The sequence below is a fragment of the Teichococcus aerophilus genome (genome assembly GCF_014490485.1).
In the GTDB taxonomy this organism is placed as follows: domain Bacteria; phylum Pseudomonadota; class Alphaproteobacteria; order Acetobacterales; family Acetobacteraceae; genus Pseudoroseomonas; species Pseudoroseomonas aerophila.
The window spans coordinates 10,226-60,867 of record NZ_JACTVA010000033.1 but is presented as its reverse complement, the minus strand read 5'-3'; the positions used below and the strand labels follow the sequence as shown (position 1 = coordinate 60,867).

Sequence of the window (50,642 nt, the reverse complement as noted above, 5' to 3'; positions counted from 1 at the left end):
GGCCTGCGCTTCGCCATCCGCGAAGGTGGCCGTACCGTTGGCGCCGGCGTCGTCGCCAGCATCAGCGCGTAACGGACAGCGGGAAGAGATAGGCGCCAGTCATGGACAGCCAGAACATCCGCATCCGCCTCAAGGCGTTCGATCACCGCGTGCTGGATGGCAGCACGCGGGAGATCGTGAACACCGCGAAGCGGACGGGCGCGCGCGTGCGCGGCCCGATCCCGTTGCCGACGCAGATCGAGCGGTTCACCGTGAACCGTTCGCCGCATGTCGACAAGAAGAGCCGTGAGCAGTTCGAAATTCGGACGCATCGGCGTTTGCTTGATATCGTCGACCCCACCCCGCAGACCGTGGACGCGCTGATGAAGCTCGACCTGGCCGCCGGGGTGGACGTCGAGATCAAGCTCTAAGGCCGGGGGAATTACCATGGCCGCGAAGAATGGTCGCACCGGCCTGATCGCGAAGAAGCTGGGTATGACCCGCTTGTTCAACGACGATGGCTCCACTGTGCCCGTCACCGTGCTGCACCTGGATCAGGTGCGCGTGGTGGCTGCCCGCACGGCGGAGAAGGACGGTTATGATGCGGTTCAGCTGGGCTTTGGCCTGGCGAAGCCGAAGAATGTCTCGAAGCCCAATAAGGGTCACTTCGCCAAGGCGGGTGTCGAGGCGCCGCTGAAGGTTGTCGAGTTCCGCGTCGGTTCCGACGCTGCGCTCGAGGTTGGCGCGAAGCTCTCCGCGAATCACTTCGTGAAGGGCCAGATCGTCGACGTGACGGGTACGTCCAAGGGTAAGGGTTTTGCCGGCGCCATGAAGCGCTGGAACTTTGCCGGTTTGGAAGCCTCGCACGGCGTCTCGATCTCGCACCGCTCGCACGGCTCCACGGGTAACCGTCAGGATCCGGGCAAGACCTTCAAGAACAAGAAGATGGCGGGCCATCTCGGCGTTGAGCGTATCACCACGCAGAACCTGGAAGTCGCTGGTTTCGACCTCGACAAGGGCCTGCTTCTGGTGAAGGGCGCGGTTCCGGGTGCCAAGGGCGGCTACGTGCTGGTGCGGGATGCTGTGAAGCATGCACGCCACGCTGATGCTCCGTTCCCCGCGGCCGTGGCCTGAGGAAGTAGGACAATGCAGGTTCCGGTCATCACGCTGGATAACGGCAAGGCAGGCGATATCGACCTGCCGGACGACGTGTTCGCGACCTCCCCCCGCGCCGATATCATGGCGCGCGTGGTGCATTGGCAGCTCGCCAAGCGCCGCGCCGGCACCCACAAGGTGAAGGGGATGGGCGAGGTTTCGGGTACGACCAAGAAGCCCTATCGCCAGAAGGGCACGGGTAACGCCCGCCAGGGCTCGCTGCGCGCGCCGCAGTACCGCACCGGTGGTGTGGTGCACGGTCCCGTCGTGCGCGACCATGGCTACTCGCTGAACAAGAAGGTCCGCCGCTTGGGCCTGATCAGCGCGCTGAGCCAGAAGGCCGCCGAAGGCAAGCTGATCGTGCTCGACACGGTCTCGCTGGGCGCGGATGCCAAGACCTCCGCCATGGCCTCCAAGGTCAAGGCGCTGGGCTGGAAGAGCGCGCTGGTGGTGGACGTGACGGTGGAAGAGGGCTTCGGCCGCGCCGTTCGCAACCTGCCGCACGTGGACGTGCTGCCGACCCTCGGCGCCAACGTCTACGACATCCTCAACCATGATGTGCTCGCGGTCACCCGCGCGGCCATCGAGGCCCTGAAGGAGCGGCTGTCGTGAGCGAGACCACTGCGAAGAAGAAGCCGGTGCTGTCGCGCGAGAAGATGTATCAAACCATCCTCTCCCCGCTGGTGACCGAGAAGGCGGCCGGGCTCGGCGAGAAGAGCCAGGTCTCCTTCAAGGTGACGCTGGGTGCGACGAAGCCGGAGATCAAGGCTTCTGTCGAGGCTCTGTTCGGGGTGACGGTTGTCTCCGTGAACACCCTCGTCGTGAAGGGCAAGACCAAGCGGGTGCGCGGCCGTGAAGGCGTGCGCTCCGACTGGAAGAAGGCTGTCGTGCGTCTGGCCGAGGGCCAGAGCATCGACCTGACGACGGGGCTCGCTTAACGCCATGGCGCTGAAGCACTTTAACCCGGTTACCGCGAGCCTGCGCGGGACGGTCCTCATCGACCGTTCCGAGCTGTTCAAGGGTAAGCCGGTCAAGCAGCTGACGGAGGGCAAGAGCCACTCCGGCGGCCGCAACAATCATGGTCGCATCACCGTCCGGTTCCGTGGGGGTGGACACAAGCAGTCCTACCGCCTTGTCGACTTCAAGCGGCGCAAGTTCAACGTGCCCGCGACGGTCGAACGGCTGGAATACGATCCGAACCGTACCGCCTTCCTGGCGCTGCTGAAGTACGAGGATGGGGAGCTTTCCTACATCATCGCTCCGCAGCGCCTGAAGGTGGGCGATACGGTCGTGGCCGGTGAGAAGGTCGATATCAAGCCGGGCAATGCTATGCCGCTCGGTGCGATCCCGGTCGGCACCATCGTGTACAACATCGAGATGAAGCCCGGTGCGGGTGGTAAGATCGCGCGTTCGGCTGGCACCTATGCCCAGCTGGTCGGCAAGGATGCCGGCTACGCGCAGATCAAGCTGATGTCCGGTGAGCTGCGTCTGGTCCGTGGTGAATGCATCGCCGCCATCGGCGCGGTGTCCAACCCGGACAACCAGAACCAGCATCTCGGCAAGGCTGGCCGCAGCCGCTGGCTGGGCCGCAAGCCGCATCAGCGCGGTGTCGTGATGAACCCGGTCGACCACCCGCATGGTGGTGGTGAAGGCCGGACCTCGGGCGGCCGCCACCCGGTTACGCCGTGGGGCAAGCCGACCAAGGGTTACAAGACCCGCACCAACAAGCGTACGAGCAAGCTGATTGTTCGTCGCCGCAACGTTACGAAGGGCTGACCGCGATGTCGCGCAGTGTCTGGAAGGGGCCGTTCGTCGACGGCTACCTGCTGAACAAGGCGGAAGCGGCCCGTGCCTCGACGCGCAACGAGATCATCAAGATCTGGTCGCGTCGTAGCACGATCCTCCCGCAGTTCGTCGGGCTGACCTTCGGTGTCTACAACGGCAAGAAGTTCATCCCGGTTCAGGTTTCGGAGAACATGGTGGGGCACAAGTTCGGCGAGTTCTCGCCGACCCGTACCTTCACCGGCCATTCTTCGGACAAGAAGGCGAAGAGGGGCTAAGGCGATATGAGCAAGCCGAAGCACCCCCGCAGCCTGGCTGAGACCGAGGCGCAGGCCGTCACGCGGAACATCCGCGTGTCGCCCTACAAGCTGAACCTCGTTGCCGGTCTGATCCGGGGCAAGAAGGCGCAGGACGCGATCGCGATCCTGACCTTCTCCAAGCGCCGCATCTCCGACACGGTGAAGAAGACGCTGGAAAGCGCCATCGCCAACGGTGAGAACAACCACCAGCTCGACGTTGACCGCCTGGTCATCTCGCGCGTGGAAGTTGGTCGCGCCGTGGTGATGAAGCGCTTCCATGCGCGTGGCCGCGGCAAGGCGTCCCGCGTCGAGAAGTGGTTCAGCCACATCTCGATCACGGTGGCCGAAGCGCAGGCTGAAGCCGTGTCTGCAGAGCAGGAGGCCGCGTAACATGGGCCATAAAGTAAACCCGATCGGGCTGCGGCTCGGCATCAACCGGACCTGGGATTCCCGCTGGTTCGCTGATGCCGACTACTCCCGCCTGCTGCACGATGATCTGAAGCTGCGGAAGACGCTGAAGGACCGCCTCAAGGGCGCCGGCGTCTCCAAGGTGATCATCGAGCGTCCGGCGAAGAAGCCCCGCGTGACGATCCATGCCGCCCGTCCGGGCGTCGTGATCGGCAAGAAGGGCGCCGACATCGAGGTGCTGCGCAAGGACCTGGCCAAGCTGGCCGGGGCCGAAGTGGCGCTGAACATCGTCGAGATCCGCAAGCCGGAAATCGAGGCGCAGCTGGTGGCCGAGAGCATCGCGCAGCAGCTGGAGCGCCGCGTGGCGTTCCGCCGTGCGATGAAGCGCGCCGTGCAGTCCGCCATGCGTCTGGGTGCCGGTGGCATCCGCATCAATTGCGGTGGCCGTCTGGGCGGCGCCGAGATTGCGCGCATGGAATGGTATCGTGAGGGCCGGGTGCCGCTGCACACGCTCCGCGCCGATATCGATTACGGCACGGCTACGGCGAAGACCACCTACGGCACCTGCGGTGTCAAGGTGTGGATCTTCAAGGGCGAGATTCTGGGCCATGACCCGATGGCGCAGGACAAGCGCGCCGCCGAGCAGGCGCCTCAGCGCTAAGGGATTGGCACCATGTTGAGTCCGAAGCGGACGAAGTTCCGGAAGGCGCACAAGGGTCGTATCAAGGGCCTGGCGAAGGGTGGCTTCAGCCTCACCTTCGGCGCCTACGGCCTGAAGGCGCTCGAGCCCGAGCGTGTCACCGCGCGTCAGATCGAGGCGGCCCGCCGCGCGATCACGCGTGCGATGAAGCGCGCCGGTCGCGTGTGGATCCGCATCTTCCCCGACGTTCCCGTCTCCACGAAGCCTGCGGAAGTCCGCATGGGTTCGGGTAAGGGCGCGCCGGAGTATTGGGTGGCCCGCGTGAAGCCGGGTCGCATCATGTTCGAGATCGACGGCGTCAGCCTGGAGACGGCGCGCGAAGCCCTGGCTCTGGGTGCCGCGAAGCTGCCGATCAAGACCAAGCTGGTCACCCGTCTGGGTGCGGCGGAGCTCTGATCAGATGACGAAGATCGTGGACGTCCGGGCTAAGAGCCCGGACGAATTGAAGGCGATGTTGCTGGACCTCCGCAAGGAGCAGTTCAACCTGCGCTTCCAGCGCGCAACAGGTCAGCTTGAAGCGGTTTCCCGCATCAAGGTGGTGCGTCGCGACATTGCGCGTGTTAAGACGGTGCTTGCCGAGCAGTCTCGCTCGGCAGCCAAAGCCTGACGAGGAGACCCCGGCAATGCCGAAGCGCGTCCTCACCGGGCGGGTGACCAGCGATAAGCAGGACAAGACCATTACGGTTCTCGTCGAGCGTCGCGTTATGCATCCGCTCTACAAGAAGTTCATCCGGCGCTCTAAGAAGTACGCCGCGCATGACGACGCGAACCTGTGCAAGGAAGGCGACCTCGTTTCGATCGAGGAATGCCGTCCCATCAGCAAGCGCAAGACCTGGCTTCTGGTCGCGCGCAATGGCGAGCCCGTTGCGGCACCGGCCGGCTTTAATGCCGCGGCCGAGCCGGCAGCGGTCTGAGGTAGCGATCGATGATTATCGTCGAATCCAACCTGGAAGTCGCCGACAACTCCGGCGCTCGCCGGGTTCAGTGCATCAAGGTGCTGGGTGGCTCGAAGCGCCGCACCGCGTCGGTGGGCGACATCATTGTCGTCTCCGTCAAGGAAGCGATTCCGCGCGGCAAGGTGAAGAAGGGTGATGTGCAGCGCGCTGTCATCGTCCGCACCGCCTATCCGGTGCGTCGCGGCGATGGCACGGCCATCCGCTTCGACCGCAATGCGGCCGTTCTGATCAACAAGCAGAACGAGCCCATCGGCACCCGTATCTTTGGCCCGGTGGTCCGTGAGCTGCGTGCGCGCAAGTTCATGAAGATCATCTCCCTGGCGCCGGAGGTCCTGTAATCATGGCCGCCAAGATCAAAAAGGGCGATCAGGTCCAGGTCCTCACGGGCAAGGACAAGGGCAAGAAGGGTGAGGTTCTGCGCGTTCTGCCGGCCGATGGCCGCGCGGTGGTGCAGGGCGTCAACGTCGTGAAGCGCCACACCAAGCCCAAGAGCGCGGGCCAGGAAGGCGGGATCGTGGAGAAGGAGGCGACCATCGACCTCTCGAACCTGGCCCTGCTCGATCCGAAGTCCGGCAAGCCGACCCGCGTCGGCTTCAAGGTGCTTGAGGACGGCAAGAAGGTGCGGGTTGCCCGTCCTTCCGGTGAGGTGATTGACGCATGAGCGACGTGAAGGAGCTCCCTCGCCTTCAGACGCACTACGCCGAAGTGGTGCGGAAGAAGCTGGCTGAGGAATTCGGCTACGGCAATCCGATGGAAGTGCCGAAGCTCGAGAAGATCGTCATCAACATGGGTGTCGGCGAAGCCGCCGGCGACCAGAAGAAGCTCGACGTCGCGGTCGGTGAGCTGACGCTCATCGCCGGCCAGAAGCCGGTCAAGACCAAGGCGAAGAAGGCGATCGCGGGTTTCAAGATCCGCGAAGGCCAGGCGATCGGTTGCAAGGTGACGCTGCGTCGCGCCCGGATGTTCGAGTTCCTCGACCGTCTGGTGACGATCGCGCTGCCTCGCATGCGTGACTTCCGCGGCCTTCCTGCTAATAAGGGCTTCGACGGCCGGGGCAACTTCGCCCTGGGCCTGAAGGAGCAGATCCTGTTCCCCGAAATCAGCTATGATAAGGTGGATCAGATCCGCGGCATGGACATCGTGTTCGTCACGACGGCGAAGACGGACAAGGAAGCTAAGGCTCTGCTCAAGGCCTTCGACCTTCCTTTCGTCAACTGAGTTTGGAAAACCGCCCCGGCTGGCCTCTTGAGCCAGACCGGGCAGGTTCCGGAGGATTATAACCGTATGGCCAAGACATCGGCTGTCGAGAAGAACAAGCGCCGTGAGCGCCTCTCGAAGCTGCACGCTGGCAAGCGCGCCGCGCTGAAAGCCACGGTCATGGACCGTGAGCTTCCGGTTGAGGAGCGTTTCGAAGCGTCGCTGAAGCTCGCTGAGCTGCCGCGCAACGGCGCCCGTGTGCGCGTGCGCTTGCGCTGCGAGCTGACGGGTCGCCCCCGCGCCAATTATCGCAAGTTCAAGCTGAGCCGTAACGCGCTCCGCGACCTGGCCGCCGTTGGTCAGATCCCGGGTCTCGTTAAGGCCAGCTGGTAAGGAAGGGGGCTCTCCATGTCTCTCTCCGATCCCCTCGGCGATATGCTGACGCGCATCCGTAACGGACAGCGCGCCAAGCACAGCCGCATCGTTTCGCCGGCCAGCCGCCTGCGTTCCGACGTTCTCGATGTCCTGAAGCGCGAAGGCTACATCCGCGCCTGGCGTTCCGAGCAGGTGCGCCCCGGCGTGGCCGTGCTCGACATCGAGCTGAAGTACTCTGAGGGCGAGCCCGCCATCAAGGAGATCACTCGTGTCTCCAAGCCGGGCCGCCGCGTGTACTCCAAGATCAAGGAGCTGCCGAAGTTCTACAACGGCCTCGGCATCTCCATCCTGTCCACGCCCCGCGGCGTGATGAGCGACAATGAGGCCCGCGCTGCCAATGTTGGCGGCGAAGTCCTCTGCCGCGTGTTCTGAGGGAGGGAGAAGCATGTCGCGCGTCGGCAAATATCCCGTCTCCGTTCCCGCCGGTGTCACCGTCTCGCTGAACGACGGCGTCGTGACGGCCAAGGGCAAGCTCGGCGAGCTGTCCCTGCCGATCGTCACGGATGCCGTGGACATCGAGATCAAGGGCAACGAAGTGGCCGTCTCCCCCAAGGGGAACGACCGCCGGGCCCGCACCATGTGGGGCACCACCCGCAGCCTGATTAACGGCATGTGCATCGGCGTTTCCACCGGCTTCTCGAAGTCGATGGAGATCACCGGTACGGGTTACCGTGCCGCGGTGCAGGGTAAGGAGCTGGTGCTGAACCTCGGGTTCAGCCACGAGATCCGTTACCCGGTGCCTGAGGGCATCAAGATCACCTGCGAGCGCCCGACGGCCGTCAAGGTCGAGGGTTCGGACAAGCAGCGCGTCGGTCAGGTGGCCGCCGAGATCCGCGGCTTCCGTGGCCCCGAGCCCTACAAGGGCAAGGGCGTGCGCTACGACAACGAGACGATCCTCCGGAAGGAGGGGAAGAAGAAGTAAATGGCGAACAAACTCGCTTTGCAGACCCGCCGTCGTGCGCGTCTGCGCTTCCAGCTTCGCCTCAAGAGTGGTGGTCGTCCGCGTTTGTCGGTCTTCCGCTCGGGCCGTCACATCTACGCCCAGGTCATCGACGACAAGGCCGGCCGCACGCTCGCTGCCGCTTCGTCGCTCGAGAAGGCGCAGCGCGACAGCCTCAAGACCGGTGCCGACAAGGATGCCGCGACCACCATCGGCAAGCTGCTGGCCGAACGCGCCATCGCCGCCGGGGTGACCGAGGTCGTCTTCGACCGTGGGCCCTACCTGTATCACGGCCGGGTGAAAGCCCTGGCGGACGGCGCCCGCGAGGGCGGGCTGTCGTTCTAAGGAGCACAGAATATGGCACGTGAACCGAGGAGCGGTGGCAGCGACGAGAACCGTCGCGGCCGTGGCCGTGGCCCCGATCGCAACGCCGAGCGCGAGCCCGGCGATGAGCTGAAGGACAAGCTGGTCACGATCAACCGCGTCGCCAAGGTGGTGAAGGGTGGCCGTCGCTTCTCCTTCGCCGCTCTGGTCGTCGTGGGTGACGAGAAGGGCCGGGTTGGCTGGGGCGCAGGCAAGGCGCGCGAAGTGCCGGAGGCCATCCGCAAGGCCACCGAGCGCGCCAAGAAGACGATGATCCGCGTGCCGATGCGCGAGGGTCGGACGCTGCATCACGATGTTGTCGGCGATTTCGGTGCCGGCCGCGTGATCCTGCGTGCGGCGCCCGCCGGTACCGGCATCATCGCCGGCGGCCCGATGCGCGCGGTGTTCGAGACCCTGGGCATGGGCGACGTTGTCGCGAAGTGCACGGGTTCCACGAACCCGCACAACATGGTCAAGGCGACGTTCTCCGCCCTGTCGCGCTGCACCAGCCCCCGCGCTGTTGCCTCGCGCCGTGGCAAGAAGGTCTCCGACCTGCTGGGCGGCGGCCGCAAGGACGAAGCCGGCACGGAGGCTGTGGCCAATGGCTGAGAAGAAGACCGTCGTGGTGACGCAGATTGCGTCGCCCATCGGCCGCAAGCCCGGTCAGCGTGAGACGCTGATCGGTCTGGGCCTCAACAAGATCCGCCGTTCGCGGGAGCTGGAGGACACTCCGGCCGTTCGCGGCATGATCCGCAAGGTCGCGCACCTGATTCAGGTGGGCGAGACCACGGAGAAGTAAGATGAAGCTGAACGAACTGCGCGACAACGAAGGCGCGCGCAACAAGTTCAAGCGCGTTGGTCGCGGCATCGGTTCCGGTAAGGGTAAGACCTCCGGCCGTGGCGTGAAGGGCCAGAAGGCCCGTACCGGCGTGTCGCTGAACGGTTTCGAGGGTGGTCAGCTTCCGATCTACCGTCGTCTGCCGAAGCGCGGCTTCGTCAACATCTTCCGCAAGGAATATGCGCCGATCAATCTCAACACGCTGGAGGATGCCCTGGAGTCGGGCCGCCTTCAGAGCGCTGAGATCACCGAGGACGCACTGAAGGCCGCTGGCCTGGTGCGGACCGGTGGCAAGGTCGTCGGCGTGCGCCTCCTGGCGCGTGGCGAAATCAAGCGGGCCATCAAGGTCACGGTGTCTGGCGCTTCGGCGGCTGCCATCGCGGCGGTTGAGGCGGCCGGCGGCTCCGTCACCGTCACGGTGCCGGTTGCTGCTGCTGAAGAAGAAGCGCCGAAGGCGTAACGCCTTGCGCCCCCCTGCGTGGGGGCGCTAGGTGTCGCACTTGAGGGCTGGCAACGGCGCCGTGGGGCATGCTCCCGGCGCCGCAGTCATGTTGTAAGGGTCAGAACTGATGGCGTCCGCCGCTGAGCAGCTCGCAGCCAACCTGAACCTGGGCGTGCTTTCCAAAGCCACAGAGCTGAAGAAGCGCATCTGGTTCACCCTGGCTGCGCTCATCGTCTATCGCATTGGCACCTACGTGCCGGTGCCAGGCGTCGATGCCAATGTCATGGCCGACATCCTCCGCCAGCATGGCGGTGGCATCCTGGGCATGTTCGACATGTTCACGGGGGGGGCGCTGGGCCGCATGACGGTCTTCGCGCTCAATATTATGCCGTACATCTCGGCCAGCATCATCGTGCAGTTGATGAGCAGTGCGGTACCCAGCCTGGAGGCCCTCAAGAAGGAGGGCGAGTCCGGCCGGAAGAAGCTGAACCAGTATACGCGCTACCTGACGGTGCTGATCGCCATCTTCCAGGCCTGGGGCATTGCCATCGGGCTGGAGGCCATGCGCGGCAGCATGGGCCAGACCGCGGTGTATGAGAGCGGCATGTTCTTCCGCCTCTCCTGCGTCGTCACCCTGGTCGGCGGCACGCTGTTCCTGATGTGGCTGGGCGAGCAGATCACCGCCCGCGGCGTCGGCAACGGCATCAGCCTCATCATCTTCGCCGGCATCGTGGCCAACCTGCCGCATGCCGCGATCGCGACGCTGGAGCTGGGCCGCACCGGCGCACTCTCCACCGGCTTCATCATCGCCTTCCTGGTCATCGCCCTGGCCGTCATCGCGTTCGTGGTGTTCATGGAGCGGGCGCAGCGCCGCATCCCGGTGCAGTACCCGAAGCGCCAGGTCGGCAACCGCATGTTCGGCGGCGAGAACACTCACCTGCCGCTGAAGCTGAACACCGCCGGCGTCATTCCGCCGATCTTCGCGTCCTCGCTGTTGCTGCTGCCGGCCACCTTCGCGGGCTTCTCCGGCGGGGCGCAGCAGGAAGGCTGGCTGACCAGCATCGCCAACCTGCTGGCGCATGGCCGGCCGGGCTACATGATCCTGTATGTGGCGCTGATCATCTTCTTCGCCTTCTTCTACACGGCCGTGGTGTTCAACCCGACCGAGACGGCGGACCAGCTGAAGAAGAACGGTGGCTTCATCCCCGGCATCCGCCCGGGCCAGGCGACGGCCGATTACCTCGACCGCGTGCTGAGCCGGCTGACCGGCGTCGGCGCCATCTATCTCTGCATCGTCTGCCTGCTGCCCGAAATCCTGATCAGCCAGTACGGCGTGCCCTTCTACTTCGGCGGTACCTCCCTGCTGATTATCGTGTCGGTCACGATGGACACGGTGGCACAGATCCAGTCTCATCTCTTCGCTCACCAGTATGAGGGGCTGATCAAGAAGTCCCGGCTTGGTGGGCGTGGTGCTCCCCGCGTGCGCTAAGGCACGCGGGTCGTCTCAAGGGCCTGCGGGGGCCCGGTTTGCTGGGGAACAAGCGTCGATGAACCTGATTCTGCTCGGTCCGCCGGGTGCCGGCAAAGGCACCCAGGCCAAGCGCCTGGAAGAGCGCTACGGCATCGCGCAGATCTCCACGGGCGACATGCTTCGCGCCGAGGTCAAGAGCGGCAGCGAGATCGGCCAGCATGCCAAAGGCATCATGGAGCGCGGCGAGCTGATGCCGGACGCCATCATCACTGCGATGCTGGCCAACCGCGTCTCCCAGCCCGATTGCGCCAAGGGCTTCATCCTGGATGGCTTCCCGCGCACAACGCCCCAGGCGGAAGCGCTGGATATCATGCTGAAGGACAAGGGCCTGAAGCTCGACCACGTGATCGAGCTGAAGGTGGATGACGGTGCGCTGGTCGAACGCATCGCCGGCCGCTTCACCTGCGCCAAGTGCGGCGAGGGCTACCACGATAGCTTCAAGCCGACCAAGGTGCCGGGCGTCTGCGACGTCTGCGGCAGCACCGAGTTCACCCGCCGTGCCGACGACAAGGCCGAAACGGTGGCAGCGCGCCTCGAAGCCTATCACCGCCAGACGGCGCCGCTGCTGCCTTACTACTCGGCACAGGGCAAGCTGAGCCAGGTGGATGGCATGGCCTCGATGGCCGAGGTGTCGCAGCAGATCGGCGCCATTTTGGGTGAGCCGGGCTGAAGGGAAGGCTGGGGGAAAGAATTCCCCCAGGCCCCCATCTTTTTTCTGCAGCATTCGGGTGTTTGGCGCGGTGATGCCTCGCTCGTCGTGCCGAGGCGCCTCAGTCTTTAAATGGCCTGTCGAAGCGCCGCCGTGCCTGCCTTGAATGGCACCGCCAAGCTTCCAGAAAAGAAGAAGGGGTCCGGGTAATTGCTTCCCCGGCCTCACGGCACCGCCCGGTGCGGCGGCCCATCGCCCTGCCAGGCGAAGCACTTTTTCAAACGTCTTCTTGACTCTCGGCGGTACGGGGCCTACACCGCCGCCTCTTGCGGTCGCGGGGTACTCTCCGCGCCGTGAGGCTGTTTGCATTCCGCGCGTCATTCTAAGCGGGGTGTAGACGATCACCTCGCCTGGCGCATTCGGTGTCAGGCAGACGAACAGAAGCCCCAAGGGCTTCGGGAGCAGGTACGTGGCGCGCATTGCAGGCGTGAACATCCCCACCAACAAACGCGTTCTCATTTCCCTTCGCTACATTTACGGCATCGGTCCGGCGAATGCGAAGGTGATCTGCGAGCAGCTCGGCATCCCCGAGGATCGGCGCGTCAACCAGCTGACGGACGAAGAGATCGTCAAGCTGCGTGAAGTGATCGACCGCGATTATCGGGTCGAGGGCGATCTGCGTCGCGAGAACGCGATGAACATCAAGCGCCTGATGGACATGGCCTGCTACCGCGGCCTGCGTCACCGCAAGGGCCTGCCGGTCCGCGGCCAGCGCACCCATACCAATGCGCGCACGCGTAAGGGCAAGGCCGTTGCGATCGCCGGCAAGAAGAAGGTGACCAAGTAATATGGCCCGTCAGCCGAGCGGTCGTCCCCGCAAGAAGGAACGCAAGAATATTGCGTCCGGCGTGGCCCACGTCCTCGCCTCCTTCAACAATACCATCGTCACCATCACGGACAGCCAGGGCAACGCCATCGCGTGGTCCTCGGCCGGCAGCCAGGGCTTCAAGGGCAGCCGCAAGTCCACCCCGTACGCCGCGCAGGTCGCGGCCGAGGACGCGGGCCGCAAGGCACGCGAGCACGGGATGGAGACGCTGGAGATCATGGTGTCCGGTCCCGGTTCGGGGCGTGAGTCGGCTCTGCGCGCTCTGCAGACCGTCGGCTTCTACGTCACCGCCATCCGCGACGTGACCCCGATCCCGCACAATGGCTGCCGTCCGCGCAAGCGTCGGCGCGTCTAAGGCACACGGTCGCAGGAGGCACCCAATTTGCTCGAGCGCAACTGGCGTTCCCTGATCCGCCCCGAGAAGCTCGAAGTCGAGCTTTCCGGCGCGGAGCCGTCCCGCACCGCGACCGTGGTGGCGGAGCCGCTGGAGCGCGGCTTCGGCATGACGCTCGGCAACGCGCTGCGGCGGATTCTTCTGTCGTCGCTGCAGGGTGCCGCCGTTACGGCCATCCGGATCGACGGCGCACTGCATGAGTTCTCCAGCCTGCAGGGCGTTCGGGAGGATGTCACCGACATCGTCCTGAACATCAAGCGGCTGGCGATCCGCATGCAGTCCGAAGGCGCGAAGCGTCTTCAGCTCACGGCTACCGGCCCCGGCGAAGTCACCGCCGGGCAGATCCAGACGACTGGCGACATCGAGATCGCCAACCCGGACCTGGTCATCTGCACGCTCGACGACGGCGCCAAGCTGTCGATGGAGCTGACGGTCGATGTGGGCAAGGGCTATGTCCCGGCCAGCGAGAACCGCCCGGAAGACGCCCCCATCGGGCTGATCCCGGTCGATGCCATCTACTCCCCTGTCCGCCGCGTGGCGTACCAGGTGCAGCCGACCCGCGTGGGCCAGCGCACCGACTACGACAAGCTGGTGCTGACGGTGGAGACGGACGGCACCATCGCCCCGGACGATGCCATTGCCCTGGCCGCGCGCATTCTGCAGGACCAGCTCCAGCTGTTCATCAACTTCGATGAGCCGCGTGAGCGGAAGGTGGAAGAGGTGCAGGACGACCTGCCCTTCAACCGCAACCTGCTGCGCAAGGTCGATGAGCTGGAACTGTCGGTCCGCAGCGCGAACTGCCTGAAGAACGACAACATCGTCTATATCGGCGACCTCGTTCAGAAGACCGAGCAGGAAATGCTCCGCACGCCGAATTTCGGCCGCAAGTCGCTGAACGAAATCAAGGAAGTCCTCGCTTCCATGGGGCTGTCCCTCGGCATGACCGTGCCGGGCTGGCCGCCTGAGAATATCGAGGACCTCGCGAAGAAGATCGAAGAGCCGTTCTGATTTTCGGCCACCTGAAGGAATAGACCCATGCGTCACGGGGTTGCCGGCCGGAAGCTCGGCGTTACCTCCACCCACCGTATTGCGATGCTGCGCAATATGGCGACCAGCCTGATCAAGCACGAGCAGATCACCACGACTCTGCCGAAGGCGAAGGAACTGCGCCCCTACGTGGAGCGCATCATCTCCCTCGGCAAGCGTGGCGACCTGCACGCCCGCCGTCAGGCCTATGCTCAGATCCGCGACGAGAAGGTGGTGGCCAAGCTCTTCACCACCATCGCCGAGCGGTACAAGACCCGCACGGGTGGCTACACCCGCGTGCTGAAGGCCGGCGTCCGCTACGGCGACGCCGCCGACATGGCGGTGATTGAGCTGGTCGAGCGCGACGTGGCCGCCAAGGGCCTGGATTCCGGCCCGAAGCCGGAAGCCGAGGCCGAAGGCCAGCAGGACGCGGCGTAAGCCGCTTCCCGCAGCCAGGCGTGGTCCGCAGCGGCTTCACCGCCGGCGCGGATCGTGCATGGCCCAGGATCAGGGGCGGATGGGCAACCATCCGCCCTTTTTCTATGTTGGGGCGCCGAATGTCATGCTGTCAGACTTGATGGCGTGCGGGCGGCGGGAGACACTTTGTTTCATGCACGCTCCCGCCTTGCCGCCTCCACTGCCATGACGGCCGCTTTGATGGGCGATTCCGGCCAGGGGCCCGACACACCGGACCTCCCCGCCGACCTGCATGGCCGCATCACCTTCCTGGCCGCGCCGACCGAGGTCGCCGAAGCGGCACGGGATCGGCTGGTCGCCCTGCATGGCGATGCCGGGCCGGACGACGCCGTCGTGGTGGTGGCGCTGGGCGGCGATGGCTTCATGCTGGAAACCCAGCACCGCTTCCTCGGCCACAACATGCCCACCTACGGCATGAATTGCGGCAGCGTCGGCTTCCTGATGAACGCCTTCCATGAGGACGACCTGCTGGCGCGCCTGGCCGCCGCCCAGGCGGCGACGCTGCACCCGCTGCGGATGCGGGCCTGGGACGGCGACGGTACCCTGCACGAGGCCCTGGCCATCAACGAGGTGTCCCTGCTGCGAGAGACCCGCCAGGCCGCCAAGCTGCGTATCCTGGTCGATGGCAAGGAGCGCCTGCCGGAGCTGATCTGCGACGGAATCCTGGTCTCCACCCCCGCCGGCAGCACGGCCTACAACCTCTCCGCCCACGGCCCGATCGTGCCGTTGGGCACTAACCTGTTGCCGATGACGCCGATCTCCGCCTTCCGTCCCCGCCGCTGGCGCGGCGCGCTCCTGCCCTCCGAAGCCCAGGTGGTATTCGAGGTGCTGGAGCCCTCCAAGCGGCCGGTGGCCGCCGTCGCCGACTATGTCGAGGTCCGCGACGTCCGTTCGGTCGAGGTCCGGGAAGACCGCAGCAAACGCCTCACTTTACTGTTTGACCCTGACCATGGCCTCTCCGAGCGCATTATTGCTGAGCAGTTCACTGTCTGATCGCCGAGGAAACGCTTGAAATGAAACTGTACTGGTGCCCGAGGACCCGCTCGCTGCGCGCGCTTTGGATGTTGGAAGAAGCTGGCGCGGCCTATGAGCGGGTGCTGGTGGATATCCATGGCGGGCAGCAAAAAGACCCGGCCTTCCTGGCGTTGAGCCCGATGGGCAAGGTGCCGGTGCTGCAGCAGGGCGCTATCGTGATCGCCGATTCCAGCGCCATCTGCGGCTGGCTGGCCGACCGGATGCCGGAGGCCGGGCTGGCCCCGCCGCTGAACCACACCGATCGCGGCCGCTACCTGCAGTGGCTGATGTTCTCCGGCGGCTATATCGAGCCCGCCCTGGCCGAGAAGCTGGGCGGCTGGACGCCCAATACCATCGCCCATGCCTGGGGCGACTACGGCCGCGTGATGGCCACGCTGGATGCCGGGCTGGATTCCGGCCCATGGTTGCTGGGCCAGCAGTTCAGCGCGGCGGACGTCGTCGTCGGCTCCGCGCTGCGCTGGGGTGTGATGTTCGGCATGATCGAGGCAACGCCGGTCCGCACCGCCTACGTGTCCCGCTGCGAGGCCCGCCCCGCCTTCCAGCGCGCCCTGGCGATCGATGCCGGGCCGGAGGAGGAGTCCCACCCGCCGGCAGCCCCGAAGCTGCCGCCGGGGTAGCGCCTGCGGCTCAGCGCCGCGCGGTGTCGCAGTGCGCGGCGTACCATTCGAAGGTCTCGCGCAGCGCCTGCTTCAGCGAGGAGCCGGGCTGGAAGCCCAGGTTCTGCAGCTTGCCGATGTCATAGCTGCGCATTTTCTGTCCGTCTGGCTTGGTCCGGTCCCATTGCAGTTCGTGCCGGAGGCCGGAGATCTCCTTCAGTAGGCCCGCCACGTTGGCAATCGAGATGGCCTGGCCCGTCGCTAGATTAATGGGGCCGCTGAAGCTGCGGCCTATGAGCCGCATGGCGGCGGCGGCGTCCTTAACATAGAGGAAATCCCGTTCCGGCTTGCCGGTGCCCCAAATGGTAACCGGCTGATCCTCCTGGACCGCGCGATGGAACTTCGAGATCAGCGACGGCAGGACATGGCCGCATTCCTCGTCGAACTTGTCGTGGGGGCCAAACAGGTTGGTGGAGATGCAGAAGGCAAACTCCATCCCGTACTGGTCGCGGTAGGCTTCCAGTTGCGCCAGCATGCCACGCTTCGCATGGGCGTAACCTGCCTCTGAACCGTGTGGAGGGCCAATCCAGACCTCTTCCTCGACCATCGGTAACCGGACCATGTCCGAGTAGACGGCGGCCGAACCCATGGCCACGATTTTCCTGACGCCCGCGATTCGCGCCGCCTCGATGACGTTGGTATTCATACGGACATTATCGAGATAGGCTTGGCCTTGGGCACGCATGTTGCCCATGATGCCGGTGACTCGTGCAGCCAGGTGATAGACGATGGTGGGCCGGTGCCGCTCCATCATCTCCAATGTCTGCTCGAACTTGGTTAGGTCTGCGTCCTGACTCGAGACGGCGACCGTCGTGGTGCCTGCGGCATCGCGCAGTTCTTGCACCAGGGCCCGGCCCATCAGGCCTGACGCACCGGTGACCAGTGCGACATCAGAGGTGGTATTGGCCATTGTGATCTCGCTAAGAAATGCGCTTCAGCAGCGCTGGGGTAAATCATCAGGCGAAGAGGCTGAAGGCGTGGTCGTCGGCGGACGTACTGGCCGCAAACGTAATCACGCTATGGCCGCCAGCTTGGCGGCCATCAGGCTAGGCGGCTGAGCAGAAAATCATGTCCATGTCCGGGTTCATGTAGGCCACCGCCGTGGACACATTGCTGACCACGTGCAGCAGGACGTTGCACCGCGCCATGCAGTAGGCATCCCGCACCACTTCCCAGGCCATGGCGAGAGACCACTGGTCCCTCGAAGCTGCGACGAGGTGTTGTAGCTGGTGCCCTTCCTTGTTTTTTTCCTCGGCGGACAGCGCTTCGAAGACTGCGTCTTCGGCGGCACGGGTGCGGCGCACGTCATCAAAATAGGCCACGCGGTCGCCGAACTCGGCGCGGAACATGGCGACGACGCGTTCTTGATCGGTAGCTAGGAACACGCCCCAATCCTCGCTGTCCCGAGCGATGCCGCGCTCCTCCAGCACCGCGTAGATGCGGCGGATATAGCTGTCGGTATGCGCGATTTCTGCGTTGGGCTGCTCGACGGTGTGGCTGGGATGGCGGACATGAGCGGCAATCAGGAAGGGGTGCCGCAGATGGCGCTCCGCGAAGCCGTCAATTTCCGCCTGCAACTCAGGCCGCAGGCGCACGTGGTCCTGGAAGACCCGGTGATACTGGCGGCGCCAGCCCTCGAAACCCCGGCTGTGGTAGAGCTTGTAAGCATGCACGTAGGTCATGAGCGGTTCCCGTGCATAGTCACCGCCGATCGAGACGCCATCCGTATGGAGATAGAGCGCTGCCTCGTCATTCATCTCTGCTGCCGTGAAGCCGTAAAGCGGCTGGAACAGCCGGGTCCACAGGTTACCGTCGCCAGGCTGGCCGTAGCAGAAGCTCATGACCCGGGTATCACCCTGCCGCTCGATCAGCCGGTCGACATCCCAATCTGGAAGGGTCGAGTGGCAGCGGTCCTCCCGGATGTCCCAGGCGAGGTGATTCATAAAAGCATTGAAGATGGAGAAGAAACCGCCGTCATGCGCCGCTACCACGCGCCGGCGGGCGTGAGGGATGGCGCTGGCATGGCGGCCTAGCCGGCTTTCCACGACCGACCGGACGTCAGCGGGAATGGCAAGGAGTCGTCCGTCTTCCCGAGAGGGCCGGAACCGCCCGGTCCCAGGGTCGATCAATGCGGCGAAAGCGGCGGAGAGACGAGAGAAGGTGAAGTCCTGGGCAATGCCGCGGCGAATATGCAGGGTCTTCTCATAGTCGGGGGAGCGGACGAAGGCGAAAGCCTGTTCCAGCGCCGCCATGGTGGGCTGAACACGCACCGCGCGTTGTTGGCCAAAGACGCCGTTGTCGATCTCAGGGTAACGGGCAGGCAGAGCGACATCGGCAGCGATGGCGAAGACGCCCGGATGGCCTAGCAGGTCGCGGTGGCCACCGACATTTGAGAGGACCAGGCTCTTGCCATAGGCAAGGGCCTCGCGCGCGCCGATCGAGTAGCCTTCACCGCGCGAGCAGTTGGCAAAGACATCGAAGCTCTTGATCAGCTCGTTCTTCTGCTGCGAGCTCAGGGAACCGTGGCTGACCACCACGTTGGTCGCGCCGCTTTTCTCGATCAGGCGCTGCACGTCGCGGAAGGCTTCGCCGAAGGCCAGGTTGGAATGCAGGACCAGTTCCGCCTCGTCGGGACGGTTGCCGTAGAGCCGGAGGAAAGCGTCCAGCAGCGTCTGCACGCCCTTGCGGGGATGGAAGGCAGCGACCGAGCCGAAGCGCACCTTCTCCTCCCGCGGGCTGAGGCCTTCCGCCAGCATGCCATCGAGGTCGAGCGGGATTGGCAGGGTCGCGATCGGGGTCTCGACCTGGGAAGCGCGCGCAACCGGAATCATCTCGGGGCTTGAGGCGATGATGAGATCGAAATGCGTATTAAGCAGTTGGGCCCAGCGAGATGGCAACTCGTCCGAATCATAAACCAGATAGGCGAATTTCAGGCTGTTTGGTGGCATCAAGGCGTAGTTGAAATCATGGACGCCGTTCCATAGGACGTCGCAGAAGAACGACACCGAGACCGAGTCCGGATCCTTGCAGACAGGAATGCGTCGCCCGTTCGGCAGAACCACTGCTTCCTGCTGGCGAAGTGTCGGATCGGTAGGAAGGACGCAGATGGCGAAGCTGCGCGAAAGGACCTCGGCCAACCCATAGGTGATCGCGCCGATTCCTGTGTGGAAGTCACAGCGGCCGACGATACAGATGCGGGGGTCGGCATTGGTGAGATGCAGCATCCGCTCAGCCCCGGTGCTGACCGGGGGCCAGCCGACGCAAGGCCCGCAGCGGCAAGGTCAGACGCCAGGAGGTGCTGCGGCGGATGGCCTCGATATGCCGCCGGCCGGCTTCTGCCCCGCTGCGATGTAACTCGGCTTCCGCCCGCGCGGCCACGACCTCGGCCTGCGCTCTCGCAATCTCGGCTTGCTTCCTATCAAGCTCCGCCTGTGAATTCTCAAGGGCATGCTGAACGTTGTCGGCATAGGTCTGCAGTGGCGCCTGCCCGGCGGCAAGGCGATCATTCTCACTTTCGAGCCGCTCGATCTCCAGCCGCGCCGCTTTGAATGCGCGCTCTACATTTTCAGCATAATGCTGCAGCGGCCCCAGGCGCTCCAACAGGGACTGGCGCTCCTGCGCCAGAGATGCGGCGTGGCGGTTGGTCTCGAACAGTTCCTGCATCCAGCCGTTACGCTCGGCGGTCAGGCGCTCGATGTCCTCGCGCGGCGCAGTGCCGGCTGCCTGCTCTTGTGCGGCGCGAAGTGCCAAGGCTACCTCGTCGCGGGAAGCGATGCAGGCGTCGCGCTCCGCACGGAGCCGATAGGCCGTGGTGTGGAGTTCCTGGACAACCGCGGAATGGTCCGCCTCGATGCGTTGCAGGTTCAGCGCCAAGGCTTCGGAACTGCGGATGAATGCGTCGCGCACATTGGGCGGAGTGGTGAAATGGGCGTCGAGCTGCTCTGAATGCTCATCGGCGACATAGAAACGGTTCAGGCCGTCGAAATAGACAAAATGGTAGCCAGCCTTCACCAGCATGCCTTCCCATTCGGCGTGGCTGGGCATCAGGGTCACCGGGTCGATCGCTTCCACCAGGATGACCCAGGGGCGCCACCGGCCAAAATTTGCTCCGCGGATGACCTCGGCCTCGGCGCCTTCAACATCGATCTTCAGGAAGTGGATGGGGCCTGTGATATGTTCAGCGCACAGGTCGCGCAACGGACGGACCGCAATACAGGTACTGCGCGTGCCATGGCCAGCCTGGCCGTGCAGCCCGGCGACATCGTGCTTGGTGGTCGACAGGCGATCATCGTCTTCGACAATGAAAAGCTCGGTTTCCCCGATGACGTCGCCGACCGCCATATGGAGATTGACGTCGCGTTCTCGGTGTTCAGCGAGCTTTCGGTAAATATCGGGGTTGGGTTCTACATTTAGTCCGTGCCAGCCGCGGCTGTAAAATGCTGCGGTGACTGAATCGCGCTTAGGATCTCCAGCGCCTATATCAATATAGAAGCCGTCTTTAATTGACCGGAACGCACGCCACAACATGACGTCCTCATAATTTTGCGAATACGAAACAAAATTGGCCACGTCTCGGTCCTTAAATGCAAATCCAATATTTTTTGTTTTAGTCCGTGTTCCAGAGTTTCTACCTAACGGCGAAAATCCGTCTAGCCACACTTGGCGGGAAGCTTCTTTCTTTCAGCGAGTGTGGCACAGCTGCATGGCTGCCGGCGGAACAATGCCAAAAAAACCCCGCATCAAGCGGGGTTTTCAAGATCAGATGAGCCTGGGCCTTCTCAGGCCACCTTGTCGTTCAGGTGGCAGGCGCTGCGGTGGCCTGAGGCGACGGTCTTCAGCATCGGCCGCTCCACCTTGCAGCGGTCGAAGGCGAAGGGGCAGCGCGGGTGGAAGTGGCAGCCCGGCGGCGGATTGAGGGGTGAGGGGATCTCGCCCTTCACGCCGGCGAAGCTCTTCTTGCGCGCATCGATCCGCGGCACCTCGGACAGCAGGGCCTGGGTGTACGGATGGTTGGGGCGGGCAAAGATCTCCTCGGACGGCGCTTCCTCGACCACCCGGCCCAGATACATGATGACGACGCGGTCGGAGAGGTGCTCCACCACGCCGAGGTCATGGCTGATGAACAGGTAGGTCAGGTTCAGGTCGCGCCGCAGGTCCATGAACAGGTTCAGGATCTGCGCCTGGATGGACACGTCCAGCGCCGCGACGGACTCGTCGCAGACGATGAATTCCGGCTGCACCGCCAGCGCGCGGGCGATGCCGATGCGCTGGCGCTGGCCGCCGGAGAACTGATGCGGGTAGCGGCGCTTCAGGGTGGGGTCCATCCCCGCGCGGCGCATCTGCTCGTCCACGTAGCCGTCGTACTCGCTGCGCTTGGTCAGGCCATGCACCAGCGGCGCCTCGCCGATGATGTCGGCGACGCGGATGCGCGGGTTCAGCGACGACATCGGATCCTGAAAGATCATCTGCGTCTGCAGCTTGGCGCGGCGGCCTTCGCTGCCGGTCAGCTCCGCCAGTTCCTTGCCGTGCCAGCGGATGGTGCCGTCGCTGGCCGGCATAATGCCGGCCACCATGCGGCCCAGCGTGGACTTGCCGCAGCCGGATTCACCGACCAGGCCGACCACTTCGCCCTTGTTCACGGTCAGGTCCACGCCGTCCACGGCGTGCACCGTCTCGTCCCGCACCGGCGCACCCAGGCGCTGCAGGATCTTGCCGGCGAAATCCAGCTTCTTGGAGAAGCGCTTGGAGACGCCCTTCAGTTCGATGATCGGGGTGCTCATGCGGCCTCTCCCTGCTTGGCGGGGAACAGCGGGTGGAAGCAACGGACCTCGCGGCCCGGCGCCACCTCGCCGAAGGGAACCTCCTGCTTGCAGACCTCGGTGGCATAGGCGCAGCGGGTGCGGAAGGCGCAGCCGGGCGGCAGGCGCATCACGTTCGGCGTCATGCCCGGGATCTGCTTCAGCGGCTCGCCGCGCTTGTTGCGGCTGGGCACGCTGCCGATCAGGCCGGCGGTATAAGGGTGCAGCGGCATGTCGAGCACGGGCGCGACCTCGCCCTTCTCCACCACCTTGCCGGCGTACATGACCGCGATGTCGTCGGCCAGGCCAGCGACGACGGACAGATCGTGGGTGATCCAGATCATCGCCGTGCCGGTCTCGGCGCAGAGCTTCTGCACCTCGGCCAGGATCTGCGCCTGGATGGTCACGTCCAGCGCCGTCGTCGGCTCGTCGGCCACGATCAGCTCGGGGCGGTGCAGCAGCGCGATGGCGATGGCCACGCGCTGGCGCATGCCGCCCGAGAACTGGTGCGGGTAGGATTTCAGCCGCTCGTCGGGGGAGGGGATGCCGACCATGCCCAGCGTATCGCGGGCGCGCTGGCGGGCTTCCTCCTTGCTGACCTTGGTATGCGCCTGCACCGTCTCGATCATCTGCGTGTCGATGCGCAGGACCGGGTTCAGCGTCATCATCGGGTCTTGGAAGATCATGGCGATGCGGTTGCCACGCAGCTGCCGCATCTGCTCTTCCGACTGCTTGGCCAGGTCCTGTCCGTGGAACAGGATCGAGCCGCCGACGATGCGGCCCGGCTCGTCGACCAGGCCGAGGATGGAGAAGCCGGTCACGGTCTTGCCGGAACCGGACTCCCCCACCAGGCCGAGCACCTTGCCGCGGCCGACGCTGAAGGAGACGTCGTCGACCGCCTTCACCACCCCTGCGCGGGTGAAGAAATGGGTCTGGAGATTACGGACCTCGAGGGTCGGAGCCGCCGCCGTGAGGGCAGTCATCGGTGTGGGCATCCTTGCTTTACTTCTTCAGGCGCGGGTTCAGCACGTCGCGCAGATGGTCGCCCACCAGGTTGATCGAGACGATGGTCACGAGCAGCGCGATGCCCGGGTAGAAGCTGATCCAGTACTTGCCGGAGAGCATGTACTCGTAGCCGTTGGAGATCAGCAGGCCGAGCGAGGGTTCGGTGATCGGCACGCCGAGGCCGAGGAAGGACAGGGTCGCCTCCAGCGCGATGGCGCGGGCGATCTGCATGGTGCCGACGACGATCAGCGGCGGCATGCAGTTGGGCAGCAGGTGGCGGAAGATGACGCGGTGGGTCGGCAGCGCCAGGCACTGCGCGGCCTCGATATACTCGCGCCGGCGCTCCACCAGCGCGGTGCCGCGCACGGTACGGGCGTAGTAGGCCCATTCCACGATCACCAGCGCCAGCACGACGTTCGTGATGCCCTTGCCGAGGAAGGCCAGGATCATCAGCGCCGCCAGGATGGACGGGAAGGAGAGCTGCAGGTCGACCAGGCGCATGATGACGCTGTCGGTGCGCCCGCCGGCATAAGCCGCCAGCAGGCCGAGCGAGGCGCCGACCATGCAGGCGATGAAGGCGGAGCCGATGCCGACGGTCAGGCTGATCCGCAGGCCGTACATGATGCCGGAGAGCATGTCGCGCCCCTGGTCATCGGTACCGAGGAAGTAGGTGAAGCCGGCGCCGCCGACCGTACCCGGCTCCATCCGGCCGTCCATGATGTCCAGCTGGGCGAGGTCGTAGGGGTTCTGCGGCGCGATAAAGGGCGCCAGCAGGGCGATCAGAACCAGGCTGACGAAGACGATCAGCCCGACCGTCGCCGTCTTGCTCTCGAAGAACTCGGAAACGAAGCGGCGGAACGGCGTTTCCACCTTCAGCGCCACTTCGGGGACCGCGGCGGCCGGCAGGCCGGTCTTGGGAAGGGAACTCGCGCTCATGTCACTTGTTCTCCAGCCGGACGCGCGGGTCGAGGGCCGAGTAGGACAGGTCGACCAGCAGATTGATGGTGATGAACATCAGCACGATGATCATCAGGTAGGCGACGATCACGGGACGATCGAGCACGTTGATGCTGTCGATGATCAACTTGCCCATGCCCGGCCAGGCGAACACGCTCTCCGTCACGACGGAGAAGGCGATGGTGGAGCCGAGTTCCAGGCCGACGACGGTGACGACCGGGATCATGATGTTCTTGAAGACGTGGACAGAAATGACGCGGCGGTTGGTCAGGCCCTTGGCGCGGGCGAACTTCACGAAGTCCATCAGCATTGTCTCCCGCACGCCGGCGCGGGTGAGGCGGATGACCAGGCTGATCTTGAACAGCGCCAGGTTCAGCGCCGGCATCGCCAGGTGGCGCAGCCCGTCCCAGGTCAGGAAGGACCAGCGCATGCCCATCACGTCCACCGTCTCGCCACGGCCGGTCGAGGGCAGCCAGCCGAGCTGCACGGCGAAGACCATGATCAGCATCAGGCCCACCCAGAATGTAGGCAGCGAGAAGCCGAGGATGGAGCCGGTCATGATGCACTTGGCGCCGAAGGACTTCGGCTTCAGTCCGGCATAGAGGCCGAGCGGGATGCCGATGATCAGCGCCATGATGGTAGCGCCGAAGGCCAGCTCCAACGTCGCCGGCATGCGCTGCAGGATCAGCTGCAGGGCGGGCTCGTTGAACACGAAGCTGCGGCCGAGATCGCCGCGCAGCGCGTTGCCGAGGAAGGAGAGATACTGCATCCACAGCGGCAGATCGAGGCCGAGGGCCTTGATGGCGCGCTCACGCTCCATCTGGTCGGCGTCCGGCGAGATCAGGATCTCGACCGGGTCGCCGATGGCGTAGACGCCGACGAAGACGATGACGGACATCGCCAGCATGACGAGCGCGGCCTGGAGCAGCCGCCGCAGGAGGTAAAGGCTCATGGTGTCAGCGGGCCGCCGGGGCTGGGCGCACGTCCTGCGCGCGGGTCAGTTCATCGGCCCGGGCTTCGTGCGCCAGGCCAGGGCGCAAGGCCCAGACGTTCTTCTGAATATGGATCGGCATGATGCCCACGTCTTCCATGGTGATACGGGTGGCTTCCTGCAGCAGGACCTCGCGCTTGGCATCGTCCAGCTCACGCAGGGCGGCCTCCAGCTTGGCGTCGGCGGCGGGGTTGCTGTAGCGCCCGCGGTTGGAACCACCCCAGCCGCGATCCCGCGTGTAAGTGGCGGTCAGCGAGCGAAGCGGAGAGGAAGCCTCGCCCGAGGCGGTGCCCCAGCCGGCCAGGAACGCACTGAACTCCTGCCGCCCGGCGCGGGCGACGAAGGTGGTCCAGGGCTGGCCCTCGACGGCGGTGCGCACGCCGATGCGCGTCCACATCTGGCCGACGGCCTGGATGATGCGGGCGTCATTGATGTAGCGGTCGTTCGGGCCGTGCAGGGTCATGCGGAAACCGTTGGGGTACCCCGCATCGGCAAGCAACTTCCGTGCCGCGTTCAGGTCCGGCCGCACCGGCTCCAGGCCCGGCACGTAGCCGAAGGTGCCAGGGGGCAGGAATTGCGCGGTGGGGATCGCGCTGCCTTCCATCACCCGCTCGACGATCGCGTTGCGGTCGATCGACATGTTCAGCGCGCGCCGGACCCGCACGTCGTGCAGCGGATTGACCGTCAGCGGCTTGCCGTCATTGTCGGTGATGAAGGGCGAGCCTTCCGGGTGCGAATTGTCCAGCCCCAGGAAGATGACGCGCAGGCCGTCGGCTTCGGACAGGCGGACCCGCTCCTCGCGCCGCAGCCGGGCGATGTCGGTGGTCGGCACCTGGTCGATCATGTCCACGTCGCCGCTCAGCACGGCGGCCATGCGCGCGGCATTGTTGGTCATGATGCGGTAGGAGACGCGCTCGAAGGCCGGCTTGGGGCCCCAGTATTCCTCGTTCCGCGCCAGCTCCAGGCGGTCGCCGGAGCGGAAGGAGACGAAGCGGTACGGGCCGGCGCCGATGGCGACCTTGCCGGAGTTGAAGTCCTCCGTCGCCGCGCCGTCATGCGTCTCCCTGTCGAGCATGGAGACCTGGGCGAGGTCGTTGGGCAGGTTGGGGTAGGGGCCTTCGGTGTGGAAGCGGACCGTCATCGGGTCGACGACTTCCACGCTTTTGATGGCGCGGGTGTAGAGGGCGTAGGAGGACGGGCTGTTCGGCACCGTCGGCACCCGGGCGACGGTGAAGGCCACGTCCTCGGCGGTGAAGGCGTTGCCGTTGTGGAAGCGCACATTCGGCCGCAGCTTGAATTCCCATACGCTCTCGCTCACCGGGCGCCAGCTCTCGGCCAGGCCGGGCTGGATGCGGCCATGGGCATCGAAGCCGGCCAGCGCGCCGAACAGCATCTCGGCCACGGCGTAGTTGGGCGACAGCGCGTGGTAGTGCGGATCCAGTGAGGTGACCTGCGCGCCGACGGCGATCGTCACGCTCTGCACGTTCTGCGCCTGGGCAGGCACGAAGGCGGTCAGGCCGAACGCCGAAACGGCGGCCAACAAGGCCGCCTGCAAAGTTTGTTTCATCTCATCCCCCAGAGGCTGCCGCCTTCTTGCCATGAGACTGTAGCAGCGCACCCCTTGAATCGCTAGATGAACGGGGTTTCATGAAGAATCTTAAGGGGAAACGCCTTTGTTGAACTTCTCCCGCCCGCGGACCCGATTTCTGGCGGCCGCCCTTGCCGCCCCGCTGGGCCTGTTTGCCGCAATGCAAGGCGCCAGCGCGCAAACCTTGAACATCGGCATTGGCGGGGCCGTGACGTCCATCGACCCGCATTTCTACAACGCCTCGCCCAATAACGGCCTGGCCATGCATCTGTTCGACTTCCTGGTCGGGCGCGACGAGAAGGCGCAGCCCGTCCCCGGCCTCGCCGAAAGCTGGCGCGCGGTCGAGCCCACGGTCTGGGAATTCAAGCTGCGCCCTGGCGTGACCTGGCATGACGGCAAGCCCTTCACCGCCGACGACGTCGCCTTCTCCATCGCCCGCGCACCCAACGTGCCGAACAGCCCCGGTGGATTCGGCGGCTTCGTCCGCGCCATCACCAAGGTCGAGGTGCTGGACGATCTGACGGTGCGCATGCACACGGCCGCGCCGCACCCGTTGCTGCCGGTGGAACTCGGCGCCGTCTCCATCGTCTCCCGCCATGTCGGCGAAGGGGCCGGGACGGAGGACTATAATTCCGGCCGCGCCGCCATCGGCACCGGCCCCTACCGCCTGGATTCGTACCGGCCGGGCGACCGCGCCGTGCTGCGCCGCAATGAAACCTATTGGGGCGGGCGGGAACCGTGGGAAGTTGTGAACTACCGCTTCCTGCCCAATGATGGCGCCCGCAGCGCCGCCGTGCTGGCCGGCGATGTCGACGTGATCGACCAAGTGCCCTCCAGCGACCTGGCCCGGCTGCGGCGGGACAACCGCGTCGGCCTGTCCGAAGTGCAGGGCGTGCGGCTGATGTACATCTCGCCCGATGCGCGCGAAGGCAGCGTGCCCTTCGTCACCGACAACGATGGCAAGCCGCTGGCGCAGAATCCGTTCCGGGACCGCCGGGTGCGGCAGGCGCTCTCCATCGCCATCCAGCGGGACGCGCTGGCCGAGCGGATCATGGAAGGCACCGCCGCGCCGGCCGGGCAGTGGATGCCGGAAGGCACCTTTGGCTACAACCCGGACGTGCGCCCGCCCGCCTACGACGCCGCCGGCGCCCGCCGCCTGCTGGCCGAGGCCGGCTTCCCCAACGGCTTCCGCCTGACCCTGCACAGCCCGAACGATCGCTACCCGAACGACGCGAAGCTGGCCCAGGCCGTGGCGCAGATGTGGTCCCGCATCGGCGTGCAGACGCAGGTCGAGGCACTGCCGTGGACGACCTTCGCCGCACGCTCCGCCCGCCAGGAATTCGGCATGCGCCTGGCCGGCTGGGGCAGCACCACCGGCGAAGCCTCCTCGATGATCATCAACATCCTGGCGACGCACGACACGGCGAAGCGCCTGGGCAGCAACAACCACGCCCGCTACAGCAACCCCGAGCTGGATGCGCTGCTGACCCGCGCCTCCACCACCGTGGATGACGCGCAACGCGAGGCCGTGCTGCGCCAAGCGGTGAAGCTGGCGACGGACGAAGCCGCGCTGATCCCTGTGGTGCAGCTGGTGAACATCTGGGCCGTCCGCCGCGGCCTGACCTACGCACCGCGCATGGACGAGCGCACGACCGCCATGGGCGTCCGCGCCGCGCCCTGAGCACGACGCACGGCCTTCCAGGAGGAGGCGACTGCCTTCTCCTGGAAAGGCAATCCCGTCAGTAGCTGCCAGCGTTGTTCCGGTTTCTGGAATTTTTGGGGAAGGGAAGGCCGGGGAAAGAATTCCCCGGACCCCTTCTTTTTTTCTGCGAGTTTGGCGAAGCGCTTCAGGACTGAGAGCGGGCGCTGCTTGATGATATTTAAAATGGGCCACGCGGGCTGCACCGTCAGTCGCCGGAGGTCCAGGACCTCCGGCACACCCAGCCGTGTCTCAAGCGCACCCGCCCGAAAGCCCCGCCCTTAAACTCGAAAAAAAGAAGGGGCCCGGGGAATTCCTTCCCCGGCCTTTTCCCGCCCAGAAAAACGCCAAGGCAGCTGCTACTCCTCCGTTGCTTCCGCCACGGGCAGGATGGAGGTTTCCTTGGCCGAGCCGATGGCGAGGACGGTTTCCGTCCGTTCCACGCCAGGCTGGGCACGGATGTCCTCCGCCACGAAGCGCTCCACGGCGGCGAGGTCGGGCAGGCGCAGCTTGACCAGGTAGGTCCAGCTGCCGGTTACGCGGTGGCATTCCAGCACGGCTTCGGCCGCGCGCATCGCGGTGCGGAAGGCGGTTTCATCCTTGCCTGCGCGCAGCTCCACAAACACGAAGGCCAGCATGGCGCAGCCGATGGCGGCGGGGTCCAGGTCGGCGCGCCAGCCACGGATGGTGCCGCGTTCCTCGAGTCGCTTGACCCGCTCCGCGGTCGCGGAGACGGAGAGCCCTGCGACTTTCGCCAGTTCGGCGAGCCCCGAAGCCCCGTCTTCCTGTAGGGCAACGAGGATGTTCCGGTCGATTTCGTCCATGGCGGGACAGTATCCGGCACATGGCGGGCTTGAAACAAAAAAAGGCGGAGAGGTTTCCCTCTCCGCCCTGCCGCGCCCGGAAGGGGGAGCGTCAGATGTAGTGTTCGGCCAGCGGCGCGAAGCCGTTGAAGGCCTGGCTGGCATAGGTGGTGACATAGGCACCGGTCGCCAGCAGCTCGATCCGGTCGCCGGCGTCGAGCGCCAGCGGCAGGCGGTAGTTGGACTTTTCGTACAGCGTGTCCGTGCTGTCGCAGGTCGGCCCGGCGATCGTCACCGGTCCGTCCGCCCCGCCGTCATGCTGCGTGCGGAAGGCGTACTTGATGGCTTCGCCCTCGGTCTCGGCCAGGCCGCCGAAACGGCCGATATCCAGATACACCCAGCGCACCGGGTCGTCCTTCTCCTTGCGGGAGACAAGGACGACTTCGGAGGACAGCACGCCCGCATCGCCGACGACGAAGCGGCCGGGCTCGATCACCATCTCCGGCAGGTTGTTGCCGAAGGCTTCGACCATCGCGCCCATGATGGCGTCGCCGATCTCGCCGATCTCCGGCACCTCGCTGCGGTAGCGGACGGGGTAGCCGCCGCCGATGTTGATCATGCGCGGGTTTACGCCGGCATTCTTCAGGTCGGTGAACAGCATGCCGACCTTGGCGATCGCCGCCTCATAGGCCGCGGTGCGGGTCTGCTGGCTGCCGACATGGAAGGAAATGCCGAAGGGATCGAGGCCGAGCTCGCCCGCCAGCACCATCAGCTCCTTCGCCATCTCGACCTCGCAGCCGAACTTCTTCGACAGCGGCCACTCGGCGCCGACATTGCCGACGAGGATGCGGCAATACACCTTCGCACCCGGCGCGGAGCGGGCGAGCTTGCGCAGCTCCGGCTCCGAGTCGAAGGCGAACATGCGGACGCCGGCTTCGAAAGCGGCCTTGATGGCGCTTTCCTTCTTCACCGTGTTGCCGAAGGAGATGGCATCCGGGCGGGCGCCGGCGCGCAGGCAGGCCTGCACCTCTTCCCACGATGCGGCGTCGAAGGCGGAGTCGAGCGAGACCAGGCGGTCCAGGATCGGCGCCGCCGGGTTGGCCTTCACCGCGTAGTAGATGCGGGCCAGCGGCAGGGCCGCCTTGAGGCGCCCGTAGTTCTCCCCGACGCGGTCAACGTCGACGACGAGGCACGGGGTCGCCGGGGCGACATCGCGCAGGAAGCGGGAGACCTTCTGGGTCATCGCACACCCTCCAAAATATGGAAGGACCGCCCCGGTAGAAGGGGTCAGCCCCAAGTTGACGAAACGGTCGAACGAACCAGCGACCAAAGAGAGGCCGGATCGGGCTTGCGCCTTGTCCGGGGTTGCCAGAACGCTTGACGTCGTTGCGTAAACCTTTGGCCGGTCTTGCCGGCCTGGGGCCTAGAGGCACGTGCGTACTGCGTCTGAGGCGGCATATAGAGATGTTGCCCAGGAGGTGAAAGGGGTTTTTGGAGTCGGACCCGCTATTTTTCCGCATGCCACCCCTGCGGAGCCGGAAAGTTACCTTAAGGCTAGCGGGGGCACGGGTGGCCTCTCGCGTCAAAGCGCCGGTTCAGGCGAATCCGTCCGCCGGCACTCCGTGCAGGCGCAGGAATGTATCCGCCACCTGCTCCGCGATGCCCTGCAGCTCGGCCGCCGCCGCATCCTCCCCCACCAGGCCCAGCGTGGCACGGACGAACAGGTCGCCGCGCAGCAGAGAGAGGAAGTGCTCCGCCGCCTGTGCTGGCCGCACCTCCGGCCGCAGCCGGCCGCGCGCCAGCTCACCAGCCATCCAGCCGCTCAGCCAGCTATGCATGGCCTGGGGGCCGGCGGCGTAGAAGGCGCGGGCGAGGGCGGGGAAGCGCACGCCCTCGGCAATCATCACCCGGTGCAGGGCGCGCACCTGCCGGCGAAGCATGAAGCGCAGCCAGTGCAGCCCGAGTTCCACCAGAGCCTCCCGCAGTGGCCGGTCATGGCCGCCGAGGAATTCCTCGGCCTGTTCCCGCATATGCTCACAGCCCGCGGCGACGATCGCCTCGAACAGCGCTTCCTTGCCGGAGAAGTGGGCGTAGAGCGTGGCCTTGGAGACGCCGGAAGTCTTGGCCACCGCATCCATGGAGACGGCGGCATAGCCCTCCGCCATGAACAGCTCGGCCGCCGCCGCCATGATGGCGTGGCGCTTGGGATTGCTGACGTCGGAGAGGAACTCGGCGGTCGCTGACATGAAAGGTTAGTAATAGAGCCCTGTCGCGGCTTCAAGAGTGAACTGAACGGTTTGGTTCAGTCTTGACAAAAAGACACGAGGGACGCAACTCAACGCCTGCAAATGAACTGAACCGTTCAGTTCGAAGGCCCTTCCGAATGAACGCTCCCGTCTCCCCCTCCGCGGCCCTCGAGGCCAGCCGGTCCTCCGCCCCTGCCGCGCCGCCGCCGCGCAGGTGGACCGTCAAGCGCATCCTGCTGCGCGTCGTGCCACTCGTCCTGCTGGTGGCCGCCGTGCTGGGCGGCACCTGGTACTGGCAGACCGGCCGCTTCCTGGTCGAAACCGACGATGCCTATGTCCAGGGCGACATCAGCGTGCTGGGCGCCCGTATCCAGGCCGATGTCGCCAGCATCCAGGTGGCCGACAACCAACCGGTGAAGGCCGGCGACGTGCTGATCACGTTGGATGAGCGCGACCTGCGCAATGCGCGGGACCAGGCCGCCGCTACCCTGGCCGAGGCCGATGCCGCCATCGCCACGGCGCGGGAGCAACTGGCCCAGCAGCAGGCGCAGATCGACGCCGCCGGCGCTCAGGTGGAGCAGGCCCGCGCGGAGCAGACCCGCGCCATCGCCGATGCCCGCCGCACCCAGTCCCTCGTCGGCAGCGGCTACGCCTCTCGCCAATCCGCCGACCAGACGGTGGCGGACCAGCGTAAGGCCGAGGCCTCCGTGCAGGCGGCGCAGGCGCAGCTTTCCGTGCAGCGGCAATCGCTCGGCGTCCTGGCGGCGCAACTGCGGCAGGCCGAGGCCAAGCGTGCCCAGGCCGCCGCCGCCCTGGCCCAGGCCGAGACCAACCTGACCTACACCGCCATCCGCGCGCCGGTGGACGGCATCGCCGGCAACCGCGCTGCGCAGCTCGGCCAGCATGTGCAGCCGGGGCAGCAGCTGATCGCAGTGGCGCCGATGGGCGGGCAGCTCTTCGTCGTCGCCAACTTCAAGGAAACCCAGCTGGCCAGCGTGCGCCCCGGCCAGCCGGTCGAGATCACGGTGGATGCCATCCCGGGCCTGACCTTCCACGCCCGAGTCAACAGCTTCGCCCCCGCCACCGGCAGCCAGTTCAGCCTGCTGCCGCCCGAGAACGCCACCGGCAACTTCACCAAGATCGTGCAGCGCGTGCCGGTGAAGCTGGTGCTGGAGCCCGGCCAGGACGCCGATGCCCTGGCCCGCCTGCGCCCCGGCCTCTCCGTCGTGGCGGAAGTCGATACCCGCGACGACCCGACCGCCCCGCGCGGCGTGCTAGCCGCCATCCGCAGCCTGTTCTGAAGGCACACGCGCCATGAGCGCCACGACGATGCCCGCCGCCGCCGCCCCGCAAGCCCCGCCGCAGGTTATGCCGGCCCCGCCGCCGCAGGCCATGCCGACCAAGGTCCGCTTCGGCTTCATGGCGATGGTGTTCGGCATGTTCATGGCGATCCTGGACATCCAGATCGTCTCCGCCTCCATCTCCGAGATCCAGGCCGGCCTCGCCGCCAGCCCGGATGAGGCAAGCTGGGTGCAGACCAGCTACCTGATCGCGGAGATCGTCATGATCCCGCTCTCCGGCTTCCTCTCCCGCCTGCTCTCCACCCGCGTACTGTTCACCGCCTCGGCCGTCGGCTTCACCGTCTTCTCCCTGGCCTGCGCCATGGCGTCGAATCTCGGCATCATGATCGTGTTCCGCGCGGCGCAGGGCTTCATCGGCGGCGCGATGATCCCGACGGTGTTCGCCGCCAGCTTCATGCTGTTTCCGCCCAACAAGCGCGCCGGCGCCACGGTCATCATCGGCCTGACGGCGACGATGGCGCCCACCATCGGCCCCACCCTTGGTGGCTGGCTGACCGAGCAGCTCTCCTGGCACTGGCTGTTCCTCATCAACGTGCCTGTCGGCATCCTCATCGCCACCGCGGTCTGGCTGACGGTGGATATCGACAAGCCCGACCGCACCCTGCTGGCGAAGTTCGACTGGTGGGGTTTGGCCGCCATGGCCGCCTTCCTCGGCAGTCTGGAATACGTGATGGAGGAAGGCCCGCGCTGGGACTGGCTGCAGGACGAGACGGTGCGCAACCTCGCCGCCGTCTGCATCGTCGCCGGCATCGTTTTCTTCTGGCGGGCGCTGACGCGGCCGGAACCGATCGTGGACCTGCGTGCCTTCAAGGATCGCAATTTCACCATTGGCTGCCTGTTCAGCTTCACCATGGGCATCGGCCTCTACGGCTCGGTCTACCTCATCCCGCTCTTCCTGGGCCGGGTGCGTGGCTACAACTCCATGCAGATCGGCGAGGTGATGTTCATCACCGGCCTCTGCATGTTCTTCGCCGCCCCCATCGTCGGCAAGCTGCTTGGCAAGTTCGATCCGCGTATCCTGCTCGCCTGCGGGCTGTCGCTGTTTTTCCTGGCGATGTGGCTGACGGCGCGCCTTACCTCGCAAAGCGCCTTCCCGCAGATGGCCTTCCCGCTCGGCCTGCGCGGCGTGGCCATGATGCTGTGCATGGCGCCCATCAACCAGATCGCCCTCGGCACCGTCGCGCCCGCCGTGCTGAAGAACGCGTCCGGCCTCTACAACCTGATGCGCAACCTCGGCGGCGCCGTCGGCCTCGCCATCATCAACACCTTGGTCACCGACCGCTCCTACCTGCACCGCGTCCATCTGGACGAAGCCCTGAACTGGGCCCGCGCGCCCGCGCTGCATTACCGGGACACCATGGCCGACGCCCTGGCCGGCCAGGTCGGCCAAGGCGCCGCCGACATCGCGGCCCTGGCGAAGATGAAAGCCCTGGTCACCCAGCAGGCCCTGGTGCTGGCCTATAACGACGTGCTGCTGGTGATGGCCGGCTGCTTCCTGGTTTCCCTGCCCCTGGTGCTGCTGCTGCGCCGGCCACGAAAGGGCGCGGGTGGGGATGCGCACTGATCGGGGTGGGATGGAGAGGAAGGCCGGGGAAAGAATTCCCCGGGCCCCTTCTTTTCTTTTTTCGATTTTTCGGGCGCGGCTTTTGAGAGGGTGTTCTTGGGATACGGCTGGGTCCGCCGGAGGTCCTGGACCTCCGGCGACTGAGGGTTCAGCCCGCGTGGCCCATTATTAAAATCATCAAGACGCGTCCGCTCTCAGTCCTGAAGTGTTTTGCCAAACGCGCAGAAAAAAAGAAGGGGCCCGGGGAATTCCTTCCCCACCGATCTGCCCATCGTTGCATCACCACCACCGATACCCGGCATGGTCAAAGCCGATTGGCCCAGCCCAGGCTGCCGGGCGTAGAAGAATCCCAACGGAGCGGCACGCAGCCGCAGCCTAGTTGAAAGGAATTCTTTAGTCATGTTCAGCAAGGTCCTGCTTTCCGCGATCCTGGTGGCCGGTTTCTCCGGTGCCGCTTTTGCCGCCAATGGCGATGCCAATATCGATGCGCTGATGGCGCAGCAGCCGCACAGCCAGGCGGTCAGCCAGGGCATCGCCACGGTGGTCGGCAGCCAGGATGGCAGCCCGGTCATCCGCTACCACGGCCCGGCGGTTGGCAATCTCAGTGCCGGCGTGCCGGTGATTGTCGGCAACAGTGGTGGTGAGCCGGTGATCGTCTATCGCTGATCGCCGTTACGGCCTGTCGCGGACGCGGGCGGGGGGCAGGGGCCTTCCGCCCGTGTCGCCGTTTCGTCATGCCGGCGTCAAGGCGCTGCAACACGCACCCGGTAACAGCGCCACGCTGACGTAACCGGGATACAGACCACATGCGCAGGATCCTGCTGGCCGCCACGGCCCTGATCGCGACCGCCACCGCCGCCATGGCTCAGGAGCAGCGCTTCGACGCCCGCCTGGCCGGCCACGCCATTCTGCCCGCCTTCACCATGGAGCTGCCGCCGGCCGATGCGCCGCGCGATGCCCTCGTCTCCGGCAAGTTCACCGGCGATGCGCGGAACGAGCGTCCTGGCAGCGTGCCCGGCACCACCGGCCCGGCGCCGACTGGCCGCCCCACCGGCCTGTCGCTGCCCTTCATCGGCCAGCCGGTGCAGGGCTTCTCCGGCATCAAGCCGGTGGCGGGGGAGGCCGGCGCCTATTGGGTGCTGACCGACAACGGCTTCGGCAACCGCCGCAACAGCGGCGACGCCCTGCTGGCGCTGCGCAAGATCCGCCCGGATTTCCGCACCGGCCAGGTGACGGTGCTGCAGACCGTCTTCTTCTCCGACCCCGACCGCCGCGTGCCCTTCCGCATCGCCTACGAGGGCACCGACGCCCGCTACCTGACCGGTGCGGATTTCGACCCGGAGAGCATCCAGCCGATCGAGGGCGGTGGCTTCTGGATCGGCGAGGAGTTCGGCCCCTTCATCCTCCGCCTGGATGCGCAGGGCCGGGTGCAGCAGGTCCACCAGACCCTGCTGGACGGCAAGCCGCTGATGAGCCCGGACAACCCCGCGCTCTCCATCGGCGCCACGCCCGTCGCCGGCGCTAACTTCCGCGCCCGCCGCTCCGGCGGGTATGAGGGCATGGCGATGTCGCCCGATGGCAGCCGCCTGTGGGCGCTGCTGGAGCAGCCGCTCTTCATCGAGGGCACCGACCGCCCCGAGGGCAATTTCATCCGCATGATGGAATTCGACACCGCCCGCGGTGCCTGGACCGGCCGCAGCCTGAAATACCGCCTGGCCGAGGGCGCCGCCGCCATCGGCGACTTCAACATGATCGACGACCGCCGCGCCCTGGTGATCGAGCGCGACAACGCGGAAGGCGACCCGTCCCTGGCCTGCGCCCAGGGCCAGCAGCCGCCCGCCTGCTTCCATGCCCCCGCGCGTATCAAGCGCGTCTCCCTGGTGGATCTGGGTGCGCCGGATGCCGAGGGCTTCGTCCGCAAGATCGGCTATATCGACCTGATGGACATCCAGGACCCCGAGAACCTGGCCCGCACGCGTGGGGACCGCGGGCCGAACGCCCCCGCCAACCGCCTGTCCTTCCCGTTCTTCACCATCGAGAATGTGGCGATGGTCGACGCCGATCACATCATCGTCGGCAACGACAACAACCTGCCCTTCAGCGCCGGCCGCCACCTGACCCGCGCCGACGACAACGAACTGATCCTGCTGCACGTGCCGGAACTGCTGCGCGCCCGCTGAGCGGCTCGCATCGGCCGACAAGGTCGGCTGCGCTTGGTTTTTGCTGCCTGTGAGAGAGATTGGAGGAAGCAAGGCTGGGGAATGAATTCCCCAGACCCCTTCTTTTCTCTACAAGTTCGACGCGGCGCTTCAGGGCTGAGAGCGGGTGCCCCGATGATATGTCTAATAGGGGACGCGGGCTGAACCCTCATTCGCCGGAGGTCTAGGACCTCCGGCGCGAACGAGCCGTCACTCCAACCAGACAGCTCTCTCAACCGCCACACCTGCAAAACCCGAAAAAGGAAAAGAAGGGGTCTGGGGAATTCTTTCCCCAGCCTTCCTCTGTTCAGCAGCGCTCACCGCCCCCACCGGAGGCGCTGAGCGAGACCCGGGCTCTTGCCGTCGCCCGGAACCGACCTTACCCATGGTTCAGGCCCTCTCTGTGCGGGCCTGCGCCGTCCGGCTGTTCCGGCACCGGCGCCCATGGCGTGAGTGTTGGAGACTCCGGATGATCTATCGTGATGCCACCCAGGCCGACCTGCCCGCCATGGCCGCCATCTATGCGCATCACGTCCTGAACGGCACCGGTACCTTCGAGGAACTGCCCCCGGACGAGGCCGAGCTGGGTGCCCGCCTGGCCCGCAACCAGGCGCATGGCTGGGCCTGGCTGGTGGCCGAGGATGCGGGGGAGGTGAAGGGCTACGGCTACTACGCCGCCCTGCGGGACCGTTCCGCCTACCGCTTCGCCGCCGAGGATTCCATCTATGTGCGGGATGACGTGCGCGGCCAGGGCGTCGGCAAGGCGTTGGTGGAGGCCCTGTTGAAGCGGGCCGAGGCCGCCGGCTTCCGCCAGATGTTCGCCGTGATCGGCGACTCGGAGAATGTGGGCTCCATCGGCCTCCACCTCTCCCTGGGCTTCAAGCAGGTGGGCGTGCTGAAGGCGGCCGGGCTGAAGTTCGGCCGTTGGCTGGACGTGGTCTACATGCAGCGCGCGCTGGGCGCCGGCGACAAGACCGTGCCCCCGGCCTGATCTGGTCTGACTGGCCTGCGCGCCGCGAGGCGTGTGCGGCAGGCGGCTTCAACCTGTGCCAAGCTGGCGCCCGCACGCGGCGCGCCAAGGACGCCGCGGCAACAGGGAAGAAACGCCATGTACCACGTTCTCGCGTCCAGGCGCCGCACCGTGCTGGGCGCCTCCGCCTTCGCCGCCCTTTCCATGCCGGCCGTGCTGCGCACCGCCAGCGCCCAGGCCGTGCGTGACCAGGCCATCCGCGCCCAGCGTGACTATGGGCCGGACGCGCCGCCGATGCGCTACCCCGACCCGGACGTGGTGGCGCTGGACCCGAAGCGCTTCTCGGCCAAGCTGGGCAACAGCCGCATCCGCCGCCTGCATACCGGCCTGGGCTGGGCGGAAGGCCCCGCCTGGCACGCCACCGGCCGCTTCCTGATCTGGTCCGACATCCCGAACGACGAATGCCTGCGGCTGATGGAGGAGGACAACCACGTCTCCCGCCGCTTCCGCAGCCCAGCCGGCTATTCCAACGGCAATACTTTCGACCGGGAAGGGCGGCAGATCGCCTGCCGGCACTATCACCGGGACGTCGTCCGCTACGAGCCGGACGGCAAGCTGACCATCCTGGCGGCGCGCGGCCCGGACGGCCCCTTTAACGCCCCCAACGACGTGGTGGTGCACCCGAATGACGGCGCCATCTGGTTCACCGACCCCGGCTATGGCGGGCTGATGGACTACGAGGGCAACCGCCTGCCGCAATCCACCGACTCGCCCCGCCCATTGATCAAGGAAGCGGTCTATCGCATCGATCCCGGCAGCGGCGCGGTGGAGAAGGTCGCGGACCAGCCCTTCAAGCCGAACGGCCTGTGCTTCAGCCCGGACTACCGCACCCTCTACGTCGCCGATACCGGCATGTCCCACTACCCGGAGGCCAAGAGCATCGTCTGGGCCTTCGACGTGGACGGCGCCCGCCTCAGCAACCCCCGCACCTTCTGCAGCATGGAGATGGACGGCAAGACCGGCATGGGGGACGGCATCCGCTGCGACGAAGCCGGCAATGTGTGGGTCGGCGCCGGCTGGGTGGGGGATGGCTATGACGGCGTGCACATCTTCGGGCTGGATGGCCAGCGCATCGGCCTGATCAAGCTGCCGGAGATCTGCGCCAATCTCTGCTTCGGCGGCACGCGGCGGAACCAGCTCTACATGTGCGCCAGCCAGTCGCTCTACGTGCTGCCGGTGGAAACGCGCGGAGCGCATTTCTGTTAGAGCCCGATGGCATTCAGGCTTGGAAGGCCGGGGAAGGAATTCCCCGGACCCCATCTTTCTTCTGCGAGTCTTTCGGGGGTGGCCGATGCGGCGTTGGCCTTTGGAGGCCAAGGGCGGGATGACGCAGGAGGCTGATGGCCTGGCTAGGTGGCCCGTGATCTGTCTCACGGCCGCAACTGCCGGTTCCGAAGCCCCACGCCAACTGACAGAAGAAAGATGGCGTAAACGTATACGGGCCTGTCCTCAAATTGCGGATTTTCTTTTGGGGTCATGGGTGATTCATGGGTCTCCGGTGGAAGGGTCGGAGACCTGTGTCATGCGGGCGCTATGGTTTGCGGGATGATCAATGGGAGCGGATCAAGGATCTTCTCCCCGGCCGTGCCGGCGGCGTGGGTCGTCCGGCCCAGGACAACCGGCGCTTTGTGGAGGCGGTCCTGTTCCGGTATCGGGCCGGCATTCCCTGGCGCGACCTGCCGGAGCGCTATGGCCCCTGGAAAGTGGTGCATACGCGCTTCAGCCGCTGGGCGCGACGTGGTGTCTGGGAGCGTCTGCTTCAGGCCCTGGCGGTGGATGCGGACAATGAATACGCGATGATCGACGCGACCCTGGTCCGGGCGCACCAGCACAGTGCGGGGGCGGCTAAAAAACCGTGCCGAAGAAGCCATTGGCCCTGCCCGAGGCGGGCTGAGCACGAAGATCCATGCCCTGGTCGATGCGCTGGGCAATCCGCTGAGCTTTCACCTGACGCCAGGCCAGGCGCATGACCTCTGCGGCAGCGACGTGCTGCTGCCGCGCATCGTGGCGCCGACGCTGCTGGCCGATCGCGCCTATGATACTGACCAGCGCGTGATCGACCGGCTCCGGGCGGCCGGCAAAACCGCAGCCATCCCGCCAAAACGCCACCGCAAGCGGCCGCAGCCTTTCGACCGTGACCTGTATGCGGCCCGCCACCTCGTTGAAAACTTTTTCTGCAAGCTCAAGCAGTTCCGCGCTATCGCCACCCGCTACGACAAGCGGGCCATCCACTTCCTCGCCGGTGTCCACGCCGCAGCCGCCTACCTCTGGCTAGTTTGAAGACAGGCCCACGTTTACACAGGGGAATTCTTTCCCCTGACTTTCCTTCCCGCTCTGCGCCACGACCGTATCGGGGCGGCCTATCGCCCACCAGCCAGCCTGACGCGCGATCTGCCGACACATCACGCTCCAGGCCTTCCGGTGTCCCACCCTCAGGCGTTCACGCCCTACCCGCCGTCGCTGCTCCGCACGGTCCAGGTGAAGTCCCGGCTCTCGCCCGGCGGCAGCAGCAGGATGCCGGGCTTGTCGGCAATCTCGCCATCCCAGCCCACCGGGCTGGCCATGCTGAACCAGGGCTCGATGCACAGGAACGGCGCGCCGCCCGGCTTGGACCAGATGCCCAGGTCCTTGTACCCTTCCCACGCCACGGTCAGCACCCGTGCCGGCACCCCGTCCTCTCCCGCCGCCACGAAGCGGACGGAGCGGCTGGCGACACCCGGCATCACCAGCGCATCCTGGGCGAACAGCGCCGGGGAGAGCGGCAGCACGCGGCCGTCGAACGGAAGCTTCTCTTCCTCACCCAGCAGGCCGCCTTCCACCGCCAGCACCGGGCCGGTCTCCTGCGTGTCGAATTCCAGCACATGCGCCTCCTTCGCCACGCCGGCGGCCAGCGGCCAGCGGAAGGCCGGATGCGCGCCGACGCCGCAGGGCAGCACCGCATCGCCCGGATTGGTCACCCGCGCGGCGACGGAGAGCGTCTCACCCTCGACCGCGTAGATCATCTCCAGCAGGAAGGGGAAGGGATACACCGCCCGCGTCTCCGCACTGTCCACCAAGCGCAGCACGGCGCGGGTGGCGCTGCGCTCGGTCCAGGCGAACAGGCTGTCCCGCGCGAAGCCATGCTGCGTCACCCGGTACTCCTGGCCTTGGTGGCGCAGCGTATCCCCCGCCAGCCGGCCGACCACGGGGAACAGCACCGGGGAGTGCCGCGGCCATTCCGGCCCGGCCTGCCACAACAACTCCTCCCCGGCCGAATCGCGCAGGCTGGTCAGCTCGGCGCCCTCCGGCTTGATGGTGGCGGAGATCGCAGCGGTGCCGATGGTGTGCCGATCGCTCATGGTCGTCCCTGTCCCTGGCGGCGGCTGGATGATCCGCCCTGCGCCAGAGCAACGCCCTGGCGCGGGAAAGTCCACCCTCTCGCTGAGGGAAGGGGAAGGAAGGTTGGGGAAGGAATTCCCCAGACCCCTTCTTTATTTCTGCAAGTTTGGATGGCTGCGGGACTGAGGGTAGGCGCTCATGATGTTTTTAAAGGTCGCGTGGGCTGAACCGTGAGCAGCCGGGGGCCGCCTCGGAGGTAGTTATGAACCAGCCGTTAGGGGGCTGACTTGCAGGCTTTCCGTGGCGTGTTGCTGTGACAACCGAAGCGAGCTCATGGTTACCGGGGGACGATAACAGTCTCTCGCGCGGCCTACCCGTTTCCCGACCTGGGAAGACCCGCCACTGCCCCGCCCTCAAACTCGCAAAAAAGAAGATGGGGGTCTGGGGGAATTCCTTCCCCCAGCCTTCCCCACACTGGAGAAGGGCGCGCTCAGGCCATCCCCCGCACCAGCCCACCCTCCGCGCCGACATCGCCCGCGCCTGGGAAGGCCGCCGCAATGGTGCTTTCCGGCAGCCGCAGGTGGTCGCGTAGCAATCCCTTGGCGATGGCGCGCAGGTCCCGCGTCGGCTGCAGGTCGCGTTTCTCGAACAACTGGCCCTCGGCCAGCCCGGGCCAGTCGGCCAGCACGCGGCCGCCTTGCACGGCGCCGCCCAACAGGAAGGCCGCGCCGCCGGTGCCGTGGTCGGTGCCGTTATTGCCGTTGGCGCGGGCGGTGCGGCCGAATTCGGTCATGACCAGGATGGCGGTGCGGGACCACACGTCGCCCAGTTGGCCGCGCATGGCCGCCAGCCCCTGGTCCAGTTGCACCAGCACCGGGTCCAGCCGCCGTGCCTGGTCCGCATGGGTGTCCCAGCCGCCGATCTCCATAGCGGCGACCCGCGGGCCATGCGGCGCCGCCAGCAGCTTGCCGGCCGAAGCCGCCAGGGCGACGAAGCCACCACGCGGCGGCGGCTCCCCGCTCAGTACGCTGGTGGCGTAGCCGCGGCCGCGCAGCCCCTCCTCTACCGCCGGGCCGAGCAGCGGGTCGGCATGCAGCACGTCGGCCATGCGGGCATACAGGTCCGGCGGTGGCCGCACCGGGCGCGGCGGTGCCCACATGCCGACGGAATGCGGCCCGCGCATCAGCAGCGGCAGGTCCAGCCCGACCACCAGCCCGGTCTCCGGCTGGTCCGCCGGTGCATCCGGCAGGCCTTGCAGGGCGCGGTTCAGCCAGCCGGAGGTCAGGCGCTGCGGCGCCCCGCTCTCCAGCATGTCCTGCGCCTCGAAGTGGCTGCGGTTGCGGTAGGGGCCGGCGATGGCGTGAATGGGCAGTAGGCTGCCCTCGGTGAAGAAGCGATGGAAGTTCTCCAGCCGCGGGTTCAGGCCGAAGAAGCCGCCGCAATCCAGCAGCCCGCCTTCCTGCCCCGGCTCCGCCAGGGCGATCGGGCCGCGCAGCTCGCGGTAGCGCGCGTCCCCGTAGGGGGCCAGGGCGGCCATGCCGTCCATGGCGCCGCGCAGGATGACCACGACCAATCGATTGTCGGTGGCGGTGGGCACCAGGGGGGTCTCGGCGAAGGCCAGGCGCGCATTGGCCGTGGCGGCCATCGCGGTAAGGCCCAACAGCAGGCCGCGCCTGCCGATGCGGGGGAGGTGGCTGCTCATCGACGCTGGAACTCCGCGCTGGCGAGGAGGATGGCGATGGCATCGCGGGGGGAGCCGGCGCGGCGCATGGCCTCGCGCGTGGTGGAAGGCGCCAGCGGGCCGAGCGCCGTGTCCAGGATCGCCATCGGGTCCTGGCGGGTGAAGCGGCCGGCGGTCTCGTAGGCCCAGTCCAGCCGCTGCATCACCGGCTCGGGCCCCAGCCAGTCCGGCGCGCGGTCGGGCCAGCCATTCGGCTGCAGGGCGGTCCAGTAGGGCTGGTTCAGGTTGAAGCAACTGCCCCAGGCTGGGCGGCCCATCGCCTCCCCACTGGCGCCGCAGGCACGGTAGGCGGCGGTGATATAGTCCAGCGGGCTGCGCAGCTTCGTCAGCGGCGGGTCCCAGGCCTGCTCGATGCGCGGCAAGGCGCGCGCAACGGCGCCGAGGTCGCCATCGGTATCGCGCAGCACGCCTTCCAGCCGCGCCACCACCTCGGGCGGCGGCTCGTCGGTAATGAAGTGGCGGGCCAGCTTGGTGGCCAGGAAGCGGTGGGTGGCCGGGTGCGCGGCCAGGAAGCGCAACGCGGCCTCGGCCTCCTCCGGCCCTTGGCCGAACTCCCTTCCCATGACGGTCTTGCTGCCCGGCTCGTGGTTGGCGGGGCGGAAGAGAGTGCCGAAGGGCTCCTTGTTGCGCTCGTAGCCCCAGCCGGTCAGCAGCCGGGCGAACTCCGTCACATCCGCCTGGCTGTAGCCGGCGGCGGGGGAGACGGTGTGCAACTCCAGGATCTCGCGCGCCAGATTCTCGTTCAGGCCGCGGCCGCTGCGCTTGCCATAGGCGCTGTTCGGCCCCACCGAGGCCGCCTGGTCCAGATACCCCAGCATCGCCGGGTGCTTGAACACCGCCAGCAGCATGTCGGAGAACCGGCCGGTGACATGCGGGCGGATCGCCTCCCGCATATACGGCCCGATCACGGTGGAGACCGGGTAGCCGCCGCGCTTGCTGACCGTGAAGTGGTTGGCCCAGAACTCCACCAGTCGCTCCCGGTACGGGCGGGCGGTATCGATCCGCGTGGCCATGGCGGCGATGGCTTCGGCCTGGAAATTCAGCTCGATCGGGTTGGTCTGGCCCGGTCCGGGTTGCCCGGCGGCGTCCAGCGCTTTCCAGATGCGATAGCCGTCGGCGATGACGGGGGGCGCCGGCCAGCCGGCCGGCAAGGGCGGCACGTCCGGGCCATCAAGCTGCCCGTCCAGCCAGGCAATGGGGTCGGCAGGCACGGGCTGATCCGGGCGAGGCCCAAGGCCGAAACGGATAGCCGCCTGCAAGGGGCGCGTGTCCATGGCGCGGACGCTAGCACTCCGCGCCGCGCGCCAATCCATCAAAGAGTAACGGAAGCCTGGCTGATGAAGAGAATGTCATCGGCACTCTGGCCGACAAGGCGACCAACACGGATTCGTGCGGTTATTATTCAAAGGGCTGAGAAATAATGCCGGGTGGAAAGAACTCGGTGAGGGCCAGGGCTTTGGCGTCTTCGAATTCTCGTGAACCGGCGAGGGAGAGGAACGCCGGGGAAGGAATTCCCCGAACCCCAGCTTTTTGCGAGTCCGGCCATGAGCGAGCGTGAGCTGTATCGGGACGGGCGCGGGGTGAAGCGCGTGGCACCAGGCCGGTCCGGCGGCTCACAGCGCGGATGGCTTGCGCCGAGACGTCACTCCTCGGCCGGGATGAAGCGGAGCGTCCCAGCCCGGCGTGTCGGCTGCCCGGTGTCGTTGGTGTGGTTGATGCCGTCCATGACCGGCACCTCGGCGAAGTCGAACGGGCTGACCCCATCCAGGCAGGCGACGTTGACGGCATACAGGCTTTGGTCGGACCGCCGCTGGTGGTGGGTGTAGATGCCGCAGCGGGAACAGAAGAAGTGCTGCGCCGAGCCGGTGTGGAAGCGGTAGCTGGTCAGCGCCTCCTCGCCCCGCAGCAGCCTGACCCCGCCCATCTCCGCCATGACGACGACGGCCCCCCGCATCCGGCAATAGGAACAGGTGCAGCGGCGGATCGAATGGAAGCCGTCGCTGAGCGTCGCCTCGAACCGCACGGCGCCACAATGGCACTGGCCCGCCCGGAGATTCGTGTTGCCCGCCATGCCGCCTGTCTCCTGCTCAGATCACGTCCGCACCGCCCCGGATGGGCAATGCTGCGCCGGGGACCAGCCTACTCCAGGCTTTGGCGCCCGGCTGGCGCCGGGGGCCAAGGAATGCTGCCCGGGCTTCCGCGCCTCAGGCCGCGCCCGCTTCCCCGTTCGCCGGCGTCAGGGCGGAGAGCAGGGCGGCGCGCAGGCTGGTCAGCTTGCGCTCGTTCTCCACCTTCAGCCCGAACACGTCCTTCACGTAGAAGACGTCCACCGCCCGCACGCCATAGGTGGTGATGTGGGCGGAGGCGATCTGCAGCCCCTGCTCGCTGATCGCGGCGGTCATGTCGTGCAGCAGGCCCGGGCGGTCCCGGCCGTTCATCTCGATGACGGTGTGGGTGTTGCTGGCGTGGTTGTCGATCACCACGCGGCCCGGCACCTGCACCGCGCGCAGCCGCGCCGGCTCCCGCCGCACCTTGCGGATTTCCTGCTCCAGGTTGAGCCGGCCGGACAGCGCCTGCTCGATCAGCACGGAGAGGCGGGCCAGCTTGTGCGGGCTGTCGAACGCGCCGCCCTGGGCGTCCTGCACCCAGAAGGTGTCCAGCGCCCGGCCGTTGGTCATGGTGTGGATGCGCGCATCGACGATGCTGGCCCCCGCCACTGCCAGCGCGCCGGCGATGCGGCTGAACAGGCCTGGGTGGTCGGTGACATAGACGGTGACCTCTGTCACCGCCCGCGCTTCCAGCACGCGGGTGGAAACGGTCAGCGGCGCGCCGGTGGCCTCGGCCTCCCGGATCAGCCCGGCATGGCGGGCATGGGTCTCGGGGTCGAAGGAGAGCCAGTAGCCGGGGTAGCCCAAGGCCAGGAAGTTCTCCACCGCCTCCTTGGGTAGTTCCTCCATCATGGCGGCGGCGGCCTGCTTGGCGCGGGCCACGCGCACGTCGCGCTCGGGCACCGAAAGGCCACCGGCCAGCACTTCCGCCACGCGCCAGTACAGCTCCCGCAGCAGCGTGGCCTTCCAGCCATTCCACACCTTGGGGCCGACGGCGCGCATATCCGCCACGGTCAACACCAGCAGCAGGCGCAGCCGCTCGGGCGATTGCACGACCTCGGCGATGTCCAGGATGGTCTTGGGGTCGTCGATGTCGCGCTTGAAAGCGGTCTGGCTGACCAGCAGGTGGTTCAGCACCAGCCAGGAGACGGTCTCGGTCTCCTCCTGGCTCAGGCCCAGGCGGGGGCAGATCTCATGCGCCAGCTCGGCGCCCAGTTCCGAATGGTCGCCGCCACGGCCCTTGGCGATGTCGTGCAGCAGCGTCGCCACATACAGGGCGCGGCGGGATTGCAGCTGGCCGACCAGCTCGCTGGCCACCGGCACAGCCTCTTCCAGCTCCTGCTGCTCCAGCTGGTTGAGCACGCCGATCGCCTCGATCGTGTGCTCCTCCACCGTGAACACGTGGTAGGTGTCGAACTGCATGAGGCCGACGATGCGGGCCCAGTCCGGAATGTAGCGGGAGAGGAAGCCGACCTCGTTCAGCACCCGCACCCAGCGGTGGGATTCCTTGCCGGTCAGCAGGTCCAGGAACAGGGCGGCGGCGGCGGGGTCGTCCCGCAGCGACTGGGCGCGGGGGGCGCTGCGGATCAGCGCGCGCTGCGCCAGCGGGTGCAGTTCCAGCCCCCGGTCCCGCGCCGCGCGCAGCAGGCGCAGCATCACTGCCGGGTCGGCGGCGATGTCCTTGTCCGGCGCGAACAGCAACTTGCCGTCCGCCATGGCGATGCCGATGGTGGCCAGCGCCGGGTCCTGCGCCTTGGTCACGGCGGGGGAGCCCAGCGCCGCGCGCTCGATCGCCGGTTCCAGCAGGCGGGAGAGGCGGACCACGTCCCGCGCCGTCAGGAACAGGTGCTTCATGAAGCGCTCCACCCCGTCCTGCTTGCCGTGGCGGGTGTAGCCCATGCGGGCACCCACCACCGGCTGCAGGTCGAAGGTCAGGCGCTCCTCCGCCCGGCCGGTGACGTAGTGGAGGTGGAAGCGCACCGTCCACAGGAAGTCCCAGGCGCGGCGGATGGCACGGGCTTCGCGCGCGGTCAGCAGGCCGCCGCCGGGGCTGTCCTCCCCCACCAGTTCCGGCATCCGCTGCACGCCGAAGGCGTAGCGGGCCAGCCAGTACATGGTCTGGATGTCCCGCAGGCCGCCGCGGCCTTCCTTGATGTGCGGCTCCACCAGATAGGGGCTGTCGCCGTAGCGCTTGTGGCGCGCCGTGCGCTCCGCCCGCTTGGAGGTGAGAAACTGGCCGACGCCCCATTCCTGGCGCGCCAGGCTGAAGGCGGCGTCGAAGCGGTCGAACACCGCGCGCTCACCGGCGATGAAGCGGCTGTCCAGCAGCGCGGTCTGGATGGTGGCGTCGGCCCGCGCATCCACCAGACACTCGCGGATGCTGCGGGTGGCATGCCCCACCTTCAGCCCCAGGTCCCACAGCAAATACAGCATGAACTCCACCGCCCGCCGGCCGCGCGGCCCGAGCGGGGAGTCGGAGAGGAACAGCAGGTCGATATCCGAGAACGGGCCGAGCACGCCGCGCCCGTAGCCGCCGGTGGCGGCCAGAACGAAGGGCGGCTCGGCCGCCGTGAAGGCGCGTTCCCCGCTGCCGTCCGGTGCCACCTGGGCCAGCGTGTAGGCATGGATGGCGTGGATCAGCCCGTCCGTCAGCTCCGCCAGCGCGCGCGCGGCGGTGAGGCCGGAGAGGGCATGCGCCTCGAACGCTTCCTGGACGCGGGACTGGATGCGGCCAAGCTGCCGCCGCAGCAGCGCCAGCGCGATGTCGCGCGGTACCGGCTCGCCCGGGCGCGGAATGAGATCCTGCGCCAGGTCGGGCAAGGGACGCATGGGCCGTGCGCCGGTCAGAGAGGAAACAAGGGCGTCAGGCATGTCGCCGCTGTGGATCATCCGTCGATGTTATCCCGTGCCGCGCCGCGGCAACAGCACCCTCGACGCCATAAACGAGAGGATATCGCGGTGCAGTGGCAGTTTCGCAACCTTTCGGGGCCGGAACCGGCGCCGGGGCTGCCATGCCTGGGATACACGATGTCGCGGCCAGCTATCGCCTGGACGCAAAGTGGGCCCTGTGCGGTCGCGCCGTGCCTGCCGTCACGCTTCCGGTCATAGGTAGCGCATCGCCACCTGCGAAGCCTGCGCAGACCTCGCCAGCGCCACCCCTCCAAGCGCCGGCGCCAACCCAAAGCCCGAAGAAAAAAGAAGGGCCCGGGGAATTCCTTCTCCGGCCTTTGCCCTGCGAACTGGCCGGGGCCGCCCTCAGCCCGACAGCGCCTTCAGCCGGTACAGCGCCTCCAGCGCCGCCCGGGGGGTCAGCGTATCCGGGTCGATCTCGTCCAGCGCCGCGCGCAGCGTGTCGTCGGCGCCGGTATCGGCCGCCACCGGCACCGCCGGTGGTGCCGCGCGGGCGAAGAGAGGCATTTCCTCCGCCAGCGGGTCCAGCCCGCGCGCCCGCTCCTCCAGCGCCGCCAGCACGGCGGTGGCGCGCGTCACCACCTCCCGCGGCACGCCGGCCAGCTTGGCGACATGCAGGCCCCAGGAACGTTCGGAGGCGCCGGGCGCCACCAGGTGCAGGAACACCACCTCGCCCTTGTGCTCCCGCACCTTCATGGTGGCGGGAGTAAGTTCCGGCAGCTTGCCGGTCAGGGCCGTCAGCTCATGGAAGTGGGTGGCGAAGATGGCGCGGCAGCGGATGCGGTCGTGCAGTGCCTCCAGCACCGCCCAGCCGATGGCCAGCCCGTCCCAGGTGGCGGTGCCGCGCCCGACCTCGTCCAGCACCACCAGGGAGCGGGCGGTGGCCTGGTTCAGGATGGCGGCGGTCTCCGTCATCTCCACCATGAAGGTGGAGCGGCCGCCGGCGATGTCGTCCGCCGCGCCGACGCGGGAGAACAGCCGGTCCACCAGCCCGATGCGCGCCTCCGCCGCCGGCACGAACAGCCCGGCCTGGGCCAGCACGGCCATGATTGCGTTCTGCCGCAGGAAGGTGGATTTGCCGGCCATGTTCGGCCCGGTCAGCAGGCACAGCCGCTGCCCGGGCGAGAGGTCGGCATCGTTGGGCACGAAGGCGGCTCCCTTCAGCCGGTCCCGTGCCAGGGCGGCCTCCACCACCGGGTGGCGGCCCTGGCTGATGTGGAAGTCCGGCCGCTCCAGCATCGCCGGGCGGCACCAGCGGGCGCCGGACGCCAGCTCGGCGGCGGCGGCGTGGATATCGAACTCGGCCATGGCGGCGGCGGTGGCGTCGATGCCGGCGGCGGCCTCCAGGCACAGCGTGCGCAGGTGGCGCACCACCAGCGCCTCCCGCCGCGCCGCGTGCTGCCCGGCTTCGGAGAGCTTGCGGTCCAGCTCGGCCAGCGCGGTGCAGGTGAAGCGGATGGCGTTGGCCATGGTCTGCCGGTGCACAGGCGCCATCGGGCCCGGCGCCAGCGGATTGCGCAGCAGCTTCTCGCCCGCGGCGGCCGGCATCTCCGCCAGATAGCCGAATTGCTGGTGGTGGCGGATCTTCAGGCTGGCGACGCCCCAGGCCTGGGCGAGGTCCAGTTGCATGGCGGCGATGGCGGCGCGGCCATCGTCGCGCAGCCGGCGCAGCGCATCCAGCTCGCCATCGTAGCCGGGGGCGACGACGCCGCCATCCTCGGTGCGGGCGGGCAGGGTCTCGGCCAGGGCACGGTCCAGCTCGGCGCGGGGAGAGGCGGCGGGGATCAGCGCATCGGCTGCAGCCGCCAGCAGCGGCGGCAGGTCCCGGTCATGCAGGAACTCCGCCATCGCTTCCGCCCGCGCCAACCCGTCCCGCAGCGCGGCGAGGTCGCGGGGAGCAAAACGGTCCAGCGAAAGGCGGGCCAGGGCGCGCGCCATGTCCGGCGCGCCCTTCAGCTGGTTGCGCAGCGTCGCGCGGGCAGGCGCATCGGCCAGCAGGCAGGCGACGGCATCGTGCCGCGCGGCGATCGGCTCCAGCTCCGCCAACGGGCAGGCCAGCCGCGCCGCCAGCTCCCGCGCGCCCGGCGCTGTCAGGGTACGGTCCACGGCGGTCAGCAGGCAGTTGCGGGTGTCGCCGCGCTCGCTGCGGAGGATTTCCAGGCTGCGGCGGGTGGCGGCATCCATCCGCAACGTGCCGCCGCCGCCCGCCGGCTCGGGCGGCCGCAGGCGCGGCGCCGCCTCGCCCTGGGTGGCGCGGATATAGGCGAGCGCCATGGCGGCGGCGCCCAGTTCTGCGGCGGCGAAGCTGCCGAAGCCATCCATGGTGGCGACGCCGTAGAAGCCGGCCAGCTCGCGCGCCGCGTCGCGCGGCGGCTGCATCGGTGCGATGCGCTCGGCCAGCGCTGCCAAAGCGGGGTGGTGTTCCAGCGCATCCGGCGCCAGCAGCTCGGCCGGCTCCAGCCGGGCCAGCAGCGCCGGCAACTCGGCCTCCGCCAGCGCCTCGGTGCGGAAGGCGCCGGTGGAGAGGTCGGCCCAGGCGGCGCCCAGCCGGCCTGCATCCGGCCCACCCTCGGCCGCCGGGCACAGCGCCAGCAGCCAGGCGGGGCGGGCACCGTCCAGCAACGCGTCCTCGGTGATGGTGCCGGGGGTGACGAGGCGTACCACCTCCCGCCGGATGGTCGGCGCCTTGCGTGCCTTGGCCTGCTCCGGCGTCTCCCGCTGGTCGCAGATGGCGACGCGGAAGCCCAGCCGGATCAGCCGCGCCAGGTACCCTTCCAGCGCATGCGCCGGCACGCCGGCCATCGGGATCGGCTCGCCCCGGTGCTCGCCGCGATGCGCGACGGCCAGGCCCAGCAGGTCCGCCGCCCGGTGCGCATCCTCGAAGAACAGCTCGAAGAAATCGCCCATGCGAAAGAACACCAGCGCATCGGGATGCTGCGCTTTGGCCACGAACCATTGCGCCATGGCGGGCGTCGCGCCATCCGGCGAGCGGGGGGCGGTCTGGGAGGTAAGGACGGCGCGCTGCATGCGCCTTGTCCTAGACCGGATCGGGCCACGCCGGAATGCCGTGCTGCGGCGCGAAGGTGGAAGCCGCGGGGAAGGAAGCCCTCGGATGCCCTGTCTTCCCTTTGCCGTTGTTCAGCGTTGCTCGATGTCCAGGGTGCTCGCGCGGCCCCT

At 67.0% G+C, this 50,642-nt stretch carries 55 protein-coding genes; 38 read left to right on the top strand and 17 right to left on the bottom strand.

All coding sequences use genetic code 11. The annotated features are described in order from the left end of the window. The 30 genes from IBL26_RS16825 to IBL26_RS16680 all read left to right on the top strand — a co-directional run. A partial coding sequence (locus IBL26_RS16825) for an EF-Tu C-terminal domain-related protein (RefSeq protein ID WP_206684248.1) occupies positions 1 to 72 on the top strand: 72 nt, incomplete at its 5' end. 29 nt (positions 73 to 101) lie between these two features. Beyond that, entirely contained in the window at positions 102 to 410 is a 309-nt protein-coding gene (gene rpsJ / locus IBL26_RS16820) for a 30S ribosomal protein S10 (RefSeq protein WP_159998182.1), read from the top strand. A 16-nt stretch (positions 411 to 426) separates the two neighbouring features. Beyond that, entirely contained in the window at positions 427 to 1,113 is a 687-nt protein-coding gene (gene rplC, locus IBL26_RS16815; RefSeq protein WP_187785663.1) for a 50S ribosomal protein L3, read from the top strand. 12 nt (positions 1,114 to 1,125) lie between these two features. Then, positions 1,126 to 1,746, top strand: coding sequence for a 50S ribosomal protein L4 (gene rplD, locus IBL26_RS16810; protein ID WP_187785662.1), 621 nt, complete (start codon positions 1,126 to 1,128; stop codon positions 1,744 to 1,746). Between the two features lie 29 nt (positions 1,747 to 1,775). Next, the gene (locus IBL26_RS16805; protein ID WP_187785667.1) at positions 1,776 to 2,072 is read left to right on the top strand and encodes a 50S ribosomal protein L23; all 297 of its coding nucleotides are present in this window, start codon (positions 1,776 to 1,778) and stop codon (positions 2,070 to 2,072) included. A 4-nt stretch (positions 2,073 to 2,076) separates the two neighbouring features. Further along, positions 2,077 to 2,910, top strand: coding sequence for a 50S ribosomal protein L2 (rplB, locus tag IBL26_RS16800; protein ID WP_187785661.1), 834 nt, complete (start codon positions 2,077 to 2,079; stop codon positions 2,908 to 2,910). Between the two features lie 5 nt (positions 2,911 to 2,915). Continuing rightward, the gene (gene rpsS, locus IBL26_RS16795; RefSeq protein WP_007004406.1) at positions 2,916 to 3,194 is read left to right on the top strand and encodes a 30S ribosomal protein S19; all 279 of its coding nucleotides are present in this window, start codon (positions 2,916 to 2,918) and stop codon (positions 3,192 to 3,194) included. A gap of 6 nt (positions 3,195 to 3,200) precedes the next feature. Continuing rightward, entirely contained in the window at positions 3,201 to 3,605 is a 405-nt protein-coding gene (rplV, locus tag IBL26_RS16790) for a 50S ribosomal protein L22 (protein ID WP_187785660.1), read from the top strand. A 1-nt stretch (position 3,606) separates the two neighbouring features. Further along, positions 3,607 to 4,284, top strand: coding sequence for a 30S ribosomal protein S3 (gene rpsC / locus IBL26_RS16785; RefSeq protein ID WP_187785659.1), 678 nt, complete (start codon positions 3,607 to 3,609; stop codon positions 4,282 to 4,284). A gap of 12 nt (positions 4,285 to 4,296) precedes the next feature. Next, positions 4,297 to 4,719: a 50S ribosomal protein L16 gene (gene rplP / locus IBL26_RS16780; RefSeq protein ID WP_187785658.1), complete on the top strand. Its 423-nt coding sequence runs from the start codon at positions 4,297 to 4,299 to the stop codon at positions 4,717 to 4,719. Positions 4,720 to 4,723: 4 nt separating this feature from the next. After that, the gene (rpmC, locus tag IBL26_RS16775; protein ID WP_187785657.1) at positions 4,724 to 4,930 is read left to right on the top strand and encodes a 50S ribosomal protein L29; all 207 of its coding nucleotides are present in this window, start codon (positions 4,724 to 4,726) and stop codon (positions 4,928 to 4,930) included. Positions 4,931 to 4,946: 16 nt separating this feature from the next. Next, positions 4,947 to 5,237 (top strand): 30S ribosomal protein S17, encoded by a 291-nt coding sequence (rpsQ, locus tag IBL26_RS16770; protein ID WP_187785656.1) that lies wholly within the window; start codon positions 4,947 to 4,949, stop codon positions 5,235 to 5,237. 11 nt (positions 5,238 to 5,248) lie between these two features. Further along, positions 5,249 to 5,617 (top strand): 50S ribosomal protein L14, encoded by a 369-nt coding sequence (rplN, locus tag IBL26_RS16765; RefSeq protein WP_120637985.1) that lies wholly within the window; start codon positions 5,249 to 5,251, stop codon positions 5,615 to 5,617. A gap of 2 nt (positions 5,618 to 5,619) precedes the next feature. Then, on the top strand, positions 5,620 to 5,940 hold the full coding sequence (rplX, locus tag IBL26_RS16760) for a 50S ribosomal protein L24 (RefSeq protein ID WP_187785655.1): 321 nt from the start codon (positions 5,620 to 5,622) through the stop codon (positions 5,938 to 5,940). Beyond that, positions 5,937 to 6,497 carry a 50S ribosomal protein L5 gene (gene rplE / locus IBL26_RS16755; protein WP_187785654.1) on the top strand — a complete coding sequence of 187 codons (561 nt, stop codon included), beginning with the start codon at positions 5,937 to 5,939 and terminating at the stop codon, positions 6,495 to 6,497. The genes rplX and rplE overlap by 4 nt, the downstream gene beginning before the upstream one ends. 66 nt (positions 6,498 to 6,563) lie before the next feature. Next, positions 6,564 to 6,869 (top strand): 30S ribosomal protein S14, encoded by a 306-nt coding sequence (gene rpsN / locus IBL26_RS16750; protein ID WP_187785653.1) that lies wholly within the window; start codon positions 6,564 to 6,566, stop codon positions 6,867 to 6,869. A 15-nt stretch (positions 6,870 to 6,884) separates the two neighbouring features. Further along, on the top strand, positions 6,885 to 7,283 hold the full coding sequence (gene rpsH, locus IBL26_RS16745; RefSeq protein WP_187785652.1) for a 30S ribosomal protein S8: 399 nt from the start codon (positions 6,885 to 6,887) through the stop codon (positions 7,281 to 7,283). 13 nt (positions 7,284 to 7,296) lie between these two features. Continuing rightward, complete coding sequence (gene rplF / locus IBL26_RS16740) at positions 7,297 to 7,833, top strand: 50S ribosomal protein L6 (RefSeq protein ID WP_187785651.1); 537 nt, start codon at positions 7,297 to 7,299, stop codon at positions 7,831 to 7,833. Continuing rightward, positions 7,834 to 8,196 (top strand): 50S ribosomal protein L18, encoded by a 363-nt coding sequence (gene rplR / locus IBL26_RS16735; protein ID WP_187785650.1) that lies wholly within the window; start codon positions 7,834 to 7,836, stop codon positions 8,194 to 8,196. Positions 8,197 to 8,208: 12 nt separating this feature from the next. Then, positions 8,209 to 8,823, top strand: coding sequence for a 30S ribosomal protein S5 (gene rpsE, locus IBL26_RS16730; protein WP_187785649.1), 615 nt, complete (start codon positions 8,209 to 8,211; stop codon positions 8,821 to 8,823). Further along, complete coding sequence (gene rpmD / locus IBL26_RS16725; RefSeq protein ID WP_187785648.1) at positions 8,816 to 9,013, top strand: 50S ribosomal protein L30; 198 nt, start codon at positions 8,816 to 8,818, stop codon at positions 9,011 to 9,013. Before rpsE ends, rpmD begins: the two co-directional genes overlap by 8 nt. A gap of 1 nt (position 9,014) precedes the next feature. After that, positions 9,015 to 9,512, top strand: coding sequence for a 50S ribosomal protein L15 (rplO, locus tag IBL26_RS16720; RefSeq protein WP_187785647.1), 498 nt, complete (start codon positions 9,015 to 9,017; stop codon positions 9,510 to 9,512). Positions 9,513 to 9,621: 109 nt separating this feature from the next. Beyond that, complete coding sequence (secY, locus tag IBL26_RS16715) at positions 9,622 to 10,983, top strand: preprotein translocase subunit SecY (RefSeq protein WP_187785646.1); 1,362 nt, start codon at positions 9,622 to 9,624, stop codon at positions 10,981 to 10,983. 58 nt (positions 10,984 to 11,041) lie between these two features. After that, on the top strand, positions 11,042 to 11,695 hold the full coding sequence (locus IBL26_RS16710; protein WP_187785645.1) for an adenylate kinase: 654 nt from the start codon (positions 11,042 to 11,044) through the stop codon (positions 11,693 to 11,695). 448 nt (positions 11,696 to 12,143) lie between these two features. Then, a complete protein-coding gene (gene rpsM / locus IBL26_RS16705) occupies positions 12,144 to 12,521 on the top strand; it encodes a 30S ribosomal protein S13 (RefSeq protein WP_187778575.1) in 378 nt (125 codons plus the stop codon). Position 12,522: 1 nt separating this feature from the next. Next, positions 12,523 to 12,915 carry a 30S ribosomal protein S11 gene (rpsK, locus tag IBL26_RS16700; RefSeq protein ID WP_007434887.1) on the top strand — a complete coding sequence of 131 codons (393 nt, stop codon included), beginning with the start codon at positions 12,523 to 12,525 and terminating at the stop codon, positions 12,913 to 12,915. A gap of 27 nt (positions 12,916 to 12,942) precedes the next feature. Then, complete coding sequence (locus IBL26_RS16695) at positions 12,943 to 13,962, top strand: DNA-directed RNA polymerase subunit alpha (RefSeq protein ID WP_187785644.1); 1,020 nt, start codon at positions 12,943 to 12,945, stop codon at positions 13,960 to 13,962. A 27-nt stretch (positions 13,963 to 13,989) separates the two neighbouring features. Next, positions 13,990 to 14,418 carry a 50S ribosomal protein L17 gene (gene rplQ, locus IBL26_RS16690; protein WP_187785643.1) on the top strand — a complete coding sequence of 143 codons (429 nt, stop codon included), beginning with the start codon at positions 13,990 to 13,992 and terminating at the stop codon, positions 14,416 to 14,418. A 204-nt stretch (positions 14,419 to 14,622) separates the two neighbouring features. Beyond that, entirely contained in the window at positions 14,623 to 15,450 is an 828-nt protein-coding gene (locus tag IBL26_RS16685; protein ID WP_187785642.1) for an NAD kinase, read from the top strand. A gap of 20 nt (positions 15,451 to 15,470) precedes the next feature. Further along, positions 15,471 to 16,109, top strand: a complete 639-nt coding sequence (locus IBL26_RS16680) for a glutathione S-transferase family protein (RefSeq protein ID WP_187785641.1) — start codon at positions 15,471 to 15,473, stop codon at positions 16,107 to 16,109. Positions 16,110 to 16,119: 10 nt separating this feature from the next. Here IBL26_RS16680 and IBL26_RS16675 read toward each other — a convergent pair whose 3' ends face one another. The 8 genes from IBL26_RS16675 to IBL26_RS16640 all read right to left on the bottom strand — a co-directional run bounded on the left by IBL26_RS16675 (position 16,120) and on the right by IBL26_RS16640 (position 26,466). Continuing rightward, on the bottom strand, positions 16,120 to 17,058 hold the full coding sequence (locus IBL26_RS16675; RefSeq protein WP_187785640.1) for a GDP-L-fucose synthase family protein: 939 nt from the start codon (positions 17,056 to 17,058) through the stop codon (positions 16,120 to 16,122). A 136-nt stretch (positions 17,059 to 17,194) separates the two neighbouring features. Next, on the bottom strand, positions 17,195 to 19,372 hold the full coding sequence (locus tag IBL26_RS16670; protein ID WP_206684247.1) for a glycosyltransferase: 2,178 nt from the start codon (positions 19,370 to 19,372) through the stop codon (positions 17,195 to 17,197). Between the two features lie 4 nt (positions 19,373 to 19,376). Further along, positions 19,377 to 20,717 (bottom strand): FkbM family methyltransferase, encoded by a 1,341-nt coding sequence (locus IBL26_RS16665; protein ID WP_187785639.1) that lies wholly within the window; start codon positions 20,715 to 20,717, stop codon positions 19,377 to 19,379. 209 nt (positions 20,718 to 20,926) lie between these two features. After that, positions 20,927 to 21,928, bottom strand: a complete 1,002-nt coding sequence (locus tag IBL26_RS16660) for an ABC transporter ATP-binding protein (RefSeq protein WP_187785638.1) — start codon at positions 21,926 to 21,928, stop codon at positions 20,927 to 20,929. Beyond that, on the bottom strand, positions 21,925 to 22,929 hold the full coding sequence (locus tag IBL26_RS16655) for an ABC transporter ATP-binding protein (RefSeq protein ID WP_187785637.1): 1,005 nt from the start codon (positions 22,927 to 22,929) through the stop codon (positions 21,925 to 21,927). Before IBL26_RS16655 ends, IBL26_RS16660 begins: the two co-directional genes overlap by 4 nt. Before the next feature lie 19 nt (positions 22,930 to 22,948). Then, entirely contained in the window at positions 22,949 to 23,887 is a 939-nt protein-coding gene (locus IBL26_RS16650; RefSeq protein WP_187785636.1) for an ABC transporter permease, read from the bottom strand. Position 23,888: 1 nt separating this feature from the next. Further along, a complete protein-coding gene (locus tag IBL26_RS16645; RefSeq protein ID WP_187785635.1) occupies positions 23,889 to 24,860 on the bottom strand; it encodes an ABC transporter permease in 972 nt (323 codons plus the stop codon). A 4-nt stretch (positions 24,861 to 24,864) separates the two neighbouring features. Next, positions 24,865 to 26,466 carry an ABC transporter substrate-binding protein gene (locus IBL26_RS16640; protein ID WP_187785634.1) on the bottom strand — a complete coding sequence of 534 codons (1,602 nt, stop codon included), beginning with the start codon at positions 26,464 to 26,466 and terminating at the stop codon, positions 24,865 to 24,867. 205 nt (positions 26,467 to 26,671) lie between these two features. Here IBL26_RS16640 and IBL26_RS16635 point away from each other — a divergent pair, with 205 nt between their 5' ends. After that, the gene (locus IBL26_RS16635; protein WP_367615452.1) at positions 26,672 to 28,168 is read left to right on the top strand and encodes an ABC transporter substrate-binding protein; all 1,497 of its coding nucleotides are present in this window, start codon (positions 26,672 to 26,674) and stop codon (positions 28,166 to 28,168) included. 377 nt (positions 28,169 to 28,545) lie between these two features. Here IBL26_RS16635 and IBL26_RS16630 read toward each other — a convergent pair whose 3' ends face one another. From IBL26_RS16630 to IBL26_RS16620, 3 genes are all read right to left on the bottom strand, one after another. Beyond that, complete coding sequence (locus IBL26_RS16630) at positions 28,546 to 29,010, bottom strand: Lrp/AsnC family transcriptional regulator (protein WP_187785633.1); 465 nt, start codon at positions 29,008 to 29,010, stop codon at positions 28,546 to 28,548. 91 nt (positions 29,011 to 29,101) lie between these two features. After that, entirely contained in the window at positions 29,102 to 30,232 is a 1,131-nt protein-coding gene (locus IBL26_RS16625; protein ID WP_187785632.1) for a type III PLP-dependent enzyme, read from the bottom strand. A 352-nt stretch (positions 30,233 to 30,584) separates the two neighbouring features. Next, positions 30,585 to 31,235: a TetR/AcrR family transcriptional regulator gene (locus IBL26_RS16620; protein WP_187785631.1), complete on the bottom strand. Its 651-nt coding sequence runs from the start codon at positions 31,233 to 31,235 to the stop codon at positions 30,585 to 30,587. 137 nt (positions 31,236 to 31,372) lie between these two features. Here IBL26_RS16620 and IBL26_RS16615 point away from each other — a divergent pair, with 137 nt between their 5' ends. From IBL26_RS16615 to IBL26_RS16585, 7 genes are all read left to right on the top strand, one after another. Then, positions 31,373 to 32,536: an HlyD family secretion protein gene (locus IBL26_RS16615; RefSeq protein WP_187785630.1), complete on the top strand. Its 1,164-nt coding sequence runs from the start codon at positions 31,373 to 31,375 to the stop codon at positions 32,534 to 32,536. A 13-nt stretch (positions 32,537 to 32,549) separates the two neighbouring features. Next, a complete protein-coding gene (locus IBL26_RS16610) occupies positions 32,550 to 34,160 on the top strand; it encodes a DHA2 family efflux MFS transporter permease subunit (RefSeq protein WP_187785629.1) in 1,611 nt (536 codons plus the stop codon). Between the two features lie 399 nt (positions 34,161 to 34,559). Beyond that, positions 34,560 to 34,826, top strand: coding sequence for a hypothetical protein (locus tag IBL26_RS16605; protein ID WP_187785628.1), 267 nt, complete (start codon positions 34,560 to 34,562; stop codon positions 34,824 to 34,826). A gap of 140 nt (positions 34,827 to 34,966) precedes the next feature. Further along, positions 34,967 to 36,340 carry an esterase-like activity of phytase family protein gene (locus tag IBL26_RS16600; RefSeq protein ID WP_187785627.1) on the top strand — a complete coding sequence of 458 codons (1,374 nt, stop codon included), beginning with the start codon at positions 34,967 to 34,969 and terminating at the stop codon, positions 36,338 to 36,340. 487 nt (positions 36,341 to 36,827) lie between these two features. After that, positions 36,828 to 37,349, top strand: coding sequence for a GNAT family N-acetyltransferase (locus IBL26_RS16595; RefSeq protein ID WP_187785626.1), 522 nt, complete (start codon positions 36,828 to 36,830; stop codon positions 37,347 to 37,349). A 117-nt stretch (positions 37,350 to 37,466) separates the two neighbouring features. Continuing rightward, positions 37,467 to 38,594 carry an SMP-30/gluconolactonase/LRE family protein gene (locus IBL26_RS16590; protein ID WP_187785625.1) on the top strand — a complete coding sequence of 376 codons (1,128 nt, stop codon included), beginning with the start codon at positions 37,467 to 37,469 and terminating at the stop codon, positions 38,592 to 38,594. 281 nt (positions 38,595 to 38,875) lie between these two features. Beyond that, positions 38,876 to 39,668 (top strand): IS5 family transposase gene (locus IBL26_RS16585; RefSeq protein WP_187785624.1). Its coding sequence is split into 2 segments (ribosomal slippage): positions 38,876 to 39,249 and positions 39,248 to 39,668, totalling 795 coding nucleotides; the frame shifts between segments, so codons are not numbered across the junction. 167 nt (positions 39,669 to 39,835) lie between these two features. Here the strand turns inward: IBL26_RS16585 and IBL26_RS16580 are convergent. The 6 genes from IBL26_RS16580 to mutS all read right to left on the bottom strand — a co-directional run bounded on the left by IBL26_RS16580 (position 39,836) and on the right by mutS (position 50,492). Next, entirely contained in the window at positions 39,836 to 40,726 is an 891-nt protein-coding gene (locus IBL26_RS16580; protein ID WP_187785623.1) for an aldose 1-epimerase family protein, read from the bottom strand. 470 nt (positions 40,727 to 41,196) lie between these two features. Beyond that, the gene (locus tag IBL26_RS16575) at positions 41,197 to 42,408 is read right to left on the bottom strand and encodes a DUF1501 domain-containing protein (RefSeq protein WP_187785622.1); all 1,212 of its coding nucleotides are present in this window, start codon (positions 42,406 to 42,408) and stop codon (positions 41,197 to 41,199) included. Continuing rightward, complete coding sequence (locus tag IBL26_RS16570; RefSeq protein ID WP_187785621.1) at positions 42,405 to 43,721, bottom strand: DUF1800 domain-containing protein; 1,317 nt, start codon at positions 43,719 to 43,721, stop codon at positions 42,405 to 42,407. The genes IBL26_RS16575 and IBL26_RS16570 overlap by 4 nt, the downstream gene beginning before the upstream one ends. A gap of 368 nt (positions 43,722 to 44,089) precedes the next feature. Continuing rightward, positions 44,090 to 44,518: a GFA family protein gene (locus IBL26_RS16565; protein WP_187785620.1), complete on the bottom strand. Its 429-nt coding sequence runs from the start codon at positions 44,516 to 44,518 to the stop codon at positions 44,090 to 44,092. Positions 44,519 to 44,651: 133 nt separating this feature from the next. Then, positions 44,652 to 47,384: a [protein-PII] uridylyltransferase gene (locus IBL26_RS16560; RefSeq protein ID WP_241749473.1), complete on the bottom strand. Its 2,733-nt coding sequence runs from the start codon at positions 47,382 to 47,384 to the stop codon at positions 44,652 to 44,654. Positions 47,385 to 47,810: 426 nt separating this feature from the next. Further along, positions 47,811 to 50,492 (bottom strand): DNA mismatch repair protein MutS, encoded by a 2,682-nt coding sequence (gene mutS, locus IBL26_RS16555; protein ID WP_187785618.1) that lies wholly within the window; start codon positions 50,490 to 50,492, stop codon positions 47,811 to 47,813. Between the last annotated feature and the right edge of the window lie 150 nt (positions 50,493 to 50,642).

Bases quoted from the DNA above. Each gene is read 5' to 3' on its own strand.
- rpsJ (WP_159998182.1), top strand. From the start codon at position 102: ATGGACAGCCAGAACATCCGCATCCGCCTCAAGGCGTTCGATCACCGC.
- IBL26_RS16625 (WP_187785632.1), bottom strand. From the start codon at position 30,232: ATGACCCAGAAGGTCTCCCGCTTCCTGCGCGATGTCGCCCCGGCGACC.
- rpmD (WP_187785648.1), top strand. From the start codon at position 8,816: ATGGCTGAGAAGAAGACCGTCGTGGTGACGCAGATTGCGTCGCCCATC.
- rplQ (WP_187785643.1), top strand. From the start codon at position 13,990: ATGCGTCACGGGGTTGCCGGCCGGAAGCTCGGCGTTACCTCCACCCAC.
- IBL26_RS16600 (WP_187785627.1), top strand. From the start codon at position 34,967: ATGCGCAGGATCCTGCTGGCCGCCACGGCCCTGATCGCGACCGCCACC.
- IBL26_RS16575 (WP_187785622.1), bottom strand. From the start codon at position 42,408: ATGAGCAGCCACCTCCCCCGCATCGGCAGGCGCGGCCTGCTGTTGGGC.
- rplN (WP_120637985.1), top strand. From the start codon at position 5,249: ATGATTATCGTCGAATCCAACCTGGAAGTCGCCGACAACTCCGGCGCT.
- IBL26_RS16670 (WP_206684247.1), bottom strand. From the start codon at position 19,372: ATGCTGCATCTCACCAATGCCGACCCCCGCATCTGTATCGTCGGCCGC.
- rpsN (WP_187785653.1), top strand. From the start codon at position 6,564: ATGGCCAAGACATCGGCTGTCGAGAAGAACAAGCGCCGTGAGCGCCTC.
- rpsK (WP_007434887.1), top strand. From the start codon at position 12,523: ATGGCCCGTCAGCCGAGCGGTCGTCCCCGCAAGAAGGAACGCAAGAAT.
- rplP (WP_187785658.1), top strand. From the start codon at position 4,297: ATGTTGAGTCCGAAGCGGACGAAGTTCCGGAAGGCGCACAAGGGTCGT.
- rpsC (WP_187785659.1), top strand. From the start codon at position 3,607: ATGGGCCATAAAGTAAACCCGATCGGGCTGCGGCTCGGCATCAACCGG.
- IBL26_RS16595 (WP_187785626.1), top strand. From the start codon at position 36,828: ATGATCTATCGTGATGCCACCCAGGCCGACCTGCCCGCCATGGCCGCC.
- IBL26_RS16655 (WP_187785637.1), bottom strand. From the start codon at position 22,929: ATGACTGCCCTCACGGCGGCGGCTCCGACCCTCGAGGTCCGTAATCTC.
- IBL26_RS16560 (WP_241749473.1), bottom strand. From the start codon at position 47,384: ATGCGTCCCTTGCCCGACCTGGCGCAGGATCTCATTCCGCGCCCGGGC.
- rplF (WP_187785651.1), top strand. From the start codon at position 7,297: ATGTCGCGCGTCGGCAAATATCCCGTCTCCGTTCCCGCCGGTGTCACC.
- secY (WP_187785646.1), top strand. From the start codon at position 9,622: ATGGCGTCCGCCGCTGAGCAGCTCGCAGCCAACCTGAACCTGGGCGTG.
- IBL26_RS16570 (WP_187785621.1), bottom strand. From the start codon at position 43,721: ATGGACACGCGCCCCTTGCAGGCGGCTATCCGTTTCGGCCTTGGGCCT.
- IBL26_RS16685 (WP_187785642.1), top strand. From the start codon at position 14,623: ATGACGGCCGCTTTGATGGGCGATTCCGGCCAGGGGCCCGACACACCG.
- IBL26_RS16630 (WP_187785633.1), bottom strand. From the start codon at position 29,010: ATGGACGAAATCGACCGGAACATCCTCGTTGCCCTACAGGAAGACGGG.
- rpmC (WP_187785657.1), top strand. From the start codon at position 4,724: ATGACGAAGATCGTGGACGTCCGGGCTAAGAGCCCGGACGAATTGAAG.
- rpsS (WP_007004406.1), top strand. From the start codon at position 2,916: ATGTCGCGCAGTGTCTGGAAGGGGCCGTTCGTCGACGGCTACCTGCTG.
- rplB (WP_187785661.1), top strand. From the start codon at position 2,077: ATGGCGCTGAAGCACTTTAACCCGGTTACCGCGAGCCTGCGCGGGACG.
- IBL26_RS16640 (WP_187785634.1), bottom strand. From the start codon at position 26,466: ATGAAACAAACTTTGCAGGCGGCCTTGTTGGCCGCCGTTTCGGCGTTC.
- IBL26_RS16680 (WP_187785641.1), top strand. From the start codon at position 15,471: ATGAAACTGTACTGGTGCCCGAGGACCCGCTCGCTGCGCGCGCTTTGG.
- rplC (WP_187785663.1), top strand. From the start codon at position 427: ATGGCCGCGAAGAATGGTCGCACCGGCCTGATCGCGAAGAAGCTGGGT.
- IBL26_RS16660 (WP_187785638.1), bottom strand. From the start codon at position 21,928: ATGAGCACCCCGATCATCGAACTGAAGGGCGTCTCCAAGCGCTTCTCC.
- IBL26_RS16645 (WP_187785635.1), bottom strand. From the start codon at position 24,860: ATGAGCCTTTACCTCCTGCGGCGGCTGCTCCAGGCCGCGCTCGTCATG.
- IBL26_RS16610 (WP_187785629.1), top strand. From the start codon at position 32,550: ATGAGCGCCACGACGATGCCCGCCGCCGCCGCCCCGCAAGCCCCGCCG.
- rplE (WP_187785654.1), top strand. From the start codon at position 5,937: ATGAGCGACGTGAAGGAGCTCCCTCGCCTTCAGACGCACTACGCCGAA.
- IBL26_RS16615 (WP_187785630.1), top strand. From the start codon at position 31,373: ATGAACGCTCCCGTCTCCCCCTCCGCGGCCCTCGAGGCCAGCCGGTCC.
- rplD (WP_187785662.1), top strand. From the start codon at position 1,126: ATGCAGGTTCCGGTCATCACGCTGGATAACGGCAAGGCAGGCGATATC.
- rpsQ (WP_187785656.1), top strand. From the start codon at position 4,947: ATGCCGAAGCGCGTCCTCACCGGGCGGGTGACCAGCGATAAGCAGGAC.
- IBL26_RS16710 (WP_187785645.1), top strand. From the start codon at position 11,042: ATGAACCTGATTCTGCTCGGTCCGCCGGGTGCCGGCAAAGGCACCCAG.
- rpsH (WP_187785652.1), top strand. From the start codon at position 6,885: ATGTCTCTCTCCGATCCCCTCGGCGATATGCTGACGCGCATCCGTAAC.
- rplX (WP_187785655.1), top strand. From the start codon at position 5,620: ATGGCCGCCAAGATCAAAAAGGGCGATCAGGTCCAGGTCCTCACGGGC.
- rplV (WP_187785660.1), top strand. From the start codon at position 3,201: ATGAGCAAGCCGAAGCACCCCCGCAGCCTGGCTGAGACCGAGGCGCAG.
- IBL26_RS16605 (WP_187785628.1), top strand. From the start codon at position 34,560: ATGTTCAGCAAGGTCCTGCTTTCCGCGATCCTGGTGGCCGGTTTCTCC.
- IBL26_RS16620 (WP_187785631.1), bottom strand. From the start codon at position 31,235: ATGTCAGCGACCGCCGAGTTCCTCTCCGACGTCAGCAATCCCAAGCGC.
- IBL26_RS16650 (WP_187785636.1), bottom strand. From the start codon at position 23,887: ATGAGCGCGAGTTCCCTTCCCAAGACCGGCCTGCCGGCCGCCGCGGTC.
- rplR (WP_187785650.1), top strand. From the start codon at position 7,834: ATGGCGAACAAACTCGCTTTGCAGACCCGCCGTCGTGCGCGTCTGCGC.
- IBL26_RS16675 (WP_187785640.1), bottom strand. From the start codon at position 17,058: ATGGCCAATACCACCTCTGATGTCGCACTGGTCACCGGTGCGTCAGGC.
- mutS (WP_187785618.1), bottom strand. From the start codon at position 50,492: ATGCAGCGCGCCGTCCTTACCTCCCAGACCGCCCCCCGCTCGCCGGAT.
- rpsE (WP_187785649.1), top strand. From the start codon at position 8,209: ATGGCACGTGAACCGAGGAGCGGTGGCAGCGACGAGAACCGTCGCGGC.
- IBL26_RS16590 (WP_187785625.1), top strand. From the start codon at position 37,467: ATGTACCACGTTCTCGCGTCCAGGCGCCGCACCGTGCTGGGCGCCTCC.
- rplO (WP_187785647.1), top strand. From the start codon at position 9,015: ATGAAGCTGAACGAACTGCGCGACAACGAAGGCGCGCGCAACAAGTTC.
- IBL26_RS16580 (WP_187785623.1), bottom strand. From the start codon at position 40,726: ATGAGCGATCGGCACACCATCGGCACCGCTGCGATCTCCGCCACCATC.
- IBL26_RS16565 (WP_187785620.1), bottom strand. From the start codon at position 44,518: ATGGCGGGCAACACGAATCTCCGGGCGGGCCAGTGCCATTGTGGCGCC.